This is a genomic window from Streptomyces aidingensis (assembly GCF_900112355.1).
In the GTDB taxonomy this organism is placed as follows: domain Bacteria; phylum Actinomycetota; class Actinomycetes; order Streptomycetales; family Streptomycetaceae; genus Streptomyces; species Streptomyces aidingensis.
Genome location: NZ_FOLM01000016.1, coordinates 1 through 56,720 on the forward strand (window position 1 = coordinate 1; position 56,720 = coordinate 56,720).

Below are 56,720 nucleotides of genomic sequence, written 5' to 3' on the forward strand. Positions count from 1 at the left end.
ACACCCACCCCCCGCCACCAGCCACCAGCCCGCCGCGGCCCCGACCGGGCCGCCGAACACCACGGAGCACCGCATGATCCGAGTCGCCGTCGTCGGCACCGGGGGCATCGCCGGCATCTGCCATCTGCCCGCGCTCGCCGCCGAGGCCGGCCGCGCCGAGGTGGTCGCCGCCGTCGACGTGGACGCCGACCGGCTCGCCGCGTTCTGCGCCGAGCACTCCATCCCCGCCGCCCACACCGACCTCGCCGAGATGCTGGACGCCGTCCGCCCCGACCTGGTCCACATCTGCACCCCGCCCTTCCTGCACGCCGAGCAGGTCGTCACCTGCCTGCGGGCCGGCGCCTGGGTGTGGTGCGAGAAGCCGCTGTGCCTCTCCCTGGCCGAATACGACGCCATCGCCGCCGCCGAGGGCCCGGACGGCGAAGGCCCCTACGCCTCCGTCGTCTTCCAGCACCGCTTCGGCTCCGGCGCCCGCCACCTGCGGGAACTCACCGGCAAGCAGACCCTGGGCCGCCCCCTGGTGGCGCTGTGCAACACCACCTGGTACCGGCCCCCGGAGTACTTCGACGTGCCCTGGCGCGGCCGGTGGGACACCGAGGGCGGCGGCCCCGCCATGGGCCACGGCATCCACCAGATGGACCTGATGCTCTCGGTGCTCGGCGACTGGGAGGAGGTCCGCGCCATGGCCGGCCGCCTGGACCGCGACGTGGAGACCGAGGACGTCTCCATGGCGCTGGTCCGGTTCACCGGCGGCGCCATGGGCAGCGTGGTCAACAGCCTGCTCTCCCCCCGCGAGGAAAGCTATCTGCGGTTCGACTACTCCGACGCCACCGTGGAACTGCGCCATCTGTACGGCTACTCCAACGCCGACTGGTCCTGCGACTCCCCGCACTGGCAGCCGGGCGAGGACCTGCCCAGCTCGCACGCCGCCCAGCTCACCGCCCTGCTCGACGCCCACCAGCGCGGCGAACGGCCCCCGGTCAGCGGCACCGAGGCCCGCCGCACCCTGGAACTGGTCACCGGCCTCTACGCCTCCGCCCTGACCGGCCGGCCCGTCCGCCGCGCCGATCTGACTCCCGACCACCCCTTCTACGCCCGTATGAACGGAGGGCTGTCCCTGTGAACGTCCCGCTGAAGGACACTGGAACGGAGCTGATCGTGGAGATCCGGGGTGTCGAAGTGCTGCGCTATGTGTACCGCCCCGACACGGCGGGCTTCGAGGCTCCCAAGCCCTACTTCCACCCGCTGCGCACCACCGCCGGGGATGTCGTCACCTGTTTCCGCCCGCACGACCACCGCTGGCACAAGGGCATCCAGATGACCGCCTCCTGGGTCTCCGGCGAGAACTTCTGGGGCGGCGGCACCTATGTCAGCCCCGAGCAGGGCTATGTCGACCTGCCCAACAACGGGTCCATGCGCCACGAGGAGTGGGTGGAGCCGGGCGTGGAACGGCTCACCTGGTGGACCCAGGGCGGCGAGCACTGGATCGACGAGACCCGCACCCTGACCGTCCGCCCCGGCGAGGGCTGGTGGGAGCTGGGCTTCGCCACCTCGCTGCACAATGTCCGCGGCGAGGAACTGGTCTTCGGCAGCCCCACCACCAACGGCCGGGAGATGGCCGGCTACGCCGGATTCTTCTGGCGCGGCCCGCGCTCCTTCACCGGCGGCACCGTGCTCGCCTCCGACGGTCAGGGCGGTCCGGAGATGATGGGCCGCACCGCTTCCTGGCTGGCCTTCACCGGGCCGCACGACGAGGTGGACCGCTCCTCCACGCTGCTGTTCGAGTCCGCGCCCGGCACCGTCTGGTTCGTCCGCGCCGAGCCCTTCGCCGCGGTCAACCCCTCCCTGGCATTCTTCGAGGAGACCCGGCTCGGCCCGGGAGAGACACTGGATCTCGCCTACCGGGTCGTCATCGCGGAAGGCGCCTGGGGGCGCGACCGCCTGGAGGCCCACCTCGCGGATCACCCATGGGAGCGACAGACATGACCACCGGCCACCACGGCAACGGACAGCCGTACACCGCCTTCCCCGGCGCGGTCGGCCTCTCCGACCTGCGGGTCTACGACTGGCCCACCGCCGACGGGGTGTGCGGCGGCAGCCCGCACATGCATCTGGTGTGCGCCGAGACCTATGTGGTCACCGGGGGCGAGGGCAGCGTGCAGACCCTCACCTGGAGCGGCTACCGGGAGACCCCGCTGCGGCCCGGCTCGGTCGTCACCTTCACCCCCGGCACCATCCACCGCCTGGTCAACGGCGACGGCGGCCTGCGCATCACGGTGGTGATGCAGAACAGCGGACTGCCGGAGGCGGGCGACGCGGTCTTCACCTTCCCCGCCGGGGTGCTGGCCGATCCCGCCGCCTACGCCGAGGCCGCCGCCGTCTCCGGCGCCCCCGACGCCCGGCGGCGCCGGGACCTGGCCATCGAGGGCTTCCTCGAACTGCGGGCGGCGGGAGAGGAGGCCCTGGCCGGCTTCCACGCGGCTGCCGCCCGCATCGTCTCGCCCCGGCTGGACACCTTCGAAGAGCGCTGGCGGGCCGGTGCCGTGGCCGCGGCCGAGGCCACCGGCGCGCAGTTGGCCGCGCTCCGCGAGGGTGATACCCGTCACCTCAGGGACGCCGCGGTGACCACCGTGCCCGCCGCCGAACGGCTGGGCATGTGCGGGCACCTGCGGGCGTTCCAGCCCTGACCAGCACGGTTGGTGCCGGCTCGGGCGGCCGGCACCGGCCGTGCTGCCTCCCCGCGGCCCCCTGACCGCCCCGCCCGTCCCACCCGTCCCGCCGCCCGGGCCCGCCCGGGCGGCGTTTTCGCATGCGCATGCCGAGCTTCCCCTGGGTAAGAGGGGAGCAGCAGCCGAGCGCCCGACCGCGCACTCCCGGCCTCCCCGCACCGGCGGGCCGGCGGCCACCCTCGTTCCCGGGACCGTCCGGCCCCGGCGGACCGGGGGCCGACCGGAGCAGGATGAGTGCGCGAGGCCCCGTCACCGCGGTGCCGGGCCGGCTGCTGCCGGATGTCCGGACCACCGGATGCCCGGCTCGCCGAATCGCCGCATTGCTGAATCTCTGGACTGCTGAATCGCCGAAAGCCGAATTGCCGAACATCCGCGAGAGCGAGAGGTCGCATGGGAAAGATCACGGTAGGGGTGGTACGGGAGCGGGCTCCCGGTGAGCGCCGGGTGGCCATGGTCCCGGACGTCCTGTCCCGGCTGGCGCCGCTGGAGGCGCAGATCCTGGTCGAGACCGGGGCGGGCGCCGGCGCCTGGTTCGCCGACGCCGACTACACGGCCGCCGGGGCCGAGGTCGTCCCCGGTGAGGAGGTCTGGGCGCGGGCCGATGTGGTGCTCTGCGTCCGGCCCCCGGAACCGGCGGACGGCACCGGCGACCCGCCCGGCCCGCGGGCCGGGCAGCTCCTGGCCGGACTGCTGGAACCGCTGCGCAGACCGGCCCTGATGCGCGACTGGGCGGAGCGCGGGGTGACCGCGGTCAGCCTGGACCTGCTGCCCCGCACCCTCAGCCGCGCCCAGTCCATGGACGCGCTCACCTCGCAGGCCAACATCGCGGGCTACAAGGCGGTGATCCTGGCCGCGGACGCCTATGACCGCTACTTCCCGATGCTCACCACGGCCGCCGGCACCTCCAAGCCCGCGGCCGTGCTGATTCTGGGCGCCGGGGTGGCCGGTCTCCAGGCCATCGCCACCGCCCGCCGCCTGGGCGCGGTGGTCACCGGCTATGACGTGCGGCCCGCCGCCAAGGGCGAGGTGGAGTCCCTGGGCGCCAAGTTCCTCGAACTCCCCGGTGTCGGGTCCGGCGCCGGGACCGGCGGCTACGCCCGCGAACTGACCCCCGGGGAGCAGCAGGCCCAGCAGGAGGCGCTGGACGCCCATATCGCCAGGTCCGACATTGTCATCACCACCGCCCAGGTGCCGGGACGCCGGCCGCCGCTGCTGGTCACCGGGGCCGCGCTGGAGCGGATGAGGCCCGGCTCGGTGGTGGTCGACATGGCCGCCAGCGAACTCGGCGGCAATGTGGAGCACTCCAGGCCGGACAAGACCACCGTGCTGGACGGCGGGGTCACCCTGATCGGCGCCGGCAACCTGCCGTCCGCCATGGCCACCGCCTCCTCCACCGCCTACGCCCGCAATGTCACCGCCCTGCTGGGGCTGCTGGTCAGGGACGGCGCGGTGGTCATCGACCGGGAGGACGAGATCCAGGCCGGGGTCGTGGTCACCCATGACGGCGCGGTGGTCGGCGAGAAGGTCGCCGCCCTGCTCGACCCGCCGGCCGCCACCGCCGGCACCGAACCCGCGACCGGCGGGACGACCACCCCCGGAGGGGCCGCATGAACCTCGACCTGCTCACCGCGATCACGGTGTTCGTACTGGCCGTACTGGTCGGCTTCGAGGTGATCAGCAAGGTGCCCGCCACCCTGCACACCCCGTTGATGTCCGGGGCCAACTCCATTCACGGCATCGTGGCCATCGGCGCCATGATCATCGCGGCCGAGGCGCACAACGCCATCGGCTACATCCTCGCCTTCGTGGCCGTGGCCTTCGGCGCCATGAACGTGGTCGGCGGCTATGTGGTGACCGACCGCATGCTGCACATGTTCCGCTCCCGCCCGGGCGGGGCGGCCGGACCGGCCGCCGGGCAGCCGGCCGGGCGGAAGACGGAGGCGTGAGGCCATGGACACCCTGGAAACCGTCATCCGCTACCTCTTCCTGGCCGCCGCGGCCTGCTTCGTCCTCGGCCTCCATCTGATGAACTCGCCGCGCACCGCCCGCCGCGGCAACACCCTGTCCGCGGCGGCCATGGCCGTGGCCATCGGTGCCACCGTGGTGCTGCTCGCCGACGAGAGTGCCATCACCGCCACCGGCTGGCTGGTGCTGATCTCGGGCGGCCTGGTCGGCTCGGCCGCCGGCCTCTACTACGCCCGGTCCGTGGCCATGACCGCCATGCCCCAGCTCGTCAGCGTGTTCAACGCGGTCGGCGGCGGGGCGGCGGCGCTGATCGTGCTCGGCGAGGTGCTCCAGGCCCACGATCCCGGCCTGCTGGGCGCGCGCTCCACCGTGCCGGGCGCGCTGGACGTGGTGATCGGCGCGGTCACCTTCTCCGGCTCGCTGATCGCGGCGGGCAAGCTCCAGGGCATCGTGCCCGGCCGGCCGATCGTCTTTCCCGGCGCCCGGGCGGTCAATGCCGCGCTGCCGGTGCTGTGCGCGGTCTGCTCGGTCTGGCTGGTCCTCGACCCCGGCAGCACCGCGGCGCTGCTGCTGCTCACCGCCGCGGCGCTGGCCTTCGGCGTGACCATGGTGCTGCCCATCGGCGGCGCCGACATGCCCGTGGTGATCTCGCTGCTCAACGCCTTCACCGGCACCGCGGTGGCGATGGCCGGCTTTGTGCTGAACGAGCCCACGCTGATCATCGCCGGGGCCCTGGTCGGCGCCTCCGGCGGCATTCTGACCAAGCTGATGGCCGACGCCATGAACCGCTCCATCGCGGCCATCATCGTCGGCGGCTTCGGCACCGGCGACGGCGGCCCGGCCGACGACGGCGGGGGCGCCTCCCAGGTGCGCGCGCTCTCGGCCGACGACGTGGCCATCCAGCTCGCCTACGCCGGCCGGGTCGTGGTGGTGCCCGGCTACGGACTGGCCGCCGCCCAGGCCCAGCACGAACTGGGCGAACTGGCCGACGTGCTGGAGGCGCACGGGGTGGAGGTCTCCTACGCCATCCACCCGGTGGCCGGCCGGATGCCCGGCCATATGAACGTCCTGCTGGCCGAGGTCAACGTCCCCTACACCCAGCTCAAGGAGATGGAGGACGCCAACCCCGAATTCCCGCAGGCCGACGTCGCCCTGGTCATCGGCGCCAACGACGTCACCAACCCGGCCGCGCGCCGCCCGGGCAACGCCATCTCCGGCATGCCGATCCTGGACGTGGACCGGGCCCGGAGCATCGTGGTGATCAAGCGCTCCATGGGCCACGGCTACGCCGGCATGGACAACCCGCTCTACACCGACCCCAAGACCGGCATGTTCTTCGCCGACGCCAAGAAGGGCCTGGCCGAGCTGAAGGCCGCCGTCCGCACCTTCATCGCCTGACCCCACCGACCGTCCACCGGCCGCCCGGGCACACCCTCAATGCCCGGGCGGCCGTCAGGGCCTGGAATGCGCCCCGAAAATGACCCACAGGGTGTTCCCCGGCCGGTCCCGCACATCCAGCCCGATCCGGGCGGCCCCGCCCTCGGCCACCGGGTCCAGGCCGAAACCCGCACACCTCCCGTCGCTCTCCCCGAAGCACGCGTCCGGGCCGAGTCCGACACCGGGATACACCGACGCCAGCCACGCGTCGAAGGCGTCACGGCCGATCAGGAAACGGGCGTAGTAGCTGGTGTCCAGCCAGATGTACGCCTCGCACTCGGCATCCCGCGCGCCCTCGGGCAGACCCGGCAGATCCGCGAAGGCCATCGCCTCCGTGCACGGCACCGGCTCACCCGGATCGTCGTCCATGCCCGGCCCGACGACGGTGGCGATGCCCAGCAGCACCACGAATCCGAGCGCCGCCGGCGGGAGCACGGACAGCGCCGCCAGCGGCCACCACACCCACGTCCGCCTGCGCAGCGGCGGCTTCCGCGGCCCCGCCTGCTTGCCCACCCGTGCCCCCAGCCCTCCGCCGGCCGTCGGAGCGAGCATAGGCCGTACCCGGAGCGGTGTCCGGGGCAGGCCGGGGGATGCGGGGGAGCCGGCGGATTGCGGTTGCCGGGGTCCGCCAGGTGTTGTTCATGCCAACCGGTCGGTATGGTGAGCGGCGACCAGCACCCGCGCCGCCGCGTCCCCGGGAGGACCGATGAGCCGCACCGCCCCGCGTATCTGTCCGCTGTGCGAAGCCACCTGCGGGCTGACCCTGACGATCGGCGACCGGGGAGAGGTGACCGCCGCCCGGGGCGACCGGGACGACGTCTTCAGCCGGGGCTACATCTGCCCCAAGGGGGTCTCCTTCGGCCAGGTGGACAGCGACCCCGACCGGCTGCCCGGCCCGCTGCTGCGCCGCCCCGGCACCCCGCCCGGCCGGCCCGCCGCCCCGGCGGGCTGGGACGAGGCGTTCGGCGCCGTCTCGGCCGCGCTGCGCCCGCTGATCGAGCGGCACGGCCCGGACGCGGTCGGCGTGGTGCTCGGCAACCCGAACGTGCACACCGTGGCCGGCGCGCTCTACCCGCCCGTCCTGCTGCGCACCCTGGGCACCCGGAACCTCTTCACCGCCTCCACCGTCGACCAGATGCCCAAACACGTCTCCTGCGGCCTGCTCTTCGGCGACCCGCTGGCCATTCCGGTGCCCGATCTGGACCGCACCGACCATCTGCTGCTGATCGGCGCCAACCCGCTGGCCTCCAACGGCAGTCTGTGCACCGCCCCGGACTTCCCCGGCCGGCTGCGCGCGCTGCGCCGGCGCGGCGGCCGGCTCACCGTGGTGGACCCGCGCCGCACCCGCACCGCCCGGCTCGCCGACCGCCATGTGGCGATCCGGCCCGGCACCGACGCCCTGCTGCTGGCCGCGCTGGTCCAGGTGCTGTTCGCCGAGGACCTGGTGCGTCCCGGCCCGTCGGCCGCCCACCTCACCGGGCTGGACACCCTGCGCACGGCGCTGGCCGGGTACACCCCCGAAGCGGTGGCGCCCGCCTGCGAGGTGACGCCGGAGGAGATCCGGGCGATGGCCCGCGAACTGGCCGCCGCGCCGGCCGCCGCCGTGTACGGCCGGGTCGGCGCCTCCACCGTGGAGTTCGGCACCCTGACCAACTGGCTGGTGGACGTGGCCAATGTGCTCACCGGCAATCTCGACCGGCCGGGCGGCGCCATGTTCCCGCTCTCCGCCACCGCCCCCGCGCCCCGGCCCGCCGGGCCGGGCAAGGGCTTCGCGCTGGGCCGGTGGCGCAGCCGGGCCGGCGGGCACCCCGAGGTCAAGGGCGAGTTCCCGCTGGCCGCGCTGGCCGAGGAGATCGACACCCCCGGCGAGGACCGCATCCGGGCCCTCATCGTCATCGGCGCCAACCCGGTGCTCTCCGCGCCCGACGGCGACCGGCTGGACCGCGCCCTGGCCGGCCTGGAGTTCATGGTCAGCGTCGATCCCTACCTCAACGAGACCAGCCGCCACGCCCATGTGGTGCTGCCCCCGCCGCCGCCCTCGCGCAGCCCGCACTTCGATTTCGCCCTGAACGCGCTGGCCGTGCGCAATCAGGTCCGCTACACCCGGCCGGCCGTCCCGCCGGAGCCCGGCCGGCCCGCGGAGAGCGAGATCCTGGCCAGGCTGGTGCTGTGCGCCGGCGGCACCCCGGACGCCGGCCCGGAGACGGTGGACGCCACCGTGACCGATGGGCTGCTGCGCAAGGCCGCGGCCGACCCGCACTCCCCGGTGCACGGACGCAACCCGGCGGACCTCGCCGCCCGCCTCACCGGACAGGACGGCGCGGAGCGGCGGCTGGACGCGATGCTGCGGCTCGGCCCGTACGGCGACGGCTTCGGCGCCCGCCCGGACGGGCTCTCCCTGCGGCGCGTGCTGGACCACCCGCACGGCATCGACCTGGGCCCGCTCACCCCGCGGCTGCCGGAGGTGCTGCGCACCCGCAGCGGCCGGATCGAGCTCTGCCCGGAGCCGGTGATGCGGGATCTGGAGCGGCTGCGGCGCAGCCGGGACCGCCGCCCGGACGGGCTGGTCCTGGTCGGCCGCCGCCATCTGCGGTCGAACAACAGCTGGCTGCACAATGTGCCGGCGCTGCGCGGCGGGACCAACCGCTGCACCCTCCAGATCCACCCCCGGGACGCCGCCCGGCTGGGCCTGGCCGACGGCGCGGCCGCCCGGGTCGAGGGGGCCGGCGGGCAGCTCCGGGTGCCGGTGGAGATCACCGACGCGGTGCGCCCGGGCGTGGTCAGCCTGCCGCACGGCTGGGGACACGATCGGCCCGGCACCCGGCTGACCGTCGCCGCGGCCGAGCCCGGGGTCAATGTGAACCAGCTCCTCGACGGCACGCTGCGCGATCCGCTGGCCGGCACCGCCGTGCTCAACGCCTTTCCGGTCCGGGTCGGCCCGCTGCCCGCCTCCTGAGCGCACCGACCGCACCGGCCCCGCACCCGGGGAAGCCCGGCCGCCGCGGAGGGTGGGCTGAGCGCCCGGCCGCGGGGTACCCGTGCCCGGCGGGCGGACGGTGCGGCGGAGATGCGGCGGAGGAGGCGAGCGGGCATGGCGGAGGCGGTGACGGGACCCGAGGCGTACGACGCCGGGCCGTATGTACCGCAGCGGGCCGGTCTTGAGGAACTGCGCGAGGCCGCGGCGGGCTGCCGTGGGTGCCCGCTGTACGGCCCGGCCACCCGGACCGTGTTCGGCTCCGGCGACGCCTCCGCCCGGGTGGTGCTGATCGGCGAGCAGCCGGGCGACCAGGAGGACCGGCGCGGCCTGCCCTTTGTCGGACCGGCCGGACGGGTGCTGATGCGGGCCGTGGACGAGGCCGGCATCGACCCCACCGAGACGTATGTCACCAACGCGGTCAAGCACTTCAAGTTCGCGCTGACCGGCCGCGGCAAGCGGCGCATCCACAAGCCGCCCAGCCTGCGCGAGACCGCCGCCTGCAAGCCCTGGCTGGACGCCGAACTGACCCTGCTCGACCCGGAAGTGGTGGTCACGCTGGGCGCCACCGCAGGCAAGGCGCTGCTCGGCTCCGGATTCCGGGTCACCCGGGAGCGCGGTGTGCCGATGGCCGGCCCGCCGGGCGGGGCCGCGCCCGGCGGGCCCGGGCCGGTGCTGGTGGCCACCATCCATCCCTCGGCCGTGCTGCGCGCCGAGGACGAGCGGGAGCGCGTCTACGCCGGGCTGGTGGCCGACCTCCGGGTCGCCGCCGGGGCCCTGCGCTGACGCCCCCGCCGGCCGGCCCGGCTCACTCCAGGGCGCGGTCCCACCACCAGGCGACGGACGGCGCGGGCAGCGGCGTCCGGTCGTCGTCCGCGGGCGAGGGCGCCCACTCCAGCGGCTCCTCCGCCGCGCCCGGCGGCGGCGGAGTCTCCGCCGGGCGGCGCGGTACCCGCAGCCCCCATTCGGCATTGCCGCGCACCCCGTGGCACAGGCCCGCCAGATAGATCCGCAGCTCCGGGCCGGCACCGGCCAGTACCGTCGGCAGCAGCCGCAGAAACCGGGCCAGAATGCGGTCGCGCACTCTGGTCGCCTCCTGTACCGCGTCGGCCGGTGCCAGATTCCGGTCGCGCATCAGCACGGTGTAGATGTTCTGGCCGCTATGGCCGGCGGCCGGTTCCCTGTGCAGGGAATGCCGGTCGTTGTCCAGCGTTGCCACGGTCATGGCCATTTCGGTCAGTGCCCGGACCGCCGGCCGGTGGAATTCCCGGTCCGGGGTCTCGGTTCCGGTGGCGATCTCCAGCAGTGCGAAGACGGGTTCGCCCCGGGCGGCGAGCCTGCGCATCGCCAGATACTCGTCCAGGTCCGGCATATGGCTTTCGGCGCGGTTGCCGATCTGCCAGACCACCCCGGACAGCCAGGCCCGGTGCGCATGCGCAAAACGGGCCGCCTGGACCGGTGAGCGCATTCTCCGCATCCGCCGGGCGAAATCCTGGAGCGGCGGGAGGAATCGTTCCGCCGAACTGTCCGCGGTGGGCGCCTCCAGCGCCCGCTGCACCTGCCCGGCCAGCCGGGCGAACCGTTCCGGGGCCGCGCTGAGCGGGCCGTGGCCGCAGCACGCGTCGTCGAAACAGCAGGCCCAGTAGACCCACAGGGCGGCCAGCAGCACCCCCTCCTCGTCCGCGTAGGGGGTGAAGCGGGCGCAGAAGTCCGCGCCGCGGGTGCCCAGCACCATGCGGCGCTCGCTCTCGTCCCGGTACACCCGCTGCCGGTCGAGCCAGGCGGCGGCCCGGCGCTCGATCTCCTCCACGCGCGGATGCCGCGCGCCGGCCAGCGGACACCAGATCGGCGGCAGTTCGATTCCGGTGGCGGTCATCACCATGGCGGCGCTCCAACGGGAAAACGACGGAAGGACAGAAGGACAGAAGGACAGAGGGACAGAGGGACAGAGGGACGGAAAGACAGCAGGACGGAACAGCGGAAGGGTGAAACGGCGGCAGTGGCGGAAACGGCATGCGAAGCCGCAGCCGCGCCGCGGCGGAACACTGTGCGGGGAAGTCTTCCGCGAATTCGGCGATCAATTTACCGGTACTTTATGCTTCACTCGAACGGAGCAGCCTCCGCTCACTCAGCGGTAATCCGTGGTGAGTGAAATGGTCGTTTTCGTTCAACAGATCGCCGTGGGCGCCGCCCGTTCCTTAGGCCCTTCGGGTGAACCGGCACTCGCCGTCTTGAAAGCGAAAAGCGTGTCGCCTTTCCATGGAGCCACGCCCCCGCACCTACCCGCCCGCATTACCGGGAGCCCGGGGCCCGAGCGGCTCCGGAAAGCAGATCGGGGAAACACCAATGGCCGTGCCCGCCCGTACCCCCGCCCGACCCGTCACCGCCCGCCGGACCGAGGAATTGCTGCGGCGCTGCCGCGAGCTGATCCGGCCGGAGCTGGAATCCGCCGTGGCGCAGTTGCCCGGCCCCTCCCGGGAAACGGCCGGCCATGCCCTCGGCCGGCCCGCCCCCGGGGGCCCGCCCGGCACCGGCAGGGACTTCTGCCCGGCGCTGGCCGTGCTGGCCGCCGAGGCCGTCGGCGGCTCCGCCGGGCAGGCCGTGCCGGGCGCCGTCGCCGTGGAACTCGTCCACGCCTTCACCCTGGCCCCCGGTGGCCCCGGCACCGGTCCGGCCGTGCCCACCGGCGACGCCCTGCTCGCCCTCGCCCTCAACGTGCTGGTCCGGCACGCCCGCCGGGACCGCCGGGAGGATGCCATGGGCCTGCTGTGCCAGGCGCTGTCCGCGCTGCTGCGCGGCCAGGCCCGCGACCTGGCCTTCGCGGCCCGGCCCTGGCGGGGTGCCGGCGCGGTCACCCCCGAGGAGTACCGCGCCGCGGCCCGCGACAGCACCGGGGCGCTGTCCGGCTGCGCCGCCGCCCTGGGCGCCCTGCTGGCCGGCGGGGACGAGCGCTGCGTGGCCAGGCTGGCCACCGCCGGCCGCCAGTTCGGCCTGGCGCTGCGGATCTCGGACGATCTGCTGGGCCTGTGGGGCGACCCGGCGCGCACCGGCGGCCCGGCCGGCGGCGGTCTGTCCCGCGGCGGCAAGAGCCTGCCGGTGCTGCTGGCCCTGGCCGCCGCCAGCCCGGCCGCGGTCCGGCTGGCCGCCCTGCTGGACGACGCCGGGACCCCGGAGCCCGAGGCGGTGCCCCGGGCCCTGCGGCTGATCGAGGAAGCCGGCGGACGGGCCCGCGCCACCGCCGAGGCGCGGGCCGCGCTGGCCCGCGCCGGCCGGGCGCTGGACGGCCTGCCGCTGCGGCCCCGGATCCGCCGCGAACTGGCCGCGCTGGCCGACTACGCCGTCGCCCGCGCCGGCTGAGTCACCCCCCGCCGTCGCCGCCTCCGGCGGGGGACGGCCGCGCGTCGTCCCGGCCGGCGACCGCCGACGGCAGGGCGAGCAGCAGCAGCCCGGCGTCCACGGCGATCCCCGGCGCCGTCACCGGGAACATCAGCAGCAGCAGCGGAAGCGAGACCGCAGCCGCCAGCGCGGCCGGCGGCGCCCACCGCCGGTTGCCCAGGGCCGGCATCAGCCCGGCGGCGACGAACGTCCCGCCGGCCCACAGCCAGAGCCCGCCCACCGCGAAACCGGCCACCGAACCGGCCGCCGGCACGGCGTCGGCGGAACCCAGCCCGCCCGGCTCCGCCAGTTCCCAGAACAGCAGGGTGCCCGCCAGATGCATCAGCCCGTGCGCGACGATCACCAGCCCGGCCGCCGCCGGCGCGGCCCGCCCGGTCCACCGGCCCGGTCGGGCCGCGCCCCCCGGATGCGTCCGGGACATCTGTGCCACGGCAGTACCTCCCTCCTGGTACCTCCCGGTACCTCCTGGTATCTCCGGGTATTTCCGGGTATCTCCTGGTACCCCTGATACCTCCTTGCCCGGTGTGTCCGTTGCGGGCACCTGTCCGACGGGACCGGGTACCCGGCCCGGAAGGCGCGGCGCACAGCTCCCGGCCTTCCGTCACCGAGCGTCCCAAGCCCCGGCGCCCCGCCCCGGCCCCGACCGGCCGGGTCCCCGGCGGCCTGCGAGAATGCCCCCCATGGAACAGCGAGCAATCAGCAGGGCGGGACGGAAGGCGTCCGTCGTCGGACTCGGCACCTGGCAGCTCGGCGCCGACTGGGGCCAGGTGTCCGAGCGGGATGCCATGGCGGTGCTCGACGCCGCGGCCGAGAGCGGCGTGACCTTCTTCGACACCGCCGATGTCTACGGCGACGGCCGCAGCGAGCAGTTGATCGCCGCCTATCTGCGCAACCGGCCGGACGCCGGGATCATGGTCGCCACCAAGATGGGCCGGCGGGCCGAGCAGGTCCCGGAGAACTACGTCCTGGACAACTTCCGCGCCTGGACCGACCGTTCCCGCGACAACCTCGGCACGGACACCCTCGACCTGGTGCAGCTGCACTGCCCGCCCACCCCGGTGTTCTCCTCCGACGAGGTCTACGACGCCCTGGACACCCTGGTCGAGGAGCAGCGCATCGCCGCCTACGGGGTCAGCGTGGAGACCTGCGAGGAGGCCCTGGCGGCCATCGCCCGCCCGGGGACCGCCAGCGTGCAGATCATCCTCAACCCCTTCCGGCTGAAGCCGCTGGAGCGGGTGCTGCCCGCCGCCCGCGAGGCCGGGGTGGCGGTCATCGCCCGGGTCCCGCTCGCCTCCGGCCTGCTCTCCGGGCGCTACAGCGCCGATACCCGGTTCGCCCCCGACGACCACCGCAGCTACAACCGGCACGGCGAGGCGTTCGACCAGGGCGAGACCTTCTCCGGCGTGGACTTCGCCATCGGTGTGGCGGCGGCCCGGGAATTCGCCCGGTTCGCCCCCGAGGGCGCCTCCTCCGCCCAGACCGCGCTGCGCTGGATCATCCAGCAGCCGGGAGTCACCACCGTGATCCCGGGCGCCCGTTCCCCCGAACAGGCCCGGGCCAACGCCGCTGCCGCCGCCCTGCCGCCGCTGCCGCCCGCCACCCTGGAGGCGGTGCGCGAGCTGTACGACCGGCTGATCCGCGCCCAGGTGCACGACCGCTGGTGATCCGGCGGTGCCCGGCCGGGGGACGGAGGCTGCCGCCCGGCCGGGCCCGCGGGACGGTCAGCCCGGAGCGGCGACGGAGCGCAGCCGCGGATTGAGCTCCCGCTCGAAGAACTCGAAGAAGCCGTCCGGGTCCGGCCCGGCGTTCATCAGCGCCAGCCGGTCGAAGCCGGCCTCGGCATAGGGCAGCACGGCGGCCAGATGCCGCTCCGGGTCGGGCCCGCAGGCGAACGCCTTGCGCACATCGTCCTCCCGCACCGTCGCCGCCGCCGCCTCGAAGTTCACCGGGTTGGGCAGCTCGCTCATCACCTTCCAGCCCAGCACCGACCAGCGGGAGGTCTCCCAGGCCGCCTTGACGGCCGCCGCCTCGTCCGGCGCCCAGGCCAGGGCCACCTCCGCGTAGCGCGGGCCGTTGCCGCCCGCCTCCCGGTAGGCGTCCACCAGCTCGCCGCGCGGCTCGGTGGCGAACAGGCCGCCGCCGATCTCCGCGGCCAGCCTGGCCGCCTTCCGCCCGCCCGCCGCCACCGCGATCGGCGGCGGCTCGTCCGGCAGGTCGAAGACCCGGGCGTCGTGCACCTGGAGATGCCGGCCCCGGTAGGAGCGGTAACCGCCCTGCCACAGCAGCTGGATGATCTCCAGCGCCTCGCGCAGCCGCTCATGGCGCTCGCTCGCCGTGGCGGGGAAGGCGGGCTCGCCCACCACATGCTCGTTGAGCCGCTCGCCGGAGCCCACACCCAGGGTGAACCGGCCGTCCGAGACCAGCGCCAGGGTGGCCGCGGCCTGTGCGATGACCGCCGGGTGGTAACGGACCGTCGGACAGGTCACGCCGGTCGCCAGCCCCAGCCGCTCGGTACGGGCCGCCACCGCGCCCAGCACCGTCCACACGAACGACGAATGCCCCTGCACATCCAGCCAGGGGTGGTAGTGGTCGCTCATCTCCACAAAATCGAAGCCGGCCCGCTCGGCGCGGACCGCCTGCCGGATGATCTCCTTGGGGCCGAAGCCCTCGGCCATCAGCTTGTAACCGATCTGCATGCCTGCTCACTTCCGTCCGGGCACGTCCGAGTGCCCGCACCGTGCCAGCCCATGCGCCCACCGGACGGCAGACAGGCCGCCGGGACAGCACTGTTCCCCCGACCGGCCGACGGCGCCCGCGGCGGGGAACGGGGAGCGGGCGGCGCGGGTGGCCGGGAAACCCCGCCGGCGGGGCCGGACTTCGGGCGCGCGGGGGCCGAACGGGACGCCGGCGACGGGCTGCTGCCGCGCGCCGCCGGCGTCCCGGTCACGGGCTGTCACGGGTTGTTACGGGTGGTCGGCGATCACATGGAACAGCCCGCCCTCCGGGTCCCGGATTCCCGCCGCCCGGCCGAACGGGGTGTCGTGCGGCGCGGTGACCACCGTGCCGTGCGCCTTCTCCGCCCGCAGGGCGGCCTCGTCCACATCGCCGACCGAGAAGTACACATGCCACTGCGGGCGCAGATGCGGGTCCGGCGCCGCCTGCACTCCGCCGCCGTACAGCCCGGCCACCGCCCGCCCGGCGATCCACAGCACCACCCGGTCGTGCTGGTAGCGCACGTCGAGATTCTCCGGCCCCTGGGCCTCCCAGTCGAAGACCCCGCCGTAGAACAGGGCCGAGTCGAACGGATCCCGGGTGCGCAGTTCCAGCCAGGTGCAGGTGCCCTGGCCGCGCCGCTCGTACCAGGCCGGATCCACCGGCCCCTCCCAGACCACGAACGACGCCCCGCCGGGATCGGCCGCCCAGGCCGCCCGGCCGTCGCCGAAGTCGATCGGGCCCACCGCCACCGTGGCGCCGCGCTCCCGGATGCGGGAGGCCACCACATCCACGCTGTCGGCCACGAAGTGGGCCGTCCAGGCGGCCGGGAGCCCCTTGGTCTCGCCGGTGGTGCCCAGGCCCGCCACCTGGGCCCCGTCCACCGACCGGGCCACCGCATAGCCTCCGCCGAGCCCGTCCAGGGCGGGCTCGTACTCCCAGCCCAGGACGTTCGCATAGAAACCCTGGATGTCCTTCAGGTCGTGCGCCGTCAGGCTCACCCAACAGGGTGCTCCCTGCAGCCCACGCGCTGTCACCGTCAACGCCGTCACCTCTCCCGAGCGTCTTTCGCTCTCCTACACACCCTCCGCCCGAATCCGCCGGGCCGCCACCGTGGACAACGAGCCACCCGCCCGAACGATGCTCCTCAATTCGGTCACGCGTTCCGGGCCGGCCGGGTTACTCTCCGGGAATGCCCGCTGCCGACGCCACTCCCGCCGTCTCCGCCGTCTCCGCCGTCCCCGCCGCCCCGGCCGCCCGGGGGTCCGCCCGCGATGCGCACTGCGGCTGGTGCGGCGGCGCCTTCCCGCCGGAGGCGGGCTGGCCCCGCACCTGCGCCCACTGCGGCCGGACCAGCTACCGCAATCCGCTGCCGGTGGCCGTCGCCCTGGTGCCGGTGCGCTCCGCGGACTCCGCCGGGCCCGGCCTGATCGTGATCCGCCGCACCGCCGGTGTGCGGCGCGGCGGGCTGGCGCTGCCCGGCGGCTTCGTCGATCACGGCGAGGACTGGCGCGGGGCGGTGGTCCGGGAACTGGCCGAGGAGACCGGCATCCCGGCCCGGGCGGAGGAGGTCCGGCTGGCCGACGTGCTCAGCTCCGACGACGGCCACCTGCTGGTCTTCGGCCTGCTGCCGGAGCGGGACGCCGCCGCCCTGCCGCCGTCCCGGCCCACCGGGGAGACCGCGGGCTGGCAGCTCCTCCCGGCCCCCGGCGGCCCCCTCACCTTCCCCCTGCACACCCGCGCCGCCGCCAACTGGTTCGCCGGCCACTACACCTGAGCCGCGGTGCCCGCCGCGCGTGCGGCGCCGGCGGAACCGGCGGGCCGGTGCCGTCCCCGCCCTGCGGGATACGCGGGCACCGCGCAACACGGACGGGGTGAGCGGCCGGCCGCTCCGCCGTCACGGGCCACGCCGAGGGCGCGGACGCCGAAGTCCACAGCGGTGTCCGGGAGATCGGCCGACGCGCTAGCCTCGGGGGAAACAACATCGCCGTGCGTCGGAGGCTGCTGATGGCGGATCGGACGGCCCGGGGGGCCACGACCGGCGGCCGGAGAGGGCACAGACGCGATCTGCGCCTGAGGCCCTTCCCCGCCCTGGTGCTGGACACCCCGGAGGACCGCCGGCAGGCGATGCTCACCCTGCGGGAGTGGGCCGAGCAGGAGACCGAGACCGCCATCGAGTGGTTCTTCCGCGACAAGCGCGCCAAGCGCCTCCAGTGCAAGGCGATCCGCGCCCTGACCGTGGTGCTGGCCGTCGCCGGAGCCGCGCTGCCGCTGGCCACGGCCGCCGCCGGGGGAGGCGTCCAGGGCTGGGGCTATGTGCTGCTGGCGGTGGCCGCCGGAGGCAAGGGCTACGACTACTTCTTCGGGCTGTCCACCGGCTGGATGCGCGACATCACCGCGGCGCAGGCCCTGCAGCGCGCGCTGAGCGAGTTCCGGCTGGCCTGGACCCGGCAGGCCCTGGCCACCGCCGCCGCCGGGGACGAACTCGCCGAGGCCACGGTGGCCGCCCGGCTGGAGCTGATCACCGGCCTGGTCACCGCCGTGCGGGACCAGGTCGAGCACGAGACGGCCACCTGGCGCGCCGAGTTCGAGTCCTCCACGCAGCAGCTCCAGAACGCCGCCGGCGCGCCCCTGCCCACCGCCGCCGGCGAACGCTGATGGGCCGCCTGCTCACCGTCGTCCTCCCGGACGGCACCGAGCACGACCTGCTGCTGGAGGCCGACGAGGACGCCCCGCTCACGCTGGTCGCCGACCGGATCGCCCGGCACCTGGCGATACCGCCCGGCACCGGGCTGCGCGGCGAGGACGGCTCACCGCTCCCGGGCGATCTGCCGCTGGCCGACTCCCCCCTGCGCGACGGCTGCCGCATCCGGCTGGGCGGCGCCCCCGGCGGCCCGCCGCGCGCCCGCCCCCGCCGGATCGGCGAGGCCGAGGCGGCGGCCTTCCGGGAGAGCTGTCTGATCCAGGAACGCGGCGGCAGGCAGGTGTTCAACGGGCCGCCGCGGCATCCCCGGGAGCCGGCCGGGCCCGAGGGCGGCGGCACGGGACCGGCGCTGCTCTCCCCGCTGCACCGGGGCCTGGACGTCGGCCACTTCATGACCGGGCCGCCCGACGGGCTCGACCACCTGGGGACGGTCCTGCGGGAGACCCATCCCGGTCCGGAGCGGCTGCTCGCCCAGACGCTGCGCAAGGGGCGGCGGCTGTGGCAGCGGCGGCGGGAGGACGCCGACTTCCTGTGGCTGCGGCTGGGCACCGGGCGGGTGGCCGCCGGAACCGGCGACGGCCCCGGCACCGACCGGTTCCCGGTGCTGGTCGATCTGCGGCGCTGCGCGGTGCTGGGCATCACCGGGGCGCCGGCCGCGGCCGATGCCCTGGCCGCCTGGCTGGTCGCCCAGACCGCCCTGCTGCATCCACCGTCCGAGGCGGTGATCCGGCTGCTGGGCGGGTGGCGGGACGAGCCCCGCTGGTCCTTCGCCAGATTCCTGCCCGCCGCCCGGGCGGCGCACCGGGGCCTGCCGCAGGTCACCTTCGGGGCGGACGGCGCGGCCGAGCAGCTCGCCGAACTGGAGACGCTCATCGGCGAACGGCTGCGGCAGGACCGCGGGGACCGCCCCGGACCGGGGCCCGAGCTGGTCGTGGTGCTGCGCCACGAGCCGGGCGGGGAGGCGCCCGCGGGCCTGCTGCCCCGGCTGCTGCGCGAGGGCCCGCCGGCCGGCGTCCGGTTCGTGCTGGTCGGAGCGGGACCCCTGCCGGAGGAGTGCCGGACCGTGGTCACCCTGGACGGGACCGGCATGACGTTCCGGACCGGCACCCGCGCCGCTCCGCCCTGGCTGGCGGCAAGCCCGGACGGCGCCGGCCAGGACTGGCTGGACGAGACCGCGCGTGCCCTGGCCCCGCTGCGCGACCACGGCCTGCCGCTGCCCGGCCCGCTCGTCGGCACCCGCGCCGACCTGCTGGACCTCTACGGGGCGGACGGCTTCGACGGCCACCGGATCGCCCGGGAGTGGCGCCGCCCCCCGGGCTGGGCCCCCGCCCCGGTGGCCACCATGGCCGGCCGGCCGGTCGAGCTGGACCTGCTCGGCAAGGGCCGGCACGCGCTGGTGGCCGGCGCCCCCTGGTCCGGCAAGACCACGCTGCTGCGCACCTGGGTCACCGCGCTGGCCCGGGCGTACAGTCCCGAGCGGCTGAACGTGCTGCTGATCGACTACAAGGGCGGCCCGGCCTTCCGCGAACTGGCGGCGCTGCCGCACTCCGTGGGCCTGGTCACCGATCTGGACGACTATCTGGCCGACCGCGGGCTGCGCGCCCTCGGCGCCGAACTGCGCCGCCGTGAGCGGCTGCTCGGCGAGGCGGGCGTCTGGGACATCGCGGCCCGCCCTCCCGCCCTCCCGCCGCTGCCCCGGCTGGTCGTGGTGGTGGACGAATTCGCCGGTCTGGCCGCCGAGCACCCCGGTTTCGTCGCCGGCCTGGCCGGCATCATGCGGCGGGGACCCGCCCTGGGCATGCATCTGGCGCTGGCCACCCGGCGGCCGGCCGCCCTGCCGGACGCGGTGCGCGACCTGGCCGGGCTGCGGATCGCGCTCCGCGTCGCCGAGCCGGGGGACGGGGTGGCCGCCGTCGGTCTCGCCGAGGCGGCATCCCTCCCCGCCGCCCAGCCCGGTCTGGCCTATGTCCGGACCGGTGCGGAGCCGCCCCGGGTGGTGCGGTTCGCCGTCCCCGTCGCCCGGCCCCTCCCCCGGGAGCGGCCCGGCGCGGTGGTCACCTCCGTCTCCGCCCCGCCGCGCGCACCGGCCGCAGCGGGCGGCGCGGTGCCGGACGCCGCCGCCGACATCCGGCTGCGCCGGCTGGTGGGGGAGCTGGGCCGGGCATGGCGGCTGACGGGCGGGCCCCGGCCCGTCTCGCCCTGGCTGCCGCCGCTGCCGGATCTGGTGACCCTGGAGTCGCTGCCGGACACCGGCGGGGCGCCGGAGGTCTCCGGGGTGCTTCCCGTGCCGTTCGGGCTGGAGGACGCGCCCGAGGAACAGGCGATGCGGCCCCTGACGCTCCGGCTCGGCGCCGACGCCGGCCTGGTGGTGGCCGGCGACCTGGGCAGCGGCCGGTCCCATCTGCTGCGCACCCTGGCGGCGGCGGTGGCCCGCCGGTACCGGAGCTCCGAGGTGCACCTGTACGGGGTGGACGGCAGCCGGGGCGGGCTGCGCGGGCTGGCCGCGCTCCCGCACTGCGGCGCCGTGGTGACCACCCATCAGCGCGAACCGCTGGCGCGGCTGGCGCGGCGCCTGGTCGGCACGGTGCGGGAGCGCCAGGAGCGGCTGGCCCGGGGCCGCTGGGGCGAAGTGGTCCTGTACAACCAGGACGCCACGCCGCGGCGCAGGATGCCGCAGGTGCTGCTGCTGATCGACGACTGGGGCGAGATCGCCGCGCTGGGCGGCCCGGTCGCGCACGATCTGCGCACGGTGCTGCGGGAGGGCCCGCGGGTCGGTATCTGCCCGGTCCTCACCGGCGACCCGACGGTGCTGGACGACCCGGCGCTGCGCACCGCCGGCACCCGGACGCTGCTGCTGCGGCTGGACAACCGCAAGCGCTATGCCGGGGAGAAGCTCAGCCCCCGCCTGCTGCCCCTGGACATGGTGCCGGGCCGGGGCGTTCTCCCGGAGAGCGGGCGGGCGGTGCAGATCGCCGTGCTGTCCGGCGCGCCGTCCAGCTCCGGGCAGGGCGACGCGCTGGCCGGGCTGGCGGCGGCGGCCCGGGAGCGGGACCGGGAGGTGCCCGCCGCGCTGCGGCCGTTCTCGGTGGACGCCCCGGAGCTGTCTCGGTTCCATGTGGGCGGCGGCACCGGGCGGCCGGTGGGCCGGGAGGACGTGCTGGCCTGGCTGCGCGACCGGCACGTCACCGGCACCCCGGTCGCGCTGCTCGGGCCGCGCCGGGCGGGCAAGACCTGGGTGCTGGGCGAGCTGTGGCAGCGGCTGCGGGAGGACGGCGAGGCCGAGATCCACCGGATCACCGTGCCGCACCCGCAGGGCGGCGTGGACACCCCCGACGAACTGGCCCGGCTGCTGGACCGGGAGGTCCGCGGCGCCGCGTACCCGGCCGAGGCGCTGCTGGACAAGGCCGGGCGGCGCACCGGCAGCGCCCGCCCCGCCTATCTGCTGGACGAGGCGGGCCGGCTGCGGCACTACCACCCGGCCGCCGTCTCCTGGCTGCGGGACCTGGGCCAGCACGGCGCCTGGGTGCTGTACACCGGCACCGAGAAGGACTGGCAGACCGTCAGCCGCTGGGCGCTGACCTGGCCGGGCTCCAGCTTCGGCAACGATGTCGCCACCCGGCCGCTGGGGCCGCTGAACCACCGGGACGCGCTGGACTTCCTCACCGTCACCGCCGCCAACCTGGGGGTGGATCTGGCGCCGGACGGCGTCGCCGCGGCCATCCTGGACCTGGTCGGCACCTGGCCGTTCTATGTGCAGGTGATGGGGGATGCCGTGGTGCGGGCGGTGCAGGGCGGGGACGACCGGCCGCTGGAGGATCCGGCGGCGCTGGAGCACATCTGTGTGCGCGCGCTGCTGGACGGCTGGACCGGGCACTTCGAGGCCCGCTGGGCCGAGATCGGTGCGGCCGGCCGGGCCGCCCTGCTGCGCGAGCCGGGCCGGGCGCCTGCCGACGCCACCCCGGCCCAGCGCAACGACCTGCGGGAGGCCGGCCTGCTGCGCCCCGGCGACCAATGGCTGGACGACCGGCCGTTCCTGCACTGGATAGCCCGCAACCGGACTTCGCTGCGCGACGGGGAGCTGCGCCCATGACCGTCTTCCGGCCGAGCCGCGCCTACCGGCCCGACCTGGACATCCGTTTCGCCGACGGGCGGGTGCCCGCCTGGTCCCGGCCGCTGGTCGAGGCGGAACAGCCGAATGCCGACGCCTGGCTGGTGATCATGCCGCGCCGGTCCGGCAAGACCTGGCTGGCCCGGGCGGTGGAGCACACCCGGGCGGGGACCGCGGCCGGGAACTCCGCCGGGAACACTGCCGGGAACACTGCCGGGAACGCGCCCGGGGGCGGTGCCGGGACCGTGCGGGTCGATCTGCGGTCCCCGCTGTCGGTGACCCGGGCCGGCCTCGGCTGCCTGCTGGGTGCCCCCGGCGCCCCGGAACTCCCCGAGGACACCCTGGTGCTGATCGACGAGCCGGCACTGGCCTGGCCCGCCGGGGCCCGGGGAGCCGGTGCCGTGTCCCCGGCCGTGCTGGTCGGCGGCCTGGCGGCGCTCCGGGCGGCCGGCGCCGTCCCGGTGCTCTTCGCCACCCCCGCCGAACACGCCCTGCTGACGCCGCATCTGGCCGCGGACGCGCCCCGTGACCTGCTGTGGCCGCCGGAGCTGGACGACGAGGAGTGCGCAAGGCTGGCCGCCCGGGCCCCCGGCTGGGCGCCCGCCCTGGTGGCCGGGCTGAGGCAGCGGGCCCCCGGCTGGCTGCGCACCCCGTTCCTGCTGGAGCTGATGCTCCAGACCGCCGAGACCCACGCGCATCTGCGCACCGATCTGCGCGGCCTGGCGCGGGCCGCCTGTGCCGAGGCGGAGCAGCGCCACCAGTACATCGACCAGTGGTTCGGCAACGGACTGACCGCCGGGCACCGGGCCGGGCTGCGCCGCGGACGCTGGCGGCGCGCCGGGCTGGAGGTGCCGGAGACGGAGACGGCGGCGGAGAGCAGGACCGCGGCGGGGGCGGTACCGGCGGCCCTGCACGGCCTGGCCGACGACCCGGCGCTGGAGCGGCATCTGCCGGAGGTGCTGCGCATCCACCACATCACCGATCTGCATCACGGCGGCGAGCTCCGGGCCACCGTGGACGCCAAGGACACCTCGGGCACCGGGCAGTTGCTGGCCGCACTGGCCGGGGCCGGTTCGCCGCTGGACAGCTATCTCGGCCATCTGCGGCTCCTCGCCGACCAGGGCCGGGCCCCGCACCTGGTGATCTTGACCGGCGATGTGGTCGACCGGCCCTATGACGAGTACGGCGAGCAGGCGCTGGCCTGGCTGCGCGAGCTGACCGGGCTGCTGGCCGGCCACCCGGACCTGCGGGACGGCGATCCGCGCGTCCTGCTCACCGGCGGCAACCACGACGTCTCCTGGGACCTGGCGCTGGACGAGCGGCTGGCGGCACGGCACGAGTGGTTCGCCCGCACCTTCGCCGCGTACCCGCACCCCGACCTGCATCTCGCCGACCACGGCCAACGGCGGCTGTACATCACCTTCCCGGAGGCCGGGCTGCGGGTGGCGCTGCTGGGCAGCGCCGAGTCCGGCGGCGAGGTCGCCAGCGATCTCGACCGGGACCGGGCCGCGGCTCGGGCCGCGCAGGGCGGGGCGCAGGAGGTGCGCGGCGAGGTGATGGGCTACGGGCGGCACGATCCGGGGATCGTCGTCCGCAGGGTGCTGGACCGGCTGAGCCCCGAGGCCGGGTATCTCACCCTGGCCGCGCTGCACCATCCGCTGTCGCCGGTGCCGTCGGTGGAGATCGCGCCGTACTCCGGGGTGGTCAACGCGGGGCAGGCCAAGAAGGCGCTGGCCGCCGCCGGCGCCGCGCTGGTGCTGCACGGGCACACCCATCTGGGGTTCACCGCCGCCGAGCGGCTGCTCGGCGGCGGGCCGCCGTGGACCCTGCGGATCGCCGGCGCCCCCGCCCTGGGCAGCGGCGAGACCGAGGAACAGAACGGCTACAACGAGGTGTTCGTGGCCCGCGAGGGCGGCGCGCACACCGTGGCGCTGCGCACCGTCCGGCTCCGGGGCGGCCACTGGACCCCGGACCCGGCGGTGGCCTTCCGCCCGGGTGCCGCGGAGGAGTGCTCCCTCGGCCGGATCTGCGAGGACGGCGCCTGAGCGGCGGGCAGTGGCGGAAGCGGCCGCCCGGCTCAGAACTGGAGCGACTTGGGCTGGGTGAACTCCTCCAGGCCGAACCTGCCGAGTTCCCGGCCGACGCCGGACTGCTTGTAGCCGCCGAAGGGGGCGGCCGGGTTGAAGGCGCCGCCGTTGATGTCGACCTGGCCGGTCTCCATCCTCCGGGCGAAGGCCACCGCCCGCTCCCGGTCGGCCGCCCAGACCGCGCCGGAGAGGCCGTAGGAGGTGCTGTTGGCGAGGGCGAGGGCGTGCTCCTCGTCGCGGTACGGCATGATGCACAGCACCGGGCCGAAGATCTCCTCCTGGGCGATGACCATGTCCGGCCGGACATCGGCGAAGACGGTGGCCCGCACATAGTGGCCCCGGCCGACGCCCCGCGGCGCCTCGGGGCCGCCCGCCACCAGCCGGGCGCCCTCCTTGATCCCGGTCTCGATGTAGCGGCGGACGTCGTCGCGCTGGGCGGCGCTGACCATCGGGCCGAGCCTGGTGGCCGGGTCGGCCGGGTCGCCGGGCAGATACTTCTCCGCGGCCCGGGCGGCCAGCTCCACGGCCTGCTCCTGGTCGGCCTCGGCGACCAGCATCCGGGTCCAGGCGCTGCATGTCTGGCCGCCGTTGAGGAAGGCGTTGTTGACCCCGCGGGCGACGGCGGTGGCCAGGTCGGCGCCGGGCAGGACGACATTGGCGGACTTGCCGCCCAGCTCCAGGGAGACCCGCTTGATGCCGGATCCGGCCGCGGCCCCGACCCGGCGGCCCACGGCGGTGGAGCCGGTGAAGGAGACCATGTCCACGCCGGGGTGCTCGGCGATGGCCGAGCCCACCACCGAGCCCGGACCGGTCACCAGATTGAACGTTCCCGCGGGGAAGCCCGCGTCGTGCACGATCTCGGCGAACAGCCGGGCCACCAGGGGGGTGTCGTCGGCCGGCTTGAGCACCACGGTGCAGCCGGCGGCCAGCGCCGGCACCACCTTGGCGACGATCTGGTGCAGCGGGTAGTTCCACGGGGTGATGGCCCCGACCACGCCGGCCGGCTCGGCGTACACCACCGAGTTGCCGATCTTCTCCTCGAAGGGGAAACCGTCCAGCACCTCCAGGATCGCGTCGGTGACCGCGATCGGGGTGCCGGCGTGGACCAGTTCGGAGATCCGGATGGGGGAGCCCAGCTCGGCGGTGACCGTGCGGGCGATCTCGTCCTTCCGCGCCACCAGGCCGTCACGGAGCCGGGTGAGCCGGGTCAGCCGCTCCTCGCGGGTACTGGCGCCCCAGCGGGGCGCCGCCTCGCCGGCCGCCGTCACCGCCGCGTCCACATCCGCCGCGGTGCCGCGCGGCACGGTGGCGATGACCTCCTCGGTGGCCGGATTGACCACTTCGGTGACCTCGGTGCCCGCGGAGGGCCGCCACTCGCCGCCGACGTACTGTCCTTCGTGAGCCTGCATGGGTGGTCGCTCCCGTTGCCGGTGCCATTGCTGCCATTGCTGCGATTGCTGGTATTACTGGGGAGTACATTAACTAGCAGTGGTAGTTAATGCCCGGCGGCCGGTCCGGGGCAAGGGGCGGGGACGTGACCGGGGTCACGCATCCGCGTCCCCCGGGGCCCCGCCTGCGGGCCGGACCAGCCGGGCGTACTGCATCTCCAGGCCGTCCAGCAGTGCCGCCAGGCCCGTCTCGAAGGCGCCCTCGTCGATCTCCTCCCGGTGCCGGGCCAGCAGATGGGCCTGGTCCAGATGCGGGTAGGCCCCGGCGTACACCCCGGCGTCGGCCGGGAAGCCGGAGGAGAACGAGCCCAGCGCCGAGCCGGTGATGAAGTACCGCATCAGGGCGCCGATCCGGGTGGCGTGGGCGCGCGGCCAGCCGGCCTCGACCAGCCCGCCGAAGACCGCGTCGGCCAGCCGCAGGGCGCCCGGCCGCCGTCCCGGTCCGCGCGCCAGCACCGGCACCAGATGCGGGTGCGCGGCCAGCGCGGCCCGGTAGGAGCGGGCCCACTCGCGCAGCGCGTCCCGCCACGCCAGCCGTCCGAACATCGAGATGTCGACCTGGGTCAGCACGCTGTCCGCGACCGCGTCCACCAGCTCGTCCATGGTGCGGAAGTGGTTGTACAGCGAGGGTCCGCTGACACCCAGTTCGGCGGCGAGCCGGCGGGTGGAGAGGGCGGACAGCTCCTCCTCGTCCACGATCCGAAGCGCCGCGGCCACGATGCGCTCGCGGCTCAGCAGCGGGCTGCGCGGCCGGCCCATGTGCGCACCTTCTCTCCGTTTCTCCCTGTTTCTCTCCGCTTCGCTACGCCGTCTGCCACCGGTGCCGGTGCACCGTGGTCCGTCGTGCCTGGTGCGGAGGCTACACGGCCGCGGGGGCCGCGGGGCCGGGCGGGCGGGGCTTCCCCGGGGCGGGCCGCCCGTGTAGGGTCCGGAAACAGAAAACTTGCAGTGCTAGTTAAACGCACCGGGCCGGTCCGGCGGACCGCCCGGCGGCCTTCCGGAGGGGCCCGGCATGAATCTTGAGCTGAGCGAGGAGCAGGCGGCCGTCCGCCGGCTGGCCGCGGACTTCACCGACCGCGAGATCGCACCGCACGCCGCCGAGTGGGACCGCGCCGAGTCCGTCGATCCGGCCGTGGTCGGCAAGCTGGGCAAGCTCGGCTTCCTGGGCCTGACCCTGCCCGAGGAGTACGGCGGCTCCGGCGGCGACCACCTGGCCTACTGCCTGGTCCTGGAGGAGCTGGGCCGCGGCGACTCGGCGGTGCGCGGCATCGTCTCGGTCTCCCTCGGCCTGGTCGCCAAATCGGTCGCCGCCCATGGCACCGAGGAGCAGAAGCGCGCCTGGCTGCCCCGGCTCTGCTCGGGCGAGGCGCTCGGCTGCTTCGCCCTGACCGAGCCGGGCACCGGCTCGGACGCCGCGAACCTCACCACCCGTGCGGTGCGCGACGGCGGCGACTGGCTGATCAGCGGCGCCAAGATGTTCATCACCAACGGCACCTGGGCCGATCTCGCCCTGGTCTTCGCCCGCACCGGCGGCAGCGACCCGGAGCGGGCCGGGCACCGGGGGGTGACCGCCTTCCTGGTGCCCACCGACAGCCCCGGACTGGAACGCCGCACCGTGCACGGCAAGCTCGGCCTGCGCGGCCAGCCCACCGCGGAACTCGTCCTCGACGCCGTGCGGGTGCCGGACAGCGCCCGGCTCGGCGCCGAGGGCAAGGGCTTCACGGTGGCCATGTCCGCGCTGGCCAAGGGCCGGATGTCGGTGGCGGCCGGGTGCGTGGGCATCGCCCGCGCCTGCCTGGAGGCCGCGGTGGAGTACGCGGGCCAGCGGCGGCAGTTCGGCAAGCCGATCGCCGCCCACCAGCTGGTGCAGGAGCTGCTCAGCGACATCCGGGTGGACACCGACGCCGCCCGGCTGCTGACCTGGCGGGCCGCCGGTCTGATCGACCGCGGGCAGCCGTTCGCCACCGAGTCCTCCATCGCCAAGCTGTACGCCAGTGAGGCGGCGGTGCGCGCCGCCAACAACGCCCTCCAGGTCTTCGGGGGATACGGCTACATCGACGAGTACCCGGTCGGGAAGTACCTGCGCGACGCCCGGGTGATGACCCTCTACGAAGGCACCAGCCAGATCCACAAGCTGCTCATCGGGCGCGCGCTGACCGGCGTCAGCGCCTTCTGAGCGGCCGGCCGCCCCGGCCCCCGCCGTCACCGTCCCGCCACCCCTGTCCCGCCGCCGTCCCGCCGCCGTCCCGCCGCCGAGGAGATCACGATGCGTCCCGTGTACTTCGCCGCCGCCCGCCGCACCCCCATCGGGCGGCTGCGCGGCGCGCTGTCCGCCGTCCGGCCCGACGACCTGGCCGCCACCGTGATCCGCGGCCTGCTGGCCGACCTCCCCGGACTGGACCCGGCCCGGATCGACGACGTCTACTGGGGCGCGGCCAACCAGGCCGGGGAGGACAACCGCAATGTGGCCCGGATGGCCGTGCTGCTGGCCGGGCTGCCGGAGACCGTGCCCGGCGCCACCGTCAACCGGCTGTGCGCCTCCGGCCTGGAGGCGGTCACCACCGCGGCCCGCGCCATCGCCTCCGGCGAGGCCGACATCGTGCTGGCCGGCGGCTCGGAGTCGATGAGCCGCGCGCCGTTCGTGCTGCCCCGCCCCGACGAGGCCCTGCCGCACACCATGCCCACCGCCGACACCCGGCTCGGCTGGCGGCTGGTCAATCCGCGGATGAAGGAACTGCATCAGGTGCTCTCCATGGGCGAGACCGCCGAGGAGGTGGCGCGGCGGCACTCGGTCGGCCGCGAGGAGCAGGACGCCTTCGCCCTGCGCAGCCACCGGCGGGCCGCCGCCGCCCGCAAGGACGGCCGGTTCGACGCCGAGCTGCTGCCGGTCGTCCGCCCCGACGGGGTGACGGTCACGGCCGACGAGTCCGTCCGGGAGGACACCAGCGCGGAACGGCTGGCCGGCCTGCGGCCGGTGTTCCGCAAGGGCGGCACGGTCACCGCGGGCAACTCCTCGCCGATGAACGACGGCGCCGCCGGCCTGCTGCTGCTCAGCGAGCCGGCCGTGCGCGAGCTGGACGTGCAGCCGCTCGGCCGGTACGCGGCGGGCGCCAGCGCGGGGGTGCACCCGGATGTGATGGGCCTGGGACCGGTCCCGGCCACCCGGCGGGTGCTGGCCCGGCTGGACCGGGACATCTCCTCGGTGCAGGAGGCCGAGTTCAACGAGGCGTTCGCCGCCCAGGCGCTGGCCTGCGTGCGGCAGCTCGGCATCGACCCGGAGCTGGTCAACCCGGACGGCGGTGCCATCGCGCTGGGGCATCCGCTGGGCTGCTCCGGGGCACGCATTCTCACCACTCTGCTGCACCGGATGCGGCGCACCGGCGCCCGCCGCGGGCTGGCCACCATGTGCGTCGGCGTCGGCCAGGGCACCGCCGTGCTCGTCGACCGCGACTGAGCGGAGCGGGCCGCCGCGCCGCATCCGTCACCCCCACCCCACACCCGTCAACCCCTGCCGAGGAGCAGTTCATGAGCAGATTCAGCGGCCGTACCGCGGTGGTCACCGGAGCCGCCCAGGGCATCGGCGCGGCCACCGCCGCCCGGCTGGCCGAGGAGGGCGCGGCGGTCGCCGTGCTGGACCTGACCGCCGACGGTGTCCGGGCCACCGCGGACGCCCTCACCGCCAAGGGCGGCACCGCCCGCGGCTTCGCCTGCGACGTCACCGACCGGCAGGCGGTCGACGCGGCCATGGCCGCCGTCGCCGCGGAACTGGGCGGCCCGCACATCCTGGTCAACAACGCCGGCATCACCCGCGACAACCTGTTCTTCAAGATGTCCCGGGACGACTGGGACAGCGTGCTGAACATCAACCTCACCGGCGTCTTCCACTGCACCCAGGCCGCCCAGAGGTACATGGTGGAGCAGCGCTACGGCAAGATCGTCTCGCTCTCCAGCCGCTCCGCGCTGGGCAACCGGGGGCAGGCCAACTACGCCGCCGCCAAGGCCGGCATCCAGGGCTTCACCGCCACCCTGGCCATCGAGCTGGGACCGTTCGGCATCAATGTCAACGCCGTCGCCCCCGGATACATCGCCACCCCCATGACCGCCGCCACCGCCGAGCGGGTCGGCTCCTCCCCGCAGGAGCACCAGAAGCTGGCCGCCGAACGCACCCCGCTGCGCCGGGTCGGCCGCCCGGAGGAGATCGCCTCCGTGGTGGCCTTCCTGGCCTCCGACGACGCCTCCTATGTCAGCGGCCAGACGCTCTATGTCAACGGGGGCGCCCGCTGACGGTAAGATCGCGCGAGGGACCCGGGGCGGCCGGCCCGGGCCGTCGCCGTCCGGGCCCCGGCGGTCCAGCCCCGCGGCAGTCCGGAAATCCTCCGTCATGCACCGCCGGGCGAGCGGACCCGACCCTGGAGGGAGGACGTACCCGGTGACGCCTCCCGGCACAGGACCGACGCCCACCGAGCGGTATCCGGAGCTGGTGACCCGCATGACCGTTTCCGGCATCCGCACCGGCCCCGACATGCAGGACCTGCGCGGCGCCCCGCCCGATGCGGAGCGGGTGCTGTGCTGGCCGGCGGGCCACCGGGTGATCGTCTCCGGCCTGCCCGGCAGCGGGAAATCCACCCTGATGTCCCGGATCGCCGCCGCGCCCGGCGGCCGGGTGCTGCGGCTCGACTCCCAGGACACCCGCGAGCGCTGGGCGCGCAGGCTGCCCGCCTGGCTGCCCTATGCCTGCTACCGGCCGGGGGTGCGGCTGGCGCACTACGCCCGGGTCCGGCGGGCACTGCGCGGGTCCTGCGCCGTGGTGGTGCACGACTGCGGGCGCTCCCCGTGGGTGCGGCGCTGGCTGGCCCGGGACAGCCGGCGCCGTGGCCTGGGCCTGCATCTGGTGGTGCTGGACGTGGATCCGGCGGAGGCGCTGGCCGGGCAGTCGGCCCGTGGCCGCCGGGTGTCCCGGGCCGCGTTCCGGGGCCACCGGCGGGCCATGGCCAGGCTGCTGGCGGAGCTGGAGGCGGGCCGGATGCCGTCCGGCTGCACCTCGGTCACCCTGCTGGACGGCCCGTCGGCACGTACGGTGACGGGCCTGTTCCGTACCGTCGGTGCCCCGCGGGCCGGCTGAGCACGGCCCGTACCTGCGTCGTTGCAGTTGTTGTGGATTTAACCATCCCGCTTTGCCAACCGCCGTGCCGGTGAGAGGCTTGACGCTACGTCACCAGGCGGGCCCCGGGTGCAGAGGAGCGAGGATGGTCAGCAGCGGGATATCCGGGACGGCGGTACCGTCCATCGGAGCAGATGTCGAGGCCGCCCTGCGGGCCGGTCCCACGCTGCCGCGGCTGGTGCTCGGCGCCCAGTTGCGCCGGCTGCGGGAAGCGGGCCGGTTCTCCCGGGAGGCGGCCGGCGAGGTCATCCGTGCCTCGCATTCCAAGATCTGCCGCCTGGAACTGGGCCGCACCGGTTTCAAGCTGCGCGATGTGGCCGACCTGCTGGACCTGTACGGGGTCACCGACGAGGCGCACCGCGCCACCCTGCTGGAACTGGCCGAGCGGGCCAACACCCCCGGCTGGTGGCAGGCCTACGCCGATGTGGTGCCGGACTGGCTGCACGGCTATCTGGGAGCGGAGCAGGCCGCCTCGGTGATCCGGACCTACGAGGTGCAGTTCGTGCCGGGACTGCTGCAGACCCCGGACTACGCCCGGGCCGTCATCCGGCTGGGCCACGGCGGCGCCCGCCCCCGGGAGCTCGACCGCCGGGTGGAGCTGCGCGGCCGGCGCCGGCAGATCCTGGGCGGCCCGCGGCCGGTGCAGCTCTGGGCGGTGATCGACGAGGCCGCGCTGCGCCGCCCGGTCGGCGGCGCCGACACCATGCGCGGCCAGTTGCGGCATCTGATCGAGATCTCCCGGCGGAGCCATGTCACCGTCCAGGTACTGCCCTTCTCGGCCGGCGGGCACGCGGCGGCGGGCGGCCCGGTGACCCTGCTGCGGCTGCCGGGCGACCGGCTGCCCGACGTGGTCTATCTGGAACAGCTCACCACCGCCGTCTACCTGGACCGGCCGGCCGACACCGACCCCTACTGGGATGTGGTGAACCGGCTGGCGGTGGAGGCCGCCTGCCCGGAGGAGTCCCGGCGGATCATCGCCCGGATCATGGCGGCGCTGTGAGTGCGAGCGGCGCCGGGCCCGGCCCCGGGGGCTGGCGCAAGAGCCGGCGGTCCAATCCCAGCGGCAACTGCGTGGAGGTGGCCCTGCTGGCCGGGGAGCCGGGGCCGGCGGTGGCGGTGCGCGACTCCGTCCGCCCGGACGGCCCGGTGCTGGTCTTCCGGCCCGCGGCGCTGGCCGCGGCGCTGGCCGGCCCGGCCGGCCGGCTCAGCTGACCGGGGCGGCGGAGCGGGAGCGACGGCGCCGCAGCCGCCCGCGCAGCCTGCGCCGCGCCGACCGCACACGCCTGCGGGCCCGGCCCAGCCGGGGAAACCGGCCGCGGGGCCGCTCCTGGCCGTACTGGTCGAGTTCCTCGGCCAGCCGCATGGTGCGCTTCTCCACGTCCAGCTCGTCCAGCATCCGGTCGATCTCGGCCAGCAGCGCGCCGTGCAACTGCCACTGGCGGGGATGCTCCCGCACCCGGGCCAGCAGCAGCCAGGCGATCCGGTCCCGGCCCTCCCGGCTGGCCGCCAGCTCCCGGGCCAGCCGGTCCTCGGCCGCCTCCGAGCTGGTGCTCACCTGGCTGGTGATCAGCATCGCGAAGCTGTCCACGGCCGCGGCCAGATGGCCCAGCAGCACCTGGAGCGCCCGGGAGACATCCGCGTCGAACAGCTCCTCCTCGGTGCGCCGCCGGGCCAGGTCGGTCAGGGTGCGGGTGAGGGAGCGCAGCACCACCGTGCAGATCTCCAGGGTGTCCAGGCCGGTGCGCAGCACCACCCGGTAGAGCAGGCCCTCCTTGACCCGGGGATTGAACTTCAGGCTCTCCTCGGCCTGGCTGAGCGAGCTGTCCACCTCGGACACGTCGTCGTCCAGCCGCCGGGCCTGGTGCAGCTTGTCGGCCGCGCGGTGCACCGGCACATGACCGCCCAGCTCCTCACCGATGTGCAGCAGCAGCCGGCGCATCCGGCCGGCCAGGTCCTCGATGGCCTCGCCGGCCGGCCGCACCCACACCGGGGGCACGAACACGGCGTTCATCACCAGCCCGACCGCGGCCCCGATCAGGGTCTCCACCACCCGGTCCACGGCGGTCTCGGTCACCCGGGTGACACCGAGCACCAGCATGGCGCTGATCGCCACCTCCGGGACGAACTCGCCCGCCCGCACCAGATGGCCCACCACCAGCGAGGACAGGATCAGCAGCCCCAGGCTCCACCAGGTCAGCGGCACCACCACACTGAACGCGGCGGCCACCGACACCCCGGCCACCACCGAGTTCACCCGGCGGATGCCGCTGGTCAGGGTGGCGTAGACGGTGACCTGCACCACCAGGATGGCGGTCAGCGGGGCCAGCAGCGGGGCCCGCACCTCCACCACCTGGTCGGCGGCCAGATAGGCGAGGGTGGCGGCGGCGGTGGAGCGCACGGTCTGCACGACCACCGGCTCCTTGCGCCGGGAGGCCAGTTCGATCATGCGCTCGGGAACTTCGGGCACGCTCCACCACTAACCGGGTCCGGCCGGTGCGGTCACCTCCGGCGCGGCCCAGTGACCCGAGTGGCCCACCCGCCCGGGAAGCCGCGGGCGGTCAGCGGTCGGTCCCGCCTCGCTCCTCCCCGGTCTCCTCACCCTCCACCAGATGGACCGCGGCCTCCTCCGCCGAGGCGGCACCGCCGTCGATGCCCACGTCCGCCGCGGACAGCTCGGCGTCCGTGTCCGGGGCGCTGCCGCCGCCGTAGCCCACCAGCCGGCCGGCCCGGGCGTCGCCCACCTCGGTGTCCCGCGGCTCGCCCTCGCCGTCCGGCAGATCGCCGATGCCGTCGTCCGGAGCGGTGTCCGGCTCCGGCAGCTCGCGGGACAGCCGCCGCTCCAGTCCTTCGCCCTCCCGCTGCTCCCGCGCGGTGGTGCCCCAGTCGTCCACCGCGAAGGGCCGCTCGGGCGGCGAATAGCCCTCCTCGATGGGCTCGGAACCGCGCTGGACCAGCGTGTCCTTGGTCTCCAGCGGCCCGGCGTCGTCGGGCACGTCCTCCATCTGCGGCTGGTAGACCTCGTCGCCCTCGGTCTCTTCGTCACTCACGGTCGCGCTCCTCTCGCCCGCGGTCGCCCGGCCGGGAGGGTCCCGGACAGGCCCCGTGTCACCGTGCAGCCCGCCCGCCAAACCCGGCCGGGTGCGCCGGGCGGGGCGGGGCGGTGTCAGACGAAGGCGCGGCCCTCGCCGCGATAGGTGGCGGCCGTCCCGCTGATCCGGTCCCCGTCCAGCAGATGCAGGGCGGTCACCCGCTCGGCCAGCTCGCCCGCCCTGCCGTGCCGGAACCACACCCGGTCGCCCACGCCCAGGCCGGCCGCGCCGGGCCCGGTCAGCGGCGTCTCCACCTCCCCGGCGCCCTCCTGCCGGGTCAGCCGCAGCCCGGGCGGCCACACCGGGACCGGCAGCCGGTCCGGGCCGGCCGGGCCGGACGCCACCCAGCCGCCGCCCAGTACCGTCGCCGTGCGCGGGTCCGGCACCCGCACCACGGAGTGCACGAAGAACGCGGCCGGCTGTCCGCCGGGCGGCGCGGGCCCGAGCAGGCCGGAGCCCGCGGTCAGCTCGGTGACCGCAGCCTCGGCGGCGGCGTCCGCCAGCGAGCCGGTGCCGCCGCCGCTGACGAACTCCAGCGGTGCCACCGCACGGACCGCCGCCACCGCCTCGGCGCGCCGCCGGCGCAGCTCCGCCCGCGACATCCGGCGCAGCAGCCGGACGGCGGGGAGCCGGGTCTCGTGGCAGCGCACCCCGGCCAGCCGCAGCGCGGGCCGGGCCAGGGTGGCCCGCGCCAGGGCCGCGGCCTGCGCCGGACGGTGCACCGGCGAGCGGCGGGCGCCGAACCGCAGCCGCCCGCCCAGCAGCCGCAGCGAGGCGTCCAGATCCAGGCAGACGCGCAGCGGGCGGCCCCCGCCCGGCCGGCCGCGGGCCGCCCGCACCGCGTCCGCGATCAGATCGAGATGGTCGGTGCGGTCGGCCATCAGGGTGATCCGGCCGGCCAGCCGCCGGTCGGTGGCCAGCCGGTGCAGCGCGACCGGGTCGGCGGTCGGGGAGGCCACCAGCACGTCCTCGAACTCCTCGGCCAGCCACAGGGCCTCGGGCAGGGTCTGGGCCAGCAGACCCCGGAAACCGGGCAGTTCCAGCACCATCCGCAGCAGGGAGCGGCAGCGCACCGCGTGGGTGGCCGGCCGGACCGGTTTGCCGCCCGCCCGGCGGGCCAGGCCGGCGGCGTTCTCCCGCAGCGCGGCGAGATCGATCACCGCATACGGGGGTTCCAGCACCCGGGTGGCACGTTCCAGCCGCGCGAAGCCGACACCGTCCGCGCGTTCGCTCCCGGTCATCCGCGCTCCCTCCCACGGCGGCCGGGACACTCCCTCGCCCCGGAGCACCGCCGTCACGCCGACCCCGCATGCTACCGCCCGTCCCGGCCCTCCCTTCCGGGCCCGCCCGTCGCCGCCGGCGGCCGGCCGGGCGGAACGGGACCGGCACCGCTTTGGGCGGCGCCGGGGCGGGTAACCGGAGGCCCATGCTGACGCTTGGGGTCGAGGAGGAGTTCCTGCTGGTGGACCCGGAGCACGGGGTGCCGGTGCCGCTGGCCGGGCCGGTGCGGGCGGTACTCGGCCGCCAGCCCGCGCTGGACACCGAGGAGGTGCGCCCGGAGATGCTCCAGGTGCAGCTGGAGACGGCCACCCCGGTCTGCACCGGCCTGGACGAGATCGGCGGCCATCTGCTGCGCCTGCGGCACGCGCTGAGCGCCGCCGCCGAGACGGCCGGCTGCCGGCTGGCCGCCACCGGCTCGGCGCCGCTGGCCGGCCCGCTGCCCGCGCCGGTCACCGAGGAACACCGTTACCGGGCGCTGATGGCCGCCGCGCCGCAGCTCGCCGACGAGCAGCTGATCAATGGCATGCACTGCCATGTGGGGGTGCCGGACCGGGCCACCGCCGTGGCCGTGGTGAACCGGCTGCGCCCCTGGCTCTGCGTGCTGATCGCGATGGGCGCCAACTCGCCGTTCTGGCAGGGCGCCGACACCGGTTTCGCGAGCTGGCGCACGGTTGTCTTCGACCGCTGGCCGGCCGGCGGGCAGCCGCCGCCGTTCGCCGGGGAGGCCGACTACGAGCGGCGGGCGGACGCCCTGGTGGCCACCGGGGTGGTGGGGGACCGGGGCCAGTTCTACTGGCGGGCGCGGCCCTCCGAGCGCTTTCCCACCGTCGAGGTGCGGGCCCTGGACGTGCAGCTCCGGGTGGAGGAGACGGTGATGTTCGCGGGCCTGATCCGGGCGCTGGTGGACACCGCCATCGCCGACACCGCGGCCGGCGCGCCGCTGCCCGGGGTGCACGAGGAGGTGCTGCGGGCGGCCGACTGGCAGGCCGCCCGGCACGGGCTGAACGGCATGCTGGTGGATCCGTTCACGGCCGGCCGCCGCCGGGCCGGGGACCTGGTCCGGGCGCTGCTGGCGCAGGTCCGCCCGGCCCTGGAGCGGGCCGGCGATCTGCGGACGGTCAGCACCCTGGCGGAACGGCTGGTCCGGGAGGGCACCGCGGCCGACCGGCAGCGCCGCGCCCACCGGGCGGGCGGCTGGCCCGGGGTGCTGCAACTGACCACCGGGACCGTGGACTGAACCCGTGGACCGAACCCGTGGACCGAACCCGTGCACCGAACCCGTGCACCGAACCCGTGGACCGAACCCGTGGACCGAACCCGTGGACCGAAGCCGGGACCGCGGCGGACCGGCCGGCGCGGACCCGGATCAGCCGGGAGCCAGGCGGGCGAACCGGCCGGCGATCCGGATGTCGGCCTCGATGGCCCGGGCGGCCTCCAGCAGCGGGGGCAGCAGTTCGGCGCGGGACCGCGCGGCGGGGGCGCGCCCGGTGTGGGTGGAGACGTTGGCCGCGGCGATCACCCGGCCGCCGCCGTCGCGCACCGGCACCGCCAGCGAGCGCAGCCCGTCCTCCAGCTCGTCGTCCACCAGGGCGTATCCCTGGCGCCCGGTGGTGTCCAGGATCTCCAGCAGCCGGTCCGGCGAGGTGACGGTGTGCGGGGTGAGCGCGGTCGGCTCGGCGGCGGCCAGCCGGCGGGCGCGCTCGGCCGGCGGCAGCCCGGCCAGCAGCACCCGGCCCATGGAGGTGGCGAAGGCCGGGAAGCGGGTGCCCACGGTGATGTTGACGCTCATGATGCGGACGGCGGGGACGCGGGCGATGTAGCGGATGTCGGTGTCCTCCAGCACGCTCAGGGAGGCCGATTCGTGCACCCGGGCCGCCAGGGCGGCCAGATGCGGCTGGGCGATCTCCGGCAGGGTCAGCCGGGACAGATGGGCGAACCCCAGCTCCAGAAGGCGGGGCGTGGGCCGGAACAGCCGCCCCTCGGCGGCCACATAGCCCAGATGCCGCAGGGTGATCAGGGAACGGCGCACGGTGGCGCGCGGCAGGCCGGTGGCCTCCGCCACGGCGGCCAGCGGCAGTTCGGCCCGCCCGGCGTCGAAGGCGGTCAGCACCGACAGTCCCCGGGCCAGCGACTCGACGAACTCCGGCCCCAGCTCCCGCTTGCCGGCCCGCGCCGCCAAGGCCGGCGTCCCGGCTCCCTCCGGCGGGGCGGCCGCGCCGGAGGCGGTGTCCGCGTCCGGCGAGGGCTCGGTGGGGGCGCGCAGGAGGTGTTCCATGGTGGGCACGGCCCGGTGCAGGCGGGGGAGGACGGCCTCGGCCAGTGAGCCGGCGCTGTGGCGGCTGGTGTGGCTGACCACGCTCACCGCGCACACCGGTCGCCCCGTGCGCCCCGTGCGCACCGGCACCGCCACGGCGATCAGCTGCGGCTCGATGAGCTGGTCGTCCAGCGACCAGCCGTGCTCCCGGGCGGCCCCGGCGCGGGCCGGGAAGGAGGCGCCGGCCGCGCCCCCGTCCGCGGCCACCGCGGGAAAGCCCTCGTCCCGCGGGTCCGCGGCGCACCGCTGCCGCCAGCGCGCCCAGTCGTCCTCGTCCCAGTGGGCCGCGAACAGGGCGCCGGGTGCGCCGCGTTCGGCCGGCAGCAGGTCGCCGATGCGGAAGGCCGGCGACATGGCCCGGCCGCGGGTGGCCTGGTGGACGAAGCGCACCCCGTCCCGGTCCGGGACCGCGATGGACACCGACTCGTCCAGTTCGCCGGCCAGCTCGTCCACCACCGGGCCGAGCAGCGCGGGCAGGCCCGAGGCGGCCAGATAGGCGTTGCCCAGCTCCATCAGCCGGGGGGTGAGCACCGCGTCCCGGCCCTCCAGCCGCAGATGGCCGGTGTGTTCCAGGGTGCTGATCACCCGGTCCACGGTGGCCCGGGCCAGCCGGGTGGTCCGGGCCAGGTCGCTGACCGGCCGCCGGCCGCCGGCCGCCGCCAGGGCGCGCAGCACCCCCAGCCCGCGGACCAGCGGCCCCACGGTTTCCCGGGGCTGGTCCGGTACGGACGGTGCGGCGGCGGCCGGGGGGGACGCGGGGGTCATGGGGTGGCTCCAGCTTGGCGGGCATTCGGCGAAACGGTACCGGCTCCGGGCGTTGACAGGGACGGAGACCGGAGTCAGACTCTGACCGGCCGGAACGATGAACGAAAGTTCACTGGGCGAACATCTGGTGATGCGGAAGGAAGCGGCGACGCATGGACAAAGTGGTCGCCTCGGCCGCCGAGGCCGTGGCAGACATCCCGGACGGGGCCTCCCTGGCGGTCGGCGGTTTCGGCCTCAGCGGGGTCCCCACCGTGCTGATCGAGGCCCTCCACCGGGCCGGGGTCACCGGCCTCAGCGTGGTCTCCAACAACTGCGGCGCCATGGAGACCGGCCTGGCCGTGCTGCTGTCCGCACACCGCATCGCCCGGGTCACCGGCTCCTATGTCGGGGAGAACGAGGAGTTCGCCCGCCAGTACCTGGCCGGTGAGATCGAGCTGGAGCTCATCCCGCAGGGCACCCTGGCCGAGCGGCTGCGCGCCGGCGGCTGCGGCATTCCGGCCTTCTACACCCCGGCGGGCGTCGGCACCCTGGTCGCCGAGGGCGGCCTGCCCTGGCGCTACACCTCCGACGGCCGGGTGGCGGTGGCCTCCCCGCCCAAGGAGGTGCGGGTCTTCGACGGCCGCGCATACGTCCTGGAGCACGGCATCCGGACCGACTACGCCCTGGTGCGCGCCGCCCGCGGCGACCGCCACGGCAACCTGGTCTTCAGCAAGTCCGCCCGCAACTTCAACCCGCCGGCCGCCATGGCCGGCCGGATCACCGTCGCCGAGGTGGAGGAGCTGGTGGAGCCGGGCGAACTGGATCCGGACCGGGTGCATCTGCCCGGGATCTTCGTGCAGCGGGTGGTGGCGCTCAGCCCGGGCCAGGCCGCCGACAAGAGGATCGAACGCCGCACCGTCACCCCGCCGCGAGCGAAGGCAGCCGCCTGATGCCCTGGTCCGTGGAGGAAATGGCGGCCCGCGCCGCCGCGGAGGCGGCCGACGGCTCCTATGTCAATCTCGGCATCGGCCTGCCGACCCTGATCCCCAACCATCTCCCGGACGGGGTCCGGGTGGTGCTGGAGTCCGAGAACGGCCTGCTGGGCGTGGGGCCCTACCCGGCCGAGGACGAGGTGGACCCCGACCTGATCAACGCCGGCAAGGAGACCGTCACGGTGCTGCCCGGCGCCTCCTTCTTCGACTCCGCGCTCTCCTTCGGCATGATCCGCGGCGGCCACATCGACCTGGCGGTGCTGGGCGCCATGCAGGTGTCGGCCGCCGGCGACCTGGCCAACTGGGCGGTGCCGGGAAAGACGATCAAGGGCATGGGCGGTGCCATGGACCTGGTGCACGGCGCCCGGCGGGTGATCGTGCTGATGCGGCACACCGCCCGGGACGGCAGCCCCAAGATCCTCGACGAGTGCACCCTGCCGCTGACCGGGCGGCGCTGTGTGCACCGGATCATCACCGAGCTGGGCGTGCTGGACATCACCGGCCGGGGCCTGGTCCTGGCGGAGACCGCCCCCGGCGTCACCGCCGGGGAGCTGCGGGCGCGCACCGCCGCGGCGGTGCACGACCCCGTGCCGGAGCAGGAGCGGCGCCCGGCGGCCGGTCCGCCCCTCCCGCGCCGTCCCCCGGCCGGGACGGCAGGGTAGGGTCGCGCTGCCGGAGACAGGGCCGTGGCCGGGGCGGCAGGCCCCGGCGGAGGAGGCGGAGCGGGGCGGTGCTGGACATGGAGCCGGGGGAGGCGCATCTGTGGTACGTCGATCCGCTGGCCGTCCGGTCCCCGGCGGTGCTGGACGCCTACCGGGCTCTGCTGACCCCCGAGGAGCTGGCCTCCGCGGCGCGCATCCGGCCGTGGGCCGGACGCCACACCGCGCTGGTCGCCCGCGGGCTGCTGCGCACCCTGCTCAGCCGGTACTGCCCGGCGGTGCCGCCCGCCGACTGGCGCTTCGCCAAGGGCCGTTACGGGCGTCCGGAGATCGAGGCGCCCGCCGGACACGGCAGGCTGCGGTTCAATCTCACGCACACCGACGGGCTGGCGGCCTGCCTGCTGGTGCCGGACGTGGACTGCGGGGTGGACGCGGAGGCCCTGGACCGGGCCGCCGACGTGGACATCCTGGTGCCCAGCACCCTGACCGCCCGGGAGGCGGCGGCGCTGGCCGCCACCCCGCCGGAGGAGCGCACCGGCCGGTTCTTCCGGCACTGGACGCTCAAGGAGGCCTACGCCAAGGCGCGCGGTCTCGGCCTGCAACTGCCCTTCCAGCAGTTCGGCTTCGACCTCGGCCCGGCGGACGGGCGGTCTCCCGGGGCGGTCACCGCGCATTTCGGCGCGGAGCTGGCGGACCGCCCGGACGACTGGCAGTTCGCCCAGTGGACGGTGGCCGGGACGCATGTGCTCGCGGTGGCGCTGCGCCGGCCCGCCGGCGGTGAGCTGCGCATCGTCCGCCATCATGTGCGCCACGGCACCCGCCACGACCTCCACCACGATGTCCGCCACGATGTCCACGACGACATCCACCACGACATCCACCACGACGTCCAGGGGGACGGGCTGCCGGAGGGCCTGCCGGTGCCCTGACGTCCCGGCCGTCCGGGCCCGGGAGCGGGAGACCGCCACGGTCCGTGCCGCGCGGCAGCGGCTTCCCGCCGTCTCGGCCGGCGTGCACCGGGACGCCGCCGGCGGCCACGGGCGCGGACCGGCCCCGGCCGGTCCGGTCAGGGGCGGACGCGGGCGGCGAGCAGGGCGGCGGCCAGGGCGGCGGCGGCCAGGGCGAGCAGCGCGAGGCGGAGACCGGTCAGCGCGGCCAGCGCGCCGATCAGCGGCGGGGCGAGGAGAAAGCCGGGCCACTGGCCCAGCACCAGCACCGACACCCCCTCGCCCGCCGTCAGCCCCGGCCGGCGGCCGGCCAGCCCGAAGACGGTGGGGGACATGCAGGCGATGCCCAGGCCCAGGACGGCGAAGCCGGCCAGCGCCGCCGCCGGATGCGGCCAGGCCACGGCCAGCGCCACCCCCGCCGCCGAGACCAGCCCGGACAGCCGCAGGAACCGCCGGTGGCCCAGCCGGCCCAGCAGGCGGTCGCCGCCCAGCCGGGCCAGGGCGGCGGTCGCGGTCAGCGCCGTATAGGTGGCCGCGGCCAGTGCCGCGCTCGCGCCCAGCGAGTCCGCGGCGTAGATCGCCGACCACTGCCAGGCCGCGCCCTCCACAAAGGCCGCGACAAAGGCGATGGCGGCCAGCAGCAGAAGCTGCGGGGTGAACCGGCGGCGCAGCCGCCGCAGCGTCCCGCCGCCGGACGGGGCCCGGCTCACCTCGTCCGGCAGCCACCGGGCGGCCCCCAGCAGCAGCGAGCCGAGCAGCACGCTGTTCCCGGCCATCTGGGCGCCCGGAGTCACCCCGGCCGCCGCGGCCAGCGTGCCCAGCGCGCCGCCGCCCAGCACACCGAAACTGAAGCAGGCGTGGAAACCGGACATCACCGGCCGTCCATAGCGCCGCTCCACCTCCGCGGCCTGCGCGTTCATCGGCGTGGACAGCAGCCCCGCGGAGAAGCCCCAGGCCGCCAGCGCCGGCAGCAGGGCGGTCACGGTCCCGGCCGAGGCCAGCAGCGGCGCCGTGCAGAGGATCAGCGAGGCGCCGGCCAGGCTCAGCCACCGGACGCTGACCCGTCCGATGAGCAGCGTGATCAGGGTCAGGGCCACCACGTCCCCGGCGGTGGAGGCGGTGTTCGCCAGCCCCCAGGAGGCGTCGCCCAGCCCCACCCCGCGGCGCACCTCGGGAATGCGCGACGACCAGCCGCCCACCACCGAGCCCAGCAGGGCGAACACCAGGCACACCGCCAGCCGGGCCCGCACCGCGTCCCGCGGCGGCCGGCCCTTCGCCGCCGCACCGTCGCCGCCGCCGGCCGGTGGGCCGGCCGGGGCCGTCGCCGCCGGCCCGGCACCCGTTCCGTTCACGCCGCCCTCCGTGCATCTGTTCCCGGGCGGAGCCTAGCCGCCGGGTCCGGCGGGCCCGGCCGGCGGGTGGCGGCGGAGGGCGGCATGCGGATGATGGGGGATATGGGCGGAGTCGTTCCGGCGCCCGCGGCGCCCGGCGCAGGACAGGTGCTCACCACCGATCTGTACGAGGTGAGCATGTGTCTGGGCTATCTGCGCGAGGGCATGACCGCCGAGGCCACCTTCAGCCTGTTCGTGCGCGAGCTGCCGCCGGCCCGCGGCTTCCTGGTCGCGGCCGGCCTGGAACCGGCCCTGGACTATCTGTCCCGGCTCCGGGTCGGCCCGGCCGAGGCCGCCGCCTTCGCCGATGTCCTGCACCGGCCGCCCGCCGATCTGGACCCGATGACCGGCCTGGAGTTCCGCGGCGCGGTCCGGGCCGTGCCGGAGGGCCGGGTGGTGCTGGCCGGGGAGCCGCTGCTGGAGGTCACCGCGCCGCTGCCGCAGGCGCAGCTCGCCGAGTCGTTCCTGCTCAACCTGGTCGGCCACCAGACCGCGGTGGCCTCCAAGGCGGCCCGCTGCGTGCTGGCCGCCCGCGGCCGTCCGGTGGTCGACTTCTCGCTGCGCCGCACCCATGGCGCCGAGGCCGCCCGCCAGATGGCCAGGACCGGGGCGCTGACCGGATTCGCCGGGACCAGCAATGTGGCCGCCGCCACCGAACTGGGCATCCCCGCCGTGGGCACCATGGCGCACTCCTGGATCGAGGCGTTCGAGGACGAGGAGGCCGCCTTCCGCGCCTTCGCCCGGGCCCATCCCGGGCCGGTCGCCTTCCTGGTGGACACCTACGACACCGAACGGGGCACCGCGGTGGCCGCCCGGGTGCTGCGCGGCCTGGGCTACGGCCCCGGCTGCGGCATCCGGCTGGACAGCGGCGACCTGGCCGTGCTGGCGGGGCGCTGCCGCCGCATCCTGGACGACGCGGGGCTGCCCGAGGTGCGGATCATCGCCAGCGGCGGCCTGGACGAGTACGCCGTGGACCGGCTGGTGCGGGCCGGCGCGCCGATCGACGTCTACGCGGTCGGCACCAAGGCCGGCGTGAGTGCCGACGCCCCCTATCTGGACTCCGCCTACAAGCTGGTCTCCTTCGCCGGCCGCCCGGTGATGAAGCTGTCCGCCGCCAAGGTGACCGCCCCGGCCGCCAAGCAGGTCTTCCGCGGTCCCGGCTGCCGGGATGTGATCGCGCTGCGCGACGAGCCGGTGCCGCCGGGCACCGAGCCGCTGCTGCGCACGGTGATGACCGGCGGTCGCCGCACCGCCGCCCCGGACACCCTGGCCGCCGCCCGGGAGCGGTTCCAGGCCGATCTGGCCGCACTTCCCGAGGACGCCCGCCGCATCCACGATCCCGTCGCGCCCCGGCCGGGCCGCTCGGCGGCGCTGATCCGGCTCACCGAGGAGGTCCGCAGCCGGATCGGCGCCCGGACCGGCGCCCGCGGCACTTCCGGGGACGCCGGGGACGCCGGGGAGCGCGGGGACGCATCCGGCGGAGCCCGCGGCTGAGCCCGCGCGCGGGCGCGCCGCCTCAGCCCTCGGCGGGCGGCACCACGGCCACCGGGCATGGCGCGTGATGCAGCAGCGCGTGCACCACCGGCCCGACCCTCGGGCCGAAGCCCGAGCGGTGCCCGCCCCGGCCGACCACCACCAGTTCCGCGGAGGCCGCGGCCTCCGTCAGCACCTGCCCCGGGGATCCGGTCACCGCCTCCTCGGCCACCCGGGTGTCCGGGTACGCGTCACGCAGCGGGCGCAGCACAGAGGCGAGCTCGCCCGGCGCGGGCCGGCCGTCCTCCCGCGGGGTCACCCGTACCGCACGCAGCCCCAGCCCGCGGACCGCCGCCGCCCGGAAGGCGAAGTCCAGCACCTCCGGATCCGGCCGGCCGACGCCCACCACCACCGCCAGCCCGGACGCCTCCGTCCAGTTTCCCTCCGGCCGGACCACCACCACCGGGCGTCCGGCCCGGGCCACCACCGGCAGGCTCACCGAGCCCAGCAGAAAACCCGTCAGCTGGCCCAGCCCCCGGGAGCCCAGCACCAGCAGCTCGGCCGCCCCGGCCGCCTCGGTCAGCGCGTGCACCGGGCCGCCGGTGCGCGACTCGGTCTCGATCTCCAGCCCCGGGTAGCCGGCCAGCAGCTCCAGGCGCACCCCGCCGAGCAGCCGCAGCGAACCGGCGGGCTCGGCGCCCGCGCGCAGCGACGCCAGCGGGGACGCCAGGCCCCAGCAGTTGACCAGGCGCAGCGGCACCTCCCGCCGCACGGCCTCGCGGGCCGCCCAGTCGGCCGCCGCCCGGCTCTCCCGGGAGCCGTCCACGCCCGCCGCAACAGCTCCTGCCATCCCGCCTCCCCGGCCGGGGGTGTCCTGGTCTCAGTACCGGTGCATTCCGTGCGTGCCGTGCGTCCGGCGCGGATCATGCACATGGTGCAGATGGTGCACATGCGCGTCCGGGCCGGGGAAGACGGTGGACACCCGGCCGGTGTCCGACCACCGCACGTCGTAGGGGGGTGAGCCGTCCGGGTGATGCAGCGCGACGATCTCTCCGTCCCGCCGCATCGCGCCGGTGGACGGCGCCTCCACCACCAGCTGGTCGCCGAGCTCCGCATGCATGGCCCTCACCGCTCTCCACTGCCGATGCCCGCTGCTCTCCAGCCTGGCACGGCAAAAGCCGTCAAGCATCATGAAACCGGCGCCCCGGGCGCCGGTGAGCACGGGGACGCTTGGTACGTTGACCGCAGACCACGGAAGGGGCGGGTGGATGACCGCGACCGAGGAGAGCCGGCGGGCCGCCGCCGGCGCACCGGAATCGGCGCTCGACGAGCTCATCGAAGCGGTCAAACCCCGGCTGCGCGGCTGGCTGCACGCCGGAGCGGCGCCCCTGGTGCTGGCCGCCGGCATCGTGCTGATCGTGCTCGCCCCGCCCGGCCAGGCCACCGCCGCGGCGGCCGTCTACACCGGCTGCGGACTGGCCCTCTTCGCCGTCAGCGGCGTCTACCACCGCGGCAACTGGTCACCGGCGGTGCGGGAGGTGCTGCGCCGGATCGACCACTCCAACGTCTATCTGCTGATCGCCGGGACCTACACCCCCGTGGTGGCGCTCGGCCTGAACGGCACCCTGCGCACCGTGCTGCTGTGGGGCATCTGGGGCGGCGCCGCGGCCGGGATCGTCTTCCGCTGTCTGTGGCCCGGTGCGCCGCGTGCCCTGTACACCGCCCTCTACATCGCGCTGGGCTGGTCCATCGGGCCGGCCCTCGGCCCGCTGCTGGAGCAGACCGGGGCGGCGGTCTCGGTGCTCACCCTGGCCGGCGGCCTGCTCTACACGGCGGGCGGGGTGGTCTACGGACTGAAGCGCCCGGACCCCTCCCCGGCCTGGTTCGGCTTCCACGAGATCTTCCACGCCTTCACCATCGCGGCCTGGACCTGCCAGTACATTGCGATCAGCCTGCTCACCTACCGCGCCGGCTGACCGGATTCTCCGCTCCCGCCGGCGTGCCCGATGCACCGCGGCGCGTGGGGCCCGTTCGTTTGACTCGTCCCGGAGTGCTGCCTAGGGTGCGCTGCGAAACATTCTGAAATGTCCGGAAAAGTAGGTCTCGTGCGGAGGAGTGTCGTCATGTCTTCGGCCCGGAGAGGACTGCAAGGGGCGGCCGCTCTGGCCGCCGCCACCGCGCTGCTGCTGACCGGCTGCGGGGGCGGAGGCGACGGAGACGACGGTGACGACGGCACCGTCACCCTCCAGTGGTGGCACATCGGCACCACCGAGCCCAACCACACCCTCTACAGCGACTGGGCCAGGGAGTTCGAGGCGGAGAACCCCGGGGTGCGGATCGAGATCACGGAACTGGAGAACGACGCCTTCAAGACCAAGATGGCCACCCAGACCGCGGCCGGCGACCTGCCGGACGTCTTCTCCACCTGGGGCGGCGGCGCGCTCCAGCAGCAGGTGGACGCCGGGCTGGTCCGCGAGCTCACCGAGGACGCCGCGGCCACGATCGAGAGCTTCACCGAGGCGGCCATCGCGCCCTACACCCTGGACGGCGAAGTCTACGGACTCCCCATCGACGCCGGGATGGTCGGCTTCTGGTACAACCAGGCGCACTTCACCGAGGCCGGGATCGACCGGCCGCCGGCCACCTGGAGCGAGTTCCTGGACGCCGTGCGGGACCTGAAGGAGGCCGGCATCACCCCGATCGCGCTGGGCGGCCAGTCCCGGTGGCCGGGTCACTACTACTGGGCCTATCTGGCCATGCGGACCGGCGGCCTGCAGATGCTGGACGAGGCGGCCGAGAGCAACGACTTCACCGCCGACGGTTTCGTCCGGGCCGGCGAGATGCTCCGGGAACTGGCGGACATGGAGCCCTTCCAGCCCGGCTTCATGGGCGCCGAGTACGACACCCCGGAGGGCCAGGCCGCCCTGGTCGGCTCCGGCGAAGCCGCCATGGAACTGATGGGCCAGTGGGCGCCCGCGGTGCAGGCGGACACGGGCGGCGGCATCGGTGAGGACCTCGGCTTCTTCCGCTTCCCGGTGGTCGAGGGCGGGGCCGGCGACATCGACGAGGTGCTCGGCGGCGGCAACGGCTTCGCGGTGGCGGCCGACGCCCCGGACGAGGCGCTGGAGTTCGTGCGGTATCTGGCGGCCGAGCCGCAGCAGGCCGAGTATGTGCGGGCCGGTGCCGGGCTGCCCGCCCGGGCCGACGCCATCGGTCTCATCGAGGACGAGACCCTCCGCGAGGTGGCCGAGGCGCTGGCCGGGGCGTCCGGCTTCCAGCTCTATCTGGACCAGGCCTACCCGCCCGCCGTCGGCCAGCAGATCAATGAAAGCGTGGCCGGCATCCTGGCAGGTTCGACGTCCCCCCGGGAGGCCGTGGAAGCCATCACCGCGGCGGCCCGGACCGAGGGCTAGCGGCATACCGCCGCGCACCGCACCCGCCGCGCACCGCGGCGCGGGCGCGGTTCAGGCGGTGGCCGGGCGGGGCCGGGGCGCGTCGGGCAGGTTCTCCGGCAGCCGCAGCCCCTCCCGCAGCGGCACCAGCTCCGCCTGGAGCACCAGCGCCGCCGCGCCGATGGCGGGCGCGGTGGCCGCGGACTGGGACAGCCGCACCGTGACCCGGTGGGCGTCGCGGGCGAAGAAGGCCCGGTCCAGTTCCTCCTGGAGCACCGGCTGGTAGAGCGAGCCGGCGATGGCCAGGCTGGCGCCGGTCAGCACGATCTGCTCCAGATCCATGATGCTGGCCAGGTTGCGGACCGCCAGCGCCAGCTGGCGCGCCGAGCGCTCCAGCAGCGAACGGGCCCCGGGCTCGCCGCGCAGCGCCGCCCTGGTGACCGCGGCGAAGTCGCCCGCCACCGACTGCCGGGCGCCGCCCGGCCGCCGGGCCAGCCCGGCCGCCCGGCTGGTGATCGGGTCGGCGCGGGCGGCGTTGACCACCGCGGCCGGTCCGGCCAGCGCCTCGGTGCAGCCGCGCGCCCCGCACCAGCACTCCGGCCCGTCCGGGTCCAGGCAGATGTGCCCCACCTCGCCCGCGTTGCCGCTCACCCCGCGGTAGGTGATGCCGTTGACCACCAGGCCGGAGCCGATGCCGGTGCCCATGTAGACGGCGGCGAAGGTGGCGGTGCCGCCCACCCCGCCCGACCAGTGCTCGCCCAGCGCCGAGGCGGTGGCGTCGTTGTCCAGGGCCACCGGCAGGCCGGTGGTCTCGCGCAGCGCGCGGTCCAGCGGGAAGTCCTCCCACTGCCGCATGGCGGGCGGGGTGAGGGGCATGCCGCTGGTGCGGGTCAGCGGGCCGGGGGAGACCAGGCCCAGGCCCAGCACCCGGTCCCGGTCCACGCCCGCGCTCTCGATCAGGGCGGCGGTCTCGGCCGCCATCCGCTCCACCACCTCGGCCGGGGCGACCGCGCCCGCCCCCGGGCGGAACATCCGCCCGGTCACCGCGCCGCCGAGGTTGGTGAGCACATAGGTGATGCCGGCGTGGTCCAGATGTACGCCCACAGCGAACCGGGACGACCGGTTCAGGGCCAGCAGCACCCGCCGCTTGCCGCCGGTCGACTCGGCATGGCCGGTCTCCACCACCAGACCGTCGTCGATCAGCCGCCGCACCACGGTGGAGATGGTGGCGCCGGTGAAGCCGGTGGCCTCCACCAGGCCCACCCGGCTGATGCTGCCCGCCGCCCGGATCACGTCGAGCACCGCGGAACGGCTGCTGGCGTGCACCGCCGGCCGGCCGCTCGCGTGCGGGATCGGTTCCGCTGGTCCGCTCACCTGTGCCTCTTCTTCCGCGCTTCTTCCGCGCTTCTTCCGCGCCGGCCCCTGGTCGGCCGCACTCGCCGTCCTGGTCCTGCCGGCCGGCCCGCGACGGACGCCGGGCATCCGCCGCGCTTTTCGGCCGCTGAACATCTTTCCACGGGATTGCCCGACGGCTCGCGCAGAGGGTTGACTTTCTTTCTTCGGCTGCTTAACAATCTCGCAACCCAGTAGACCCACGAGGACGGACCATGCACCCTCTCATCAGACGGACCCGCACCAGAAGGGCGGCTTCGGCCGCCGTCGCGGCGGCGGCCCTGCTCGTCACCGCCGCCTGCTCCTCGGACTCCGGCGGCGACGGCGGCGGCTCAGGGACCGACGCGGACACCCTTGTCGCCTACACCGGCCAGGCCGGCGACTACCAGGCGAACTTCAACCCGTACTCGCCGACCACCATCGAGGGCCCGGGCACGATCTTCGAGCCGCTGTTCTACTTCAACCAGGCCAGGGACCAGGAGCCGGTGCCCCGGCTGGGCACGGAGTTCTCCTGGAACGACACGGGCACCGAGCTCTCCATCACCGTGCGCGAGGGTGTGCAGTGGTCGGACGGCGAGCCGTTCACCGCGCACGACGTGGTCTTCACCCTGGAGATGATCACCGAGCACCCGGCCATGAACGGCACCGGCTACAGCGGCACCGCCGAGGCGATCGACGACACCCACCTGGTGGTCCGGTTCGACGAGCCGGCCTACATGGACGGCCCCCAGGTGCTCGGCCGGATCTGGATCGTCCCCGAGCACATCTGGGGCGAGATGTCCGACCCCGCCACCGACACCGTCCAGGAGCCGGTGGGCACCGGTCCCTTCGTGCTGGACGAGTTCAAGCCCGCCGCCTTCACCCTGGCGGCCAACCCGGACTACTGGGACGGCGAGCCGGAGCTGAAGAAGGTCCGCTTCGTGGCCCTGTCCGGAAACCAGGCCGGAGCCGACGCGCTCAAGGCGGGCACCGTCGACTGGCAGACCGGCCCCGTCCCGGACATCCACAACGTCGAGAAGAACTACCCCGGCTACCGGGCGATCACCGTCCCGCTCAACCAGATCGCGCTGCTGTCCTGCTCCAGCGCCGAACTCGGCTGCACCGGCCCGCAGACCGACCCGGCCGTCCGCCAGGCGATCTACTACGCCATGGACCGCGAGCAGATCAACTCCCTCGCCTTCGAGAACACCGCCAGCGAGATCTCCCCCGGCTTCGCCCTGCCGGGACGCGACTCCGCGGTGATCTCCCAGAACCTGGAGAACCCCACCGCGCCGATGACGGCCGACGCCGCCAGGTCCGCCCGGCTCCTGGAGGACGCCGGCTGGACCAAGGGCGGTGACGGCATCTACGAGAAGGACGGCGAACGGCTCTCCCTCACCGTCAGCGTGGTCACCGGCTGGACCGACTACATCACCGCCGTGGACGTGATCGGCCAGCAGCTCAAGGCCGCCGGCATCGAGATCATCCCGCAGCAGACCTCCTGGAACGAGTGGTCCGACTCCCGCGGCATGGGCAACTACCAGCTGCTGATCGACTCCCTCTACCAGGGGCCGGCGCCCGACCCGTTCTACCTCTACAGCTACTTCTTCTCCACCGCCACCACCGCCGAGGTGGGCGAGTCCGCCAACCCGAACTTCGCCCGCTTCTCCGACCCGGAGGTGGACGCCGCGCTGGAGGCGCTCAAGCAGACCGACCCGCAGGACACCGCGGCCCGCCAGGAGCACTTCGACCTGATCCAGACCAGGATCGAGCAGAACATGCCCTACATCCCGGTCCTGACCGGCGGCACCACCAGCGAGTACCACGCCGAGAAGTTCTCCGGCTGGCCCACCACGGACGACCTGTACGCCTTCCCGGCCGTCTGGGCGCGTCCCGACCACTCGCAGATCTTCATCAACCTCAAGCCCGCCGGCGAGTGACCGACCGGACCGAAGAGACCGAGGAGACAGCCACGGTGACCGGCAGCAAGCGGACAGGCAGCGATCGATGAGGTACTACGCCCGCAAGCTCGGGTTCTATCTGGTCGCCCTCTGGGCCGCCCTGACGCTGAACTTCTTCATCCCCAGGATGATGCCGGGCAATCCGGTGGACACCCTGATGGCGAAGCTCCAGCAACGGGGCGGCACGGTGGACCCGGCCGCGCGGCGCTCCTACGAGCTGCTGCTCGGCGCCGACACCGGAGAGCCGCTGATCATCCAGTACTTCGCCTACCTCGGCAATATGCTCCGCGGCGACCTCGGGGTCTCGGTCAGCGTGTTCCCCGCGGAGGTCTCCTCGGTCATCGGGCAGGCACTGCCCTGGACCCTGGTCCTGGTCGGCCTCGCCACCCTGCTGTCCTTCGCGCTGGGCATCGTGCTGGGCGCGGTGGTCGGCTGGCGCCGCGGGTCCTGGCTGGACTCGCTGGTGCCGGCCACCACCGTGCTCGCCGCGGTCCCCTACTTCTGGCTGGCACTGATCCTGGTCGCCGTGTTCGCCACCGCCCTGGGCTGGTTCCCCCTCCAGGGCGGCTACGACGTGGTGCTCACCCCCGGCTGGAACACCGGCTTCCTCGGCTCCGCCGTCTACCACGGCATGCTGCCCGCCCTGACCATCGTGCTCTCCTCGGTCGGCGGCTGGCTGCTGGGCATGCGGAACATGATGGTCTCCGCCATGTCCGAGGACTATGTGCTGACCGCCCGCGCCAAGGGGCTGCGCACCACCCGGGTGATGACCCGCTATGCGGCCCGCAACGCGGTCCTGCCCTCCCTCGCCGGGTTCGCCATCTCCCTCGGCTTCGTGGTCTCCGGCTCGATCATCACCGAGCAGGTGTTCTCCTACCCGGGCATCGGCTCCAAACTGCTCCAGGGCGTGCAGAACAACGACTACGCCCTGATGCAGGGCATCTTCCTGGTGATCACGGTCGCGGTGCTGGGCGCCAATCTGGTCGTCGATCTGCTGTACGGCTTCATCGATCCCCGTACCAGGGTCGAGACCTGACCCCGCCGCCCGCGTCCGACCCACGGCAAGGAGCCCGTACCGTGACCAACCCCGTACCCCTCAGCACACCGGCGGAGGAACCCGCCGCCGCCCCGCCGGAGGGTTCCGGCACCCGCGCCCGGCCGCACGGCGCCTGGCGCGCCCTGCTGCCCAGCCGGTCGCCCAAGCTGATCACCGGCCTGATCCTGGTGACCGCCATCGGCCTGCTGGGCCTGTTCGGCCCGATGTTCGCCGGCGACCCCGACGCCATCTCCGACGCGTCCTTCCAGCCGCCCGGCGAGGGCGCCCTGCTGGGCACCACCCAGACCGGACAGGACGTGCTGGCCCAGTTGCTGCACGCCACCCGGGGCTCGCTCCAGATCGGCCTGCTGGTCGGGGTGATGGCCACCGTGCTGTCCGCCCTCTTCGGCATCCTCGGCGGCTACTTCGGCGGCGTGGTGGACGAGAGCTTCTCGCTGCTCTCCAACGTCATGCTGGTCATCCCCGGCCTGCCGCTGGTGATCGTGATCGCCGGCTTCGTGCCCGCCGCCGACCGCGGCTGGTGGACCATCGCGGTGGTGCTGGCGATCACCGGCTGGGCCGCCGCCTCCCGGGTGCTGCGCGCCCAGACCCTCTCGCTGCGCAGCCGGGACTATGTGGCCGCCGCCCGGGTGGCCGGCGAGAAGCCCTGGCGGATCGTTTCGGTGGAGATCCTGCCCAACCTGCTGCCGCTGCTCGCCTCCCAGTTCGTGTTCGCGGTGATCGCCGCGATCCTGGCCGAGGCCGGGCTGTCCTTCCTGGGCCTGGGCGCCTCCAACTCCGAGACGCTCGGCACCATGCTCTACTACGCGCAGAACGGTTTCGCGCTGCAGCGCGAGGCATGGTGGTGGTTCGTCCCGCCCGGTCTGGTGATCGCGCTTTTCGGCTGCGGGCTGGCACTGATCAACTTCGCCATCGACGAGATCATCAACCCCAAGCTGCGCAACACCCGGGCCGGGCTCGCCGAGGGCGGAGTGGCCGCCGGGGCCGCCGGGGCACCCGGCGAGCCCGCCCCCGGGGAGCCCGCCGAGCGGCCCGCCGTGCTCACCATCAGCGGCCTGAACGTGGTGTACCGCACCGCCAGGCCCGTGCACGCGGTGAAGGACGTCTCCCTCACCCTGGGCCGCGGCGAGATCCTCGGCCTGGCCGGCGAATCCGGCTGCGGCAAGACCACCCTCGCCTACGCCGTCAGCCGGCTGCACACCCCGCCCGCCGAGATCTCCTCCGGCTCCGTCACCTTCCACGACCGGGACGGCCGGGACATCGACCTGCTCGCGCTGGAGGGTGAGGAGCTGCGCGGCTTCCGCTGGGCCAAGCTCTCCTTGGTGTTCCAGGGCGCGATGAACTCCCTCAACCCGGTGATCTCCATCCGGGAGCAACTGGCGGACGTGCTCACCACCCACCGCCCCGGCATGTCCGCCGAGCAGCGCCGCGCCCGCTGCGCCGAGGTGCTGCGGCTGGTCGGCGTGGACCCGGTCCGGCTGGACTCCTTCCCGCACGAACTCTCCGGCGGCATGCGCCAGCGCGTCATGATCGCCATGGCGATGCTGCTGGACCCCCAGGTGATGGTGATGGACGAACCCACCACCGCGCTGGACGTGGTGGTGCAGCGCGGCATCCTGCGGGAGATCCTGCGGCTGCGCGGCGAACTCGGCTTCGCGGTCGTCTTCATCACCCACGACCTGCCGCTGCTGCTGGAACTCAGCGACCGTATCGCGGTGATGAAGGACGGCGAGGTCGTCGAGTACGGACCGGCCGAACGGCTCTACCGGGCGCCCGAACACCCCTATACCCGGATGCTGCTGGACTCCTTCCCCAGCCTCACCGGGGCCCGCGGCGCCTTCCTGCGGGACGGAGCCGCCGCCCGGCACGACGGGCGGACCGCCCTGCCCGGACAGCACACGCACCTCAGCGAGGGGGCACCCCGATGACCACCCTGGAAGTCCGCGATCTGGTCAAGGACTACACCCTGCGCTCCGGCCTGCGGCGCTCCACCCTGCGCGCCGCCGACCGGGTCTCCTTCACCCTGGTCCCCGGCCGCACCGTGGCCCTGGTCGGCGAGTCCGGCTCCGGGAAGTCCACCGTGGCGCGCATGATCGCCCGGCTGGAGAAGCCCAGCTCCGGCTCGATCACCGCGCTCGGCCCGGACGGCCGGCGGGTCTCCGGCCGGGCCTACCGCCACCATGTGCAGATGGTCTTCCAGGACCCGTTCGCCTCGCTCAACCCCTTCCACACCATCGAGCACCACCTGATCCGGCCGCTGCGGCTGCACGGCCGGGCGGCCGGCCGGGCGCAGACCCGCAGGCTGGCCGGGGAGCTGCTGGAGCGGGTCAATCTCACCCCGGCCGCCGACTTCGCCCGGCGCCGCCCGCACGAACTCTCCGGCGGCCAGCGGCAGCGGGTGGCCATCGCCCGCGCCCTGGCCCCCGGGGCCCAGGTGGTGATCGCCGACGAGCCGGTCTCCATGCTGGACGTCTCCATCCGGCTCGGCGTGCTCAATCTGCTGGCCCGGCTGCAGCGCGAGGAGAACCTGGCCGTCCTCTACATCACCCATGACCTGGCCACCGCCCGTCACTTCTCGGACGACATCCTGGTGATGTACCGGGGACGGGTGGTGGAGAGCGGCCCGGCCGACGAGGTGATCCTCAGCCCCCGCCACCCCTATACCCGGTTGCTGGCCTCCGCGGCGCCCGACCCGGAGGCCCGCGGCCGGTCCCTGGAGCCGATGCCGGCCGCCGCCGAACCGGCGGGGCCGCTGCCGCCGACCGGACCGGGCTGCCGCTTCCGCGACCGCTGCCCGTCCGCCATGCCGGTCTGCTCCCGCACTCCCGCGGACCACCCGGTCGGCCCGGACCACTACGCCGCCTGCTGGCTGCACGCCGAGTCCGGCCGGGAGACCTCCGGCGCGGTGGCGAAGGCGGGCCCGGGCGGGAAGGCTGGTGCCGAAGACAACTCCGGTGCCGGGCGGGCCGGCTGATCCGCCCTCTGCCGCCCCCCACCCTCGCACCCCCACACTCCCGCACCCCCCACACCCCCGCCCGCACCCGGGCGACCAGGAGCCGCCCATGTACCCCTCCCTGCTGATCTGGTGCGGAGGCCAGGTGACCCTGCACTTCAGGGCCACCGCCGGACAGCCGGTCAGCCTGCTGTCCCTGCGCCCGGCGGATCTCGACCGGGATCCGCCGGACGGGGGTCCCGGAGCGCCGCTGGTGGAGATCCAGGAGCTGGGCCACGGCCGGTTCCCCGGCAGCCACCGCTATGCCGACACCGTGGCCGGCTCCCGGCTGCGCTACGCCGGGCACAACGCCTCCCGGGACGAGCGGGCGGGCCTGGCCGAACTGCGCATCCGGCAGACCGACCCGGCGACCGGACTGCGTGTCACCAGCGTGTTCCAGGCCGCCGAAGGGGTGCCCGCGGTCCGCACCTGGACGGAAGCGAGCATCGGCCCCGGCCACCCCGGCCGCTCGGTGTGCCTGCAGGCCGTCACCTCGGTGGTCACCAGCGCCTTCCACACCGACTCCGGCGCCGGGCCGGACCATGCCGATCTGCTGCACGGGGACTCCGACTGGGTGGCGGAATCCCGCTGGCACCGCACCCCGCTGCGCCGGGCCGGACTGCCGTACACCGACCCGGACGTCCATCACCACCCCTCCCGCAGCCGCTTCGCCCTGACCTCGCGCAGCTCCTGGTCCACGGGCGAGCACCTGCCCACCGGGGTGCTCGCCGCCCGGGACGGTTCCTGGTCGCTGGCCTGGCAGATCGAGCACAACGGCGCCTGGCACTGGGAGGTGTACGAACGCCGGGAGGGCGACACCTGCCTGGCACTGCTCGGCCCCACCGACGCCGAGCACCAGTGGAGCGAGACCGTCACCGAACGGCGGCCGTTCACCACCGTGCCGGTCTCGCTGGCGGTGGCCGCGGGCGGCCCGGACGAAGCACTGGGCGCGCTGACCCGGCAACGCCGGGCGCTGCGCGCCCGGCATGTCCCCGCGGCCGCCCCCCGCCGACTGCCGGTCATCTTCAACGACTATATGAACACCCTGATGGGCGATCCGACCACGGCCCGCCTGCTGCCGCTGATCGACGCCGCCGCCGAGGCCGGGGCGGACTGCTACTGCATCGACGCCGGCTGGTACGACGAGGACGGCACGTGGTGGGACAGCGTGGGGGAGTGGCGGCCCTCGGCGCGGCGCTTCCCCGGCGGCCTGGAGGAGGTGACCGAGCACATCCGCAGCCGCGGGATGCTGCCCGGCATCTGGCTGGAGCCGGAGGTGATCGGGGTGCGCTCACCGGCCGCCGGCCGGCTGCCCGCCGACGCGTTCTTCCAGCGCCGGGGCCGCCGGGTGGCCGAGCACGGCCGCTACCACCTGGACCTGCGGCACCCCGAGGCCCGCAAGCATGTCAACGAGGTGGTGGACCGGCTGGTGACCGATCTGGGCATCGGCTACTTCAAGTTCGACTACAACATCATGCCGGGGCCGGGCACCGACCTCGGCGGAGCGGCCCCGGGCGCCGGGCTGCTCGGCCACAACCGGGCCCATCTGCACTGGCTGGACAGCCTGCTGAGCCGCTATCCGGACCTGCTGATCGAGAACTGCGCCTCCGGCGCCATGCGGATGGACTACGCGCTGCTCGCCCGGCTGCATCTGCAGTCCACCTCCGACCAGCAGAATCCGCTGCTCTACCCGGCGATCGCCGCCGCCGCGCCCGCCTCGGTGCTGCCCGAGCAGGCCGGCAACTGGGCCTACGCCCAGCCGGAGATGTCCGTGGAGGAGGCCGTCTTCACCCTGGCCACCGGGGTGCTGGGCCGGCTCTGTCTGTCCGGACGGCTGGACGGGATGACGCCCGCCCGGCTGGCCCTGGTGCGCGAGGCGGTGGCCTGCCACCGCGAACTGCTGCCGTTCATCGCCCGGTCCCTGCCCTGCTGGCCGCTGGGACTCGCCGGGCCGGCCGGACCCTGGATCGCCCAGGGGCTGCGCGACCCGGAGCCGGACGGGGACCTGCTGCTCACCCTGTGGCGGCTGCCCGGGGCGTCCCGGACGCTGGAGGTTCCGCTGCCGTGGCTGCGCGGCGCCGCCGCCGCGCCGGAGACGCTCTTCCCGCGCGACGCCGCCCTGGCCTGGCGGCTGCGCTGGGAGGCCGCGCCCGGCGTGCTGCGGGTGGACTGCCCGGCCGGCGGGCCGGCGGCCGCCGCCCGGGTGATCCGGCTGCGCCGCCCGTAACGGGCGCGCTCCGGGACCCGGGCCGCGGGCCCGGTCAGGGCAGGCGGGTGGCGCGGATCAGGACCAGGCGCTCGGGGTAGAGCACGGGGGCCTGGAGACCGGCGGCGGC

48 protein-coding genes (1 of these 48 running past the window's edge) are annotated in these 56,720 nt (G+C 75.1%); 32 read left to right on the forward strand and 16 right to left on the reverse strand.

What is annotated here, in order from left to right:
- Positions 1-73 precede the first annotated feature (73 nt).
- The 6 genes from BM242_RS23220 to BM242_RS23245 all read left to right on the forward strand — a co-directional run bounded on the left by BM242_RS23220 (position 74) and on the right by BM242_RS23245 (position 6,092).
- Positions 74-1,123, forward strand: a complete 1,050-nt coding sequence (locus BM242_RS23220) for a Gfo/Idh/MocA family protein (protein WP_093840954.1) — start codon at positions 74-76, stop codon at positions 1,121-1,123.
- Entirely contained in the window at positions 1,120-1,986 is an 867-nt protein-coding gene (locus tag BM242_RS23225; protein WP_093840866.1) for a DUF6807 domain-containing protein, read from the forward strand. The genes BM242_RS23220 and BM242_RS23225 overlap by 4 nt, the downstream gene beginning before the upstream one ends.
- Positions 1,968-2,687: a cupin domain-containing protein gene (locus BM242_RS23230; protein WP_245834434.1), complete on the forward strand. Its 720-nt coding sequence runs from the start codon at positions 1,968-1,970 to the stop codon at positions 2,685-2,687. The genes BM242_RS23225 and BM242_RS23230 overlap by 19 nt, the downstream gene beginning before the upstream one ends.
- A 432-nt stretch (positions 2,688-3,119) precedes the next feature.
- Positions 3,120-4,340, forward strand: coding sequence for an NAD(P) transhydrogenase subunit alpha (locus BM242_RS23235; RefSeq protein ID WP_093840868.1), 1,221 nt, complete (start codon positions 3,120-3,122; stop codon positions 4,338-4,340).
- Positions 4,337-4,675: an NAD(P) transhydrogenase subunit alpha part 2 gene (locus BM242_RS23240; RefSeq protein WP_093840869.1), complete on the forward strand. Its 339-nt coding sequence runs from the start codon at positions 4,337-4,339 to the stop codon at positions 4,673-4,675. The genes BM242_RS23235 and BM242_RS23240 overlap by 4 nt, the downstream gene beginning before the upstream one ends.
- A gap of 4 nt (positions 4,676-4,679) precedes the next feature.
- Positions 4,680-6,092 (forward strand): NAD(P)(+) transhydrogenase (Re/Si-specific) subunit beta, encoded by a 1,413-nt coding sequence (locus BM242_RS23245; protein ID WP_093840870.1) that lies wholly within the window; start codon positions 4,680-4,682, stop codon positions 6,090-6,092.
- A gap of 54 nt (positions 6,093-6,146) precedes the next feature.
- Here the strand turns inward: BM242_RS23245 and BM242_RS23250 are convergent, their stop codons facing one another.
- On the reverse strand, positions 6,147-6,683 hold the full coding sequence (locus tag BM242_RS23250) for a hypothetical protein (protein ID WP_139238413.1): 537 nt from the start codon (positions 6,681-6,683) through the stop codon (positions 6,147-6,149).
- A gap of 154 nt (positions 6,684-6,837) precedes the next feature.
- On the opposite strand from BM242_RS23250, the gene BM242_RS23255 reads away from it, so the two are divergent.
- Entirely contained in the window at positions 6,838-9,087 is a 2,250-nt protein-coding gene (locus BM242_RS23255) for a molybdopterin oxidoreductase family protein (protein WP_093840872.1), read from the forward strand.
- 135 nt (positions 9,088-9,222) lie between these two features.
- Positions 9,223-9,891: a UdgX family uracil-DNA binding protein gene (locus BM242_RS23260; protein WP_093840873.1), complete on the forward strand. Its 669-nt coding sequence runs from the start codon at positions 9,223-9,225 to the stop codon at positions 9,889-9,891.
- Positions 9,892-9,913: 22 nt separating this feature from the next.
- On the opposite strand, the gene BM242_RS23265 is transcribed toward BM242_RS23260, so the two are convergent.
- A complete protein-coding gene (locus BM242_RS23265) occupies positions 9,914-10,981 on the reverse strand; it encodes a terpene synthase family protein (protein ID WP_139238414.1) in 1,068 nt (355 codons plus the stop codon).
- A gap of 470 nt (positions 10,982-11,451) precedes the next feature.
- On the opposite strand from BM242_RS23265, the gene BM242_RS23270 reads away from it, so the two are divergent.
- The gene (locus BM242_RS23270) at positions 11,452-12,462 is read left to right on the forward strand and encodes a polyprenyl synthetase family protein (RefSeq protein ID WP_093840875.1); all 1,011 of its coding nucleotides are present in this window, start codon (positions 11,452-11,454) and stop codon (positions 12,460-12,462) included.
- Between the two features lies 1 nt (position 12,463).
- Here the strand turns inward: BM242_RS23270 and BM242_RS23275 are convergent, their stop codons facing one another.
- The gene (locus tag BM242_RS23275) at positions 12,464-12,931 is read right to left on the reverse strand and encodes a hypothetical protein (RefSeq protein WP_139238415.1); all 468 of its coding nucleotides are present in this window, start codon (positions 12,929-12,931) and stop codon (positions 12,464-12,466) included.
- Between the two features lie 250 nt (positions 12,932-13,181).
- Between BM242_RS23275 and BM242_RS23280 the strand changes: the two genes are divergently transcribed.
- Positions 13,182-14,165: an aldo/keto reductase gene (locus BM242_RS23280; RefSeq protein ID WP_425443917.1), complete on the forward strand. Its 984-nt coding sequence runs from the start codon at positions 13,182-13,184 to the stop codon at positions 14,163-14,165.
- 57 nt (positions 14,166-14,222) lie between these two features.
- On the opposite strand, the gene BM242_RS23285 is transcribed toward BM242_RS23280, so the two are convergent.
- Positions 14,223-15,197 carry a TIGR03557 family F420-dependent LLM class oxidoreductase gene (locus tag BM242_RS23285; protein WP_093840878.1) on the reverse strand — a complete coding sequence of 325 codons (975 nt, stop codon included), beginning with the start codon at positions 15,195-15,197 and terminating at the stop codon, positions 14,223-14,225.
- A gap of 267 nt (positions 15,198-15,464) precedes the next feature.
- Complete coding sequence (locus tag BM242_RS23290) at positions 15,465-16,214, reverse strand: VOC family protein (RefSeq protein ID WP_245834435.1); 750 nt, start codon at positions 16,212-16,214, stop codon at positions 15,465-15,467.
- Positions 16,215-16,405: 191 nt separating this feature from the next.
- On the opposite strand from BM242_RS23290, the gene BM242_RS23295 reads away from it, so the two are divergent.
- From BM242_RS23295 to BM242_RS23310, 4 genes are all read left to right on the forward strand, one after another.
- Positions 16,406-16,990 (forward strand): NUDIX domain-containing protein, encoded by a 585-nt coding sequence (locus tag BM242_RS23295; protein WP_093840879.1) that lies wholly within the window; start codon positions 16,406-16,408, stop codon positions 16,988-16,990.
- Positions 16,991-17,220: 230 nt separating this feature from the next.
- On the forward strand, positions 17,221-17,871 hold the full coding sequence (locus BM242_RS23300) for an SLATT domain-containing protein (protein WP_093840880.1): 651 nt from the start codon (positions 17,221-17,223) through the stop codon (positions 17,869-17,871).
- On the forward strand, positions 17,871-22,007 hold the full coding sequence (locus BM242_RS23305) for an FtsK/SpoIIIE domain-containing protein (RefSeq protein WP_093840881.1): 4,137 nt from the start codon (positions 17,871-17,873) through the stop codon (positions 22,005-22,007). Before BM242_RS23300 ends, BM242_RS23305 begins: the two co-directional genes overlap by 1 nt.
- Positions 22,004-24,070 carry a metallophosphoesterase gene (locus BM242_RS23310; RefSeq protein ID WP_093840882.1) on the forward strand — a complete coding sequence of 689 codons (2,067 nt, stop codon included), beginning with the start codon at positions 22,004-22,006 and terminating at the stop codon, positions 24,068-24,070. The genes BM242_RS23305 and BM242_RS23310 overlap by 4 nt, the downstream gene beginning before the upstream one ends.
- 32 nt (positions 24,071-24,102) lie before the next feature.
- Here the strand turns inward: BM242_RS23310 and BM242_RS23315 are convergent, their stop codons facing one another.
- Both BM242_RS23315 and BM242_RS23320 read right to left on the reverse strand, forming a co-directional pair.
- A complete protein-coding gene (locus BM242_RS23315; RefSeq protein WP_093840883.1) occupies positions 24,103-25,521 on the reverse strand; it encodes an aldehyde dehydrogenase family protein in 1,419 nt (472 codons plus the stop codon).
- A 135-nt stretch (positions 25,522-25,656) separates the two neighbouring features.
- Positions 25,657-26,319 carry a TetR/AcrR family transcriptional regulator gene (locus BM242_RS23320; protein ID WP_093840884.1) on the reverse strand — a complete coding sequence of 221 codons (663 nt, stop codon included), beginning with the start codon at positions 26,317-26,319 and terminating at the stop codon, positions 25,657-25,659.
- Between the two features lie 253 nt (positions 26,320-26,572).
- Here BM242_RS23320 and BM242_RS23325 point away from each other — a divergent pair, with 253 nt between their 5' ends.
- The 6 genes from BM242_RS23325 to BM242_RS23350 all read left to right on the forward strand — a co-directional run bounded on the left by BM242_RS23325 (position 26,573) and on the right by BM242_RS23350 (position 31,933).
- Positions 26,573-27,736: an acyl-CoA dehydrogenase family protein gene (locus BM242_RS23325; RefSeq protein WP_093840885.1), complete on the forward strand. Its 1,164-nt coding sequence runs from the start codon at positions 26,573-26,575 to the stop codon at positions 27,734-27,736.
- A gap of 90 nt (positions 27,737-27,826) precedes the next feature.
- A complete protein-coding gene (locus tag BM242_RS23330) occupies positions 27,827-29,014 on the forward strand; it encodes a thiolase family protein (protein ID WP_093840886.1) in 1,188 nt (395 codons plus the stop codon).
- A 71-nt stretch (positions 29,015-29,085) separates the two neighbouring features.
- Positions 29,086-29,844, forward strand: coding sequence for a 3-oxoacyl-ACP reductase FabG (gene fabG, locus BM242_RS23335; protein ID WP_093840887.1), 759 nt, complete (start codon positions 29,086-29,088; stop codon positions 29,842-29,844).
- A 97-nt stretch (positions 29,845-29,941) separates the two neighbouring features.
- On the forward strand, positions 29,942-30,682 hold the full coding sequence (locus tag BM242_RS23340) for an AAA family ATPase (protein WP_425443918.1): 741 nt from the start codon (positions 29,942-29,944) through the stop codon (positions 30,680-30,682).
- A 124-nt stretch (positions 30,683-30,806) separates the two neighbouring features.
- On the forward strand, positions 30,807-31,721 hold the full coding sequence (locus tag BM242_RS23345; protein ID WP_093840889.1) for a helix-turn-helix domain-containing protein: 915 nt from the start codon (positions 30,807-30,809) through the stop codon (positions 31,719-31,721).
- On the forward strand, positions 31,718-31,933 hold the full coding sequence (locus tag BM242_RS23350; protein ID WP_175541545.1) for a DUF397 domain-containing protein: 216 nt from the start codon (positions 31,718-31,720) through the stop codon (positions 31,931-31,933). Before BM242_RS23345 ends, BM242_RS23350 begins: the two co-directional genes overlap by 4 nt.
- Here BM242_RS23350 and BM242_RS23355 read toward each other — a convergent pair.
- From BM242_RS23355 to BM242_RS23365, 3 genes are all read right to left on the reverse strand, one after another.
- Positions 31,926-33,167, reverse strand: coding sequence for an FUSC family protein (locus tag BM242_RS23355; RefSeq protein ID WP_093840890.1), 1,242 nt, complete (start codon positions 33,165-33,167; stop codon positions 31,926-31,928). The two genes, BM242_RS23350 and BM242_RS23355, sit on opposite strands and share 8 nt — an antisense overlap.
- Positions 33,168-33,279: 112 nt before the next feature.
- Positions 33,280-33,768, reverse strand: a complete 489-nt coding sequence (locus BM242_RS23360; protein WP_093840891.1) for a DUF5709 domain-containing protein — start codon at positions 33,766-33,768, stop codon at positions 33,280-33,282.
- A 116-nt stretch (positions 33,769-33,884) separates the two neighbouring features.
- Positions 33,885-35,051, reverse strand: a complete 1,167-nt coding sequence (locus tag BM242_RS23365; protein WP_093840892.1) for an alanine racemase — start codon at positions 35,049-35,051, stop codon at positions 33,885-33,887.
- Positions 35,052-35,236: 185 nt separating this feature from the next.
- Between BM242_RS23365 and BM242_RS23370 the strand changes: the two genes are divergently transcribed.
- The gene (locus BM242_RS23370) at positions 35,237-36,328 is read left to right on the forward strand and encodes a carboxylate-amine ligase (protein ID WP_093840893.1); all 1,092 of its coding nucleotides are present in this window, start codon (positions 35,237-35,239) and stop codon (positions 36,326-36,328) included.
- 129 nt (positions 36,329-36,457) lie between these two features.
- On the opposite strand, the gene BM242_RS23375 is transcribed toward BM242_RS23370, so the two are convergent.
- Positions 36,458-38,170 (reverse strand): IclR family transcriptional regulator domain-containing protein, encoded by a 1,713-nt coding sequence (locus BM242_RS23375; RefSeq protein ID WP_093840894.1) that lies wholly within the window; start codon positions 38,168-38,170, stop codon positions 36,458-36,460.
- A gap of 152 nt (positions 38,171-38,322) precedes the next feature.
- On the opposite strand from BM242_RS23375, the gene BM242_RS23380 reads away from it, so the two are divergent.
- The 3 genes from BM242_RS23380 to BM242_RS23390 all read left to right on the forward strand — a co-directional run bounded on the left by BM242_RS23380 (position 38,323) and on the right by BM242_RS23390 (position 40,729).
- Positions 38,323-39,099 (forward strand): CoA transferase subunit A, encoded by a 777-nt coding sequence (locus BM242_RS23380; protein ID WP_093840895.1) that lies wholly within the window; start codon positions 38,323-38,325, stop codon positions 39,097-39,099.
- A complete protein-coding gene (locus BM242_RS23385; protein ID WP_093840896.1) occupies positions 39,099-39,803 on the forward strand; it encodes a 3-oxoacid CoA-transferase subunit B in 705 nt (234 codons plus the stop codon). The genes BM242_RS23380 and BM242_RS23385 overlap by 1 nt, the downstream gene beginning before the upstream one ends.
- Before the next feature lie 77 nt (positions 39,804-39,880).
- Positions 39,881-40,729 carry a 4'-phosphopantetheinyl transferase family protein gene (locus tag BM242_RS23390; protein WP_245834445.1) on the forward strand — a complete coding sequence of 283 codons (849 nt, stop codon included), beginning with the start codon at positions 39,881-39,883 and terminating at the stop codon, positions 40,727-40,729.
- 137 nt (positions 40,730-40,866) lie between these two features.
- On the opposite strand, the gene BM242_RS23395 is transcribed toward BM242_RS23390, so the two are convergent.
- Positions 40,867-42,099, reverse strand: coding sequence for an MFS transporter (locus BM242_RS23395; protein WP_093840898.1), 1,233 nt, complete (start codon positions 42,097-42,099; stop codon positions 40,867-40,869).
- 102 nt (positions 42,100-42,201) lie between these two features.
- Here BM242_RS23395 and BM242_RS23400 point away from each other — a divergent pair, with 102 nt between their 5' ends.
- Positions 42,202-43,632 (forward strand): nicotinate phosphoribosyltransferase, encoded by a 1,431-nt coding sequence (locus BM242_RS23400; protein ID WP_093840957.1) that lies wholly within the window; start codon positions 42,202-42,204, stop codon positions 43,630-43,632.
- Between the two features lie 22 nt (positions 43,633-43,654).
- Here BM242_RS23400 and BM242_RS23405 read toward each other — a convergent pair whose 3' ends face one another.
- Positions 43,655-44,461: a universal stress protein gene (locus BM242_RS23405; protein ID WP_093840899.1), complete on the reverse strand. Its 807-nt coding sequence runs from the start codon at positions 44,459-44,461 to the stop codon at positions 43,655-43,657.
- Between the two features lie 30 nt (positions 44,462-44,491).
- Positions 44,492-44,731, reverse strand: a complete 240-nt coding sequence (locus BM242_RS23410) for a DUF1918 domain-containing protein (protein WP_093840900.1) — start codon at positions 44,729-44,731, stop codon at positions 44,492-44,494.
- A 148-nt stretch (positions 44,732-44,879) separates the two neighbouring features.
- On the opposite strand from BM242_RS23410, the gene trhA reads away from it, so the two are divergent.
- Positions 44,880-45,587, forward strand: a complete 708-nt coding sequence (gene trhA / locus BM242_RS23415) for a PAQR family membrane homeostasis protein TrhA (RefSeq protein WP_093840901.1) — start codon at positions 44,880-44,882, stop codon at positions 45,585-45,587.
- 147 nt (positions 45,588-45,734) lie between these two features.
- On the forward strand, positions 45,735-47,024 hold the full coding sequence (locus tag BM242_RS23420; RefSeq protein WP_093840902.1) for an extracellular solute-binding protein: 1,290 nt from the start codon (positions 45,735-45,737) through the stop codon (positions 47,022-47,024).
- Positions 47,025-47,075: 51 nt separating this feature from the next.
- On the opposite strand, the gene BM242_RS23425 is transcribed toward BM242_RS23420, so the two are convergent.
- Positions 47,076-48,377, reverse strand: coding sequence for an ROK family transcriptional regulator (locus BM242_RS23425; protein WP_245834438.1), 1,302 nt, complete (start codon positions 48,375-48,377; stop codon positions 47,076-47,078).
- Between the two features lie 233 nt (positions 48,378-48,610).
- Here BM242_RS23425 and BM242_RS23430 point away from each other — a divergent pair, with 233 nt between their 5' ends.
- The 5 genes from BM242_RS23430 to BM242_RS23450 all read left to right on the forward strand — a co-directional run bounded on the left by BM242_RS23430 (position 48,611) and on the right by BM242_RS23450 (position 56,611).
- Positions 48,611-50,314 carry an ABC transporter substrate-binding protein gene (locus tag BM242_RS23430; protein WP_093840904.1) on the forward strand — a complete coding sequence of 568 codons (1,704 nt, stop codon included), beginning with the start codon at positions 48,611-48,613 and terminating at the stop codon, positions 50,312-50,314.
- A 67-nt stretch (positions 50,315-50,381) separates the two neighbouring features.
- A complete protein-coding gene (locus BM242_RS23435; RefSeq protein WP_093840905.1) occupies positions 50,382-51,371 on the forward strand; it encodes an ABC transporter permease in 990 nt (329 codons plus the stop codon).
- Between the two features lie 41 nt (positions 51,372-51,412).
- Positions 51,413-53,320 (forward strand): dipeptide/oligopeptide/nickel ABC transporter permease/ATP-binding protein, encoded by a 1,908-nt coding sequence (locus tag BM242_RS31065; protein WP_342747000.1) that lies wholly within the window; start codon positions 51,413-51,415, stop codon positions 53,318-53,320.
- Complete coding sequence (locus tag BM242_RS23445; RefSeq protein ID WP_093840906.1) at positions 53,317-54,366, forward strand: ABC transporter ATP-binding protein; 1,050 nt, start codon at positions 53,317-53,319, stop codon at positions 54,364-54,366. The genes BM242_RS31065 and BM242_RS23445 overlap by 4 nt, the downstream gene beginning before the upstream one ends.
- Positions 54,367-54,454: 88 nt before the next feature.
- The gene (locus BM242_RS23450) at positions 54,455-56,611 is read left to right on the forward strand and encodes a glycoside hydrolase family 36 protein (protein ID WP_093840907.1); all 2,157 of its coding nucleotides are present in this window, start codon (positions 54,455-54,457) and stop codon (positions 56,609-56,611) included.
- A 34-nt stretch (positions 56,612-56,645) separates the two neighbouring features.
- On the opposite strand, the gene BM242_RS23455 is transcribed toward BM242_RS23450, so the two are convergent.
- Positions 56,646-56,720, reverse strand: partial view of an alpha-galactosidase gene (locus BM242_RS23455; RefSeq protein WP_245834439.1) — the 3' portion only. Its footprint extends 2,076 nt past the window's final position; only the last 75 of its 2,151 coding nucleotides appear in the window; its start codon lies beyond the right edge, outside the window; its stop codon occupies positions 56,646-56,648.

Bases quoted from the DNA above. Each gene is read 5' to 3' on its own strand.
- BM242_RS23220 (WP_093840954.1), top strand. From the start codon at position 74: ATGATCCGAGTCGCCGTCGTCGGCACCGGGGGCATCGCCGGCATCTGC.
- BM242_RS23230 (WP_245834434.1), top strand. From the start codon at position 1,968: ATGGGAGCGACAGACATGACCACCGGCCACCACGGCAACGGACAGCCG.
- BM242_RS23235 (WP_093840868.1), top strand. From the start codon at position 3,120: ATGGGAAAGATCACGGTAGGGGTGGTACGGGAGCGGGCTCCCGGTGAG.
- BM242_RS23240 (WP_093840869.1), top strand. From the start codon at position 4,337: ATGAACCTCGACCTGCTCACCGCGATCACGGTGTTCGTACTGGCCGTA.
- BM242_RS23245 (WP_093840870.1), top strand. From the start codon at position 4,680: ATGGACACCCTGGAAACCGTCATCCGCTACCTCTTCCTGGCCGCCGCG.
- BM242_RS23250 (WP_139238413.1), bottom strand. From the start codon at position 6,683: ATGCTCGCTCCGACGGCCGGCGGAGGGCTGGGGGCACGGGTGGGCAAG.
- BM242_RS23255 (WP_093840872.1), top strand. From the start codon at position 6,838: ATGAGCCGCACCGCCCCGCGTATCTGTCCGCTGTGCGAAGCCACCTGC.
- BM242_RS23260 (WP_093840873.1), top strand. From the start codon at position 9,223: ATGGCGGAGGCGGTGACGGGACCCGAGGCGTACGACGCCGGGCCGTAT.
- BM242_RS23265 (WP_139238414.1), bottom strand. From the start codon at position 10,981: ATGACCGCCACCGGAATCGAACTGCCGCCGATCTGGTGTCCGCTGGCC.
- BM242_RS23270 (WP_093840875.1), top strand. From the start codon at position 11,452: ATGGCCGTGCCCGCCCGTACCCCCGCCCGACCCGTCACCGCCCGCCGG.
- BM242_RS23280 (WP_425443917.1), top strand. From the start codon at position 13,182: ATGGAACAGCGAGCAATCAGCAGGGCGGGACGGAAGGCGTCCGTCGTC.
- BM242_RS23285 (WP_093840878.1), bottom strand. From the start codon at position 15,197: ATGCAGATCGGTTACAAGCTGATGGCCGAGGGCTTCGGCCCCAAGGAG.
- BM242_RS23295 (WP_093840879.1), top strand. From the start codon at position 16,406: ATGCCCGCTGCCGACGCCACTCCCGCCGTCTCCGCCGTCTCCGCCGTC.
- BM242_RS23300 (WP_093840880.1), top strand. From the start codon at position 17,221: ATGGCGGATCGGACGGCCCGGGGGGCCACGACCGGCGGCCGGAGAGGG.
- BM242_RS23305 (WP_093840881.1), top strand. From the start codon at position 17,871: ATGGGCCGCCTGCTCACCGTCGTCCTCCCGGACGGCACCGAGCACGAC.
- BM242_RS23310 (WP_093840882.1), top strand. From the start codon at position 22,004: ATGACCGTCTTCCGGCCGAGCCGCGCCTACCGGCCCGACCTGGACATC.
- BM242_RS23315 (WP_093840883.1), bottom strand. From the start codon at position 25,521: ATGCAGGCTCACGAAGGACAGTACGTCGGCGGCGAGTGGCGGCCCTCC.
- BM242_RS23320 (WP_093840884.1), bottom strand. From the start codon at position 26,319: ATGGGCCGGCCGCGCAGCCCGCTGCTGAGCCGCGAGCGCATCGTGGCC.
- BM242_RS23325 (WP_093840885.1), top strand. From the start codon at position 26,573: ATGAATCTTGAGCTGAGCGAGGAGCAGGCGGCCGTCCGCCGGCTGGCC.
- BM242_RS23330 (WP_093840886.1), top strand. From the start codon at position 27,827: ATGCGTCCCGTGTACTTCGCCGCCGCCCGCCGCACCCCCATCGGGCGG.
- fabG (WP_093840887.1), top strand. From the start codon at position 29,086: ATGAGCAGATTCAGCGGCCGTACCGCGGTGGTCACCGGAGCCGCCCAG.
- BM242_RS23340 (WP_425443918.1), top strand. From the start codon at position 29,942: ATGCACCGCCGGGCGAGCGGACCCGACCCTGGAGGGAGGACGTACCCG.
- BM242_RS23345 (WP_093840889.1), top strand. From the start codon at position 30,807: ATGGTCAGCAGCGGGATATCCGGGACGGCGGTACCGTCCATCGGAGCA.
- BM242_RS23355 (WP_093840890.1), bottom strand. From the start codon at position 33,167: ATGATCGAACTGGCCTCCCGGCGCAAGGAGCCGGTGGTCGTGCAGACC.
- BM242_RS23365 (WP_093840892.1), bottom strand. From the start codon at position 35,051: ATGACCGGGAGCGAACGCGCGGACGGTGTCGGCTTCGCGCGGCTGGAA.
- BM242_RS23370 (WP_093840893.1), top strand. From the start codon at position 35,237: ATGCTGACGCTTGGGGTCGAGGAGGAGTTCCTGCTGGTGGACCCGGAG.
- BM242_RS23375 (WP_093840894.1), bottom strand. From the start codon at position 38,170: ATGACCCCCGCGTCCCCCCCGGCCGCCGCCGCACCGTCCGTACCGGAC.
- BM242_RS23380 (WP_093840895.1), top strand. From the start codon at position 38,323: ATGGACAAAGTGGTCGCCTCGGCCGCCGAGGCCGTGGCAGACATCCCG.
- BM242_RS23385 (WP_093840896.1), top strand. From the start codon at position 39,099: ATGCCCTGGTCCGTGGAGGAAATGGCGGCCCGCGCCGCCGCGGAGGCG.
- BM242_RS23390 (WP_245834445.1), top strand. From the start codon at position 39,881: ATGGAGCCGGGGGAGGCGCATCTGTGGTACGTCGATCCGCTGGCCGTC.
- BM242_RS23400 (WP_093840957.1), top strand. From the start codon at position 42,202: ATGGGCGGAGTCGTTCCGGCGCCCGCGGCGCCCGGCGCAGGACAGGTG.
- BM242_RS23405 (WP_093840899.1), bottom strand. From the start codon at position 44,461: ATGGCAGGAGCTGTTGCGGCGGGCGTGGACGGCTCCCGGGAGAGCCGG.
- BM242_RS23410 (WP_093840900.1), bottom strand. From the start codon at position 44,731: ATGCATGCGGAGCTCGGCGACCAGCTGGTGGTGGAGGCGCCGTCCACC.
- trhA (WP_093840901.1), top strand. From the start codon at position 44,880: ATGACCGCGACCGAGGAGAGCCGGCGGGCCGCCGCCGGCGCACCGGAA.
- BM242_RS23420 (WP_093840902.1), top strand. From the start codon at position 45,735: ATGTCTTCGGCCCGGAGAGGACTGCAAGGGGCGGCCGCTCTGGCCGCC.
- BM242_RS23430 (WP_093840904.1), top strand. From the start codon at position 48,611: ATGCACCCTCTCATCAGACGGACCCGCACCAGAAGGGCGGCTTCGGCC.
- BM242_RS23435 (WP_093840905.1), top strand. From the start codon at position 50,382: ATGAGGTACTACGCCCGCAAGCTCGGGTTCTATCTGGTCGCCCTCTGG.
- BM242_RS23445 (WP_093840906.1), top strand. From the start codon at position 53,317: ATGACCACCCTGGAAGTCCGCGATCTGGTCAAGGACTACACCCTGCGC.
- BM242_RS23450 (WP_093840907.1), top strand. From the start codon at position 54,455: ATGTACCCCTCCCTGCTGATCTGGTGCGGAGGCCAGGTGACCCTGCAC.